Source organism: Aeromonas hydrophila subsp. hydrophila ATCC 7966, assembly GCF_000014805.1.
GTDB classification, from domain to species: Bacteria; Pseudomonadota; Gammaproteobacteria; order Enterobacterales; family Aeromonadaceae; genus Aeromonas; species Aeromonas hydrophila.
This window is the reverse complement of record NC_008570.1, coordinates 167,501-212,500: the sequence shown is the minus strand read 5'-3', so window position 1 is coordinate 212,500 and position 45,000 is coordinate 167,501. Positions and strand designations below refer to the sequence as shown.

Annotated in this window: 46 protein-coding genes and 2 rRNA genes (2 of these 48 only partly in view); 20 read left to right on the top strand and 28 right to left on the bottom strand. The window is 62.8% G+C overall.

Features of this window, described 5'->3' with window-relative positions; genetic code table 11:
- Positions 1-1,425 carry the 5' portion of a DNA polymerase I gene (gene polA, locus AHA_RS00970; RefSeq protein ID WP_011704214.1) on the bottom strand. The gene continues 1,329 nt to the left of window position 1, outside the view, so only the first 1,425 of its 2,754 coding nucleotides appear in the window; its start codon is at positions 1,423-1,425; its stop codon lies beyond the left edge, outside the window.
- A 400-nt stretch (positions 1,426-1,825) separates the two neighbouring features.
- Between polA and elbB the strand changes: the two genes are divergently transcribed.
- Positions 1,826-2,476: an isoprenoid biosynthesis glyoxalase ElbB gene (gene elbB / locus AHA_RS00965; RefSeq protein ID WP_011704213.1), complete on the top strand. Its 651-nt coding sequence runs from the start codon at positions 1,826-1,828 to the stop codon at positions 2,474-2,476.
- 73 nt (positions 2,477-2,549) lie between these two features.
- On the opposite strand, the gene AHA_RS00960 is transcribed toward elbB, so the two are convergent.
- The 4 genes from AHA_RS00960 to fieF all read right to left on the bottom strand — a co-directional run bounded on the left by AHA_RS00960 (position 2,550) and on the right by fieF (position 5,995).
- Positions 2,550-2,759, bottom strand: coding sequence for a cell division protein ZapB (locus AHA_RS00960; RefSeq protein WP_016349028.1), 210 nt, complete (start codon positions 2,757-2,759; stop codon positions 2,550-2,552).
- Positions 2,760-2,993: 234 nt separating this feature from the next.
- A complete protein-coding gene (locus AHA_RS00955; RefSeq protein WP_011704211.1) occupies positions 2,994-4,274 on the bottom strand; it encodes a hypothetical protein in 1,281 nt (426 codons plus the stop codon).
- Positions 4,275-4,295: 21 nt separating this feature from the next.
- Positions 4,296-5,075 (bottom strand): serine O-acetyltransferase, encoded by a 780-nt coding sequence (cysE, locus tag AHA_RS00950; RefSeq protein ID WP_011704210.1) that lies wholly within the window; start codon positions 5,073-5,075, stop codon positions 4,296-4,298.
- A gap of 8 nt (positions 5,076-5,083) precedes the next feature.
- Positions 5,084-5,995, bottom strand: coding sequence for a cation efflux pump FieF (gene fieF / locus AHA_RS00945; protein ID WP_011704209.1), 912 nt, complete (start codon positions 5,993-5,995; stop codon positions 5,084-5,086).
- Between the two features lie 86 nt (positions 5,996-6,081).
- Here fieF and AHA_RS00940 point away from each other — a divergent pair, with 86 nt between their 5' ends.
- The 3 genes from AHA_RS00940 to trmL all read left to right on the top strand — a co-directional run bounded on the left by AHA_RS00940 (position 6,082) and on the right by trmL (position 8,668).
- Entirely contained in the window at positions 6,082-6,777 is a 696-nt protein-coding gene (locus tag AHA_RS00940; RefSeq protein ID WP_011704208.1) for a response regulator, read from the top strand.
- Positions 6,774-8,129: an ATP-binding protein gene (locus tag AHA_RS00935; RefSeq protein ID WP_011704207.1), complete on the top strand. Its 1,356-nt coding sequence runs from the start codon at positions 6,774-6,776 to the stop codon at positions 8,127-8,129. Before AHA_RS00940 ends, AHA_RS00935 begins: the two co-directional genes overlap by 4 nt.
- Positions 8,130-8,197: 68 nt before the next feature.
- Positions 8,198-8,668 carry a tRNA (uridine(34)/cytosine(34)/5-carboxymethylaminomethyluridine(34)-2'-O)-methyltransferase TrmL gene (gene trmL, locus AHA_RS00930; protein WP_029302634.1) on the top strand — a complete coding sequence of 157 codons (471 nt, stop codon included), beginning with the start codon at positions 8,198-8,200 and terminating at the stop codon, positions 8,666-8,668.
- A gap of 28 nt (positions 8,669-8,696) precedes the next feature.
- Here trmL and dinF read toward each other — a convergent pair whose 3' ends face one another.
- The 4 genes from dinF to lexA all read right to left on the bottom strand — a co-directional run bounded on the left by dinF (position 8,697) and on the right by lexA (position 12,303).
- On the bottom strand, positions 8,697-10,082 hold the full coding sequence (gene dinF / locus AHA_RS00925) for an MATE family efflux transporter DinF (protein ID WP_113995914.1): 1,386 nt from the start codon (positions 10,080-10,082) through the stop codon (positions 8,697-8,699).
- A 22-nt stretch (positions 10,083-10,104) separates the two neighbouring features.
- Positions 10,105-10,731 carry an SCO family protein gene (locus AHA_RS00920; protein ID WP_016349021.1) on the bottom strand — a complete coding sequence of 209 codons (627 nt, stop codon included), beginning with the start codon at positions 10,729-10,731 and terminating at the stop codon, positions 10,105-10,107.
- 221 nt (positions 10,732-10,952) lie between these two features.
- Complete coding sequence (locus AHA_RS00915) at positions 10,953-11,240, bottom strand: hypothetical protein (RefSeq protein ID WP_011704202.1); 288 nt, start codon at positions 11,238-11,240, stop codon at positions 10,953-10,955.
- Between the two features lie 439 nt (positions 11,241-11,679).
- Entirely contained in the window at positions 11,680-12,303 is a 624-nt protein-coding gene (lexA, locus tag AHA_RS00910) for a transcriptional repressor LexA (protein WP_011704201.1), read from the bottom strand.
- 204 nt (positions 12,304-12,507) lie between these two features.
- Between lexA and plsB the strand changes: the two genes are divergently transcribed.
- Positions 12,508-14,931: a glycerol-3-phosphate 1-O-acyltransferase PlsB gene (gene plsB / locus AHA_RS00905; RefSeq protein WP_011704200.1), complete on the top strand. Its 2,424-nt coding sequence runs from the start codon at positions 12,508-12,510 to the stop codon at positions 14,929-14,931.
- A gap of 64 nt (positions 14,932-14,995) precedes the next feature.
- Here plsB and ubiA read toward each other — a convergent pair whose 3' ends face one another.
- Both ubiA and AHA_RS00895 read right to left on the bottom strand, forming a co-directional pair.
- Positions 14,996-15,859 carry a 4-hydroxybenzoate octaprenyltransferase gene (ubiA, locus tag AHA_RS00900; protein WP_011704199.1) on the bottom strand — a complete coding sequence of 288 codons (864 nt, stop codon included), beginning with the start codon at positions 15,857-15,859 and terminating at the stop codon, positions 14,996-14,998.
- On the bottom strand, positions 15,856-16,392 hold the full coding sequence (locus tag AHA_RS00895) for a chorismate--pyruvate lyase family protein (RefSeq protein ID WP_011704198.1): 537 nt from the start codon (positions 16,390-16,392) through the stop codon (positions 15,856-15,858). The genes ubiA and AHA_RS00895 overlap by 4 nt, the downstream gene beginning before the upstream one ends.
- A 145-nt stretch (positions 16,393-16,537) precedes the next feature.
- On the opposite strand from AHA_RS00895, the gene AHA_RS00890 reads away from it, so the two are divergent.
- Positions 16,538-16,972 (top strand): flagellar basal body-associated FliL family protein, encoded by a 435-nt coding sequence (locus tag AHA_RS00890; protein ID WP_011704197.1) that lies wholly within the window; start codon positions 16,538-16,540, stop codon positions 16,970-16,972.
- A gap of 105 nt (positions 16,973-17,077) precedes the next feature.
- Complete coding sequence (locus tag AHA_RS21655) at positions 17,078-17,248, top strand: hypothetical protein (RefSeq protein WP_162852082.1); 171 nt, start codon at positions 17,078-17,080, stop codon at positions 17,246-17,248.
- A gap of 13 nt (positions 17,249-17,261) precedes the next feature.
- Here AHA_RS21655 and AHA_RS00885 read toward each other — a convergent pair whose 3' ends face one another.
- From AHA_RS00885 to AHA_RS00875, 3 genes are all read right to left on the bottom strand, one after another.
- Positions 17,262-17,603, bottom strand: a complete 342-nt coding sequence (locus AHA_RS00885) for a DUF2799 domain-containing protein (protein ID WP_011704195.1) — start codon at positions 17,601-17,603, stop codon at positions 17,262-17,264.
- 326 nt (positions 17,604-17,929) lie between these two features.
- On the bottom strand, positions 17,930-18,910 hold the full coding sequence (gene acuI, locus AHA_RS00880) for an acrylyl-CoA reductase (NADPH) (protein WP_011704193.1): 981 nt from the start codon (positions 18,908-18,910) through the stop codon (positions 17,930-17,932).
- A 29-nt stretch (positions 18,911-18,939) separates the two neighbouring features.
- Positions 18,940-19,962 (bottom strand): LacI family DNA-binding transcriptional regulator, encoded by a 1,023-nt coding sequence (locus AHA_RS00875; RefSeq protein ID WP_011704192.1) that lies wholly within the window; start codon positions 19,960-19,962, stop codon positions 18,940-18,942.
- 252 nt (positions 19,963-20,214) lie between these two features.
- Here AHA_RS00875 and AHA_RS00870 point away from each other — a divergent pair, with 252 nt between their 5' ends.
- The 3 genes from AHA_RS00870 to AHA_RS00860 are packed head-to-tail and all read left to right on the top strand — an operon-like array spanning position 20,215 to position 22,295.
- Positions 20,215-20,658, top strand: a complete 444-nt coding sequence (locus AHA_RS00870) for a PTS sugar transporter subunit IIA (protein WP_005307534.1) — start codon at positions 20,215-20,217, stop codon at positions 20,656-20,658.
- A gap of 32 nt (positions 20,659-20,690) precedes the next feature.
- Positions 20,691-20,978 (top strand): PTS sugar transporter subunit IIB, encoded by a 288-nt coding sequence (locus AHA_RS00865; protein WP_026142047.1) that lies wholly within the window; start codon positions 20,691-20,693, stop codon positions 20,976-20,978.
- Between the two features lie 60 nt (positions 20,979-21,038).
- A complete protein-coding gene (locus AHA_RS00860) occupies positions 21,039-22,295 on the top strand; it encodes a PTS ascorbate transporter subunit IIC (RefSeq protein ID WP_011704190.1) in 1,257 nt (418 codons plus the stop codon).
- Positions 22,296-22,365: 70 nt separating this feature from the next.
- Here the strand turns inward: AHA_RS00860 and waaA are convergent, their stop codons facing one another.
- Both waaA and waaF read right to left on the bottom strand, forming a co-directional pair.
- Positions 22,366-23,631: a lipid IV(A) 3-deoxy-D-manno-octulosonic acid transferase gene (gene waaA / locus AHA_RS00855; RefSeq protein ID WP_011704189.1), complete on the bottom strand. Its 1,266-nt coding sequence runs from the start codon at positions 23,629-23,631 to the stop codon at positions 22,366-22,368.
- Between the two features lies 1 nt (position 23,632).
- A complete protein-coding gene (gene waaF, locus AHA_RS00850) occupies positions 23,633-24,748 on the bottom strand; it encodes a lipopolysaccharide heptosyltransferase II (protein ID WP_011704188.1) in 1,116 nt (371 codons plus the stop codon).
- A gap of 241 nt (positions 24,749-24,989) precedes the next feature.
- Between waaF and AHA_RS00845 the strand changes: the two genes are divergently transcribed.
- Complete coding sequence (locus AHA_RS00845) at positions 24,990-25,778, top strand: glycosyltransferase family 2 protein (RefSeq protein ID WP_011704187.1); 789 nt, start codon at positions 24,990-24,992, stop codon at positions 25,776-25,778.
- A gap of 69 nt (positions 25,779-25,847) precedes the next feature.
- Here AHA_RS00845 and AHA_RS00840 read toward each other — a convergent pair whose 3' ends face one another.
- Entirely contained in the window at positions 25,848-26,891 is a 1,044-nt protein-coding gene (locus tag AHA_RS00840; protein WP_011704186.1) for a glycosyltransferase family 9 protein, read from the bottom strand.
- Positions 26,892-27,114: 223 nt separating this feature from the next.
- Here AHA_RS00840 and coaD point away from each other — a divergent pair, with 223 nt between their 5' ends.
- The gene (gene coaD / locus AHA_RS00835) at positions 27,115-27,597 is read left to right on the top strand and encodes a pantetheine-phosphate adenylyltransferase (RefSeq protein WP_011704185.1); all 483 of its coding nucleotides are present in this window, start codon (positions 27,115-27,117) and stop codon (positions 27,595-27,597) included.
- 53 nt (positions 27,598-27,650) lie between these two features.
- Here coaD and AHA_RS00830 read toward each other — a convergent pair whose 3' ends face one another.
- The 6 genes from AHA_RS00830 to radC all read right to left on the bottom strand — a co-directional run bounded on the left by AHA_RS00830 (position 27,651) and on the right by radC (position 31,328).
- Positions 27,651-28,532: a VirK/YbjX family protein gene (locus tag AHA_RS00830; protein WP_011704184.1), complete on the bottom strand. Its 882-nt coding sequence runs from the start codon at positions 28,530-28,532 to the stop codon at positions 27,651-27,653.
- Between the two features lie 178 nt (positions 28,533-28,710).
- The gene (mutM, locus tag AHA_RS00825) at positions 28,711-29,523 is read right to left on the bottom strand and encodes a bifunctional DNA-formamidopyrimidine glycosylase/DNA-(apurinic or apyrimidinic site) lyase (protein ID WP_011704183.1); all 813 of its coding nucleotides are present in this window, start codon (positions 29,521-29,523) and stop codon (positions 28,711-28,713) included.
- A gap of 29 nt (positions 29,524-29,552) precedes the next feature.
- On the bottom strand, positions 29,553-30,008 hold the full coding sequence (locus tag AHA_RS00820; RefSeq protein ID WP_011704182.1) for a hypothetical protein: 456 nt from the start codon (positions 30,006-30,008) through the stop codon (positions 29,553-29,555).
- A 93-nt stretch (positions 30,009-30,101) separates the two neighbouring features.
- The gene (gene rpmG, locus AHA_RS00815; protein ID WP_005307500.1) at positions 30,102-30,269 is read right to left on the bottom strand and encodes a 50S ribosomal protein L33; all 168 of its coding nucleotides are present in this window, start codon (positions 30,267-30,269) and stop codon (positions 30,102-30,104) included.
- Between the two features lie 11 nt (positions 30,270-30,280).
- Entirely contained in the window at positions 30,281-30,517 is a 237-nt protein-coding gene (rpmB, locus tag AHA_RS00810) for a 50S ribosomal protein L28 (protein ID WP_005307492.1), read from the bottom strand.
- A gap of 136 nt (positions 30,518-30,653) precedes the next feature.
- Positions 30,654-31,328: a RadC family protein gene (gene radC, locus AHA_RS00805; protein WP_011704181.1), complete on the bottom strand. Its 675-nt coding sequence runs from the start codon at positions 31,326-31,328 to the stop codon at positions 30,654-30,656.
- A gap of 147 nt (positions 31,329-31,475) precedes the next feature.
- Between radC and coaBC the strand changes: the two genes are divergently transcribed.
- The 4 genes from coaBC (at position 31,476) to AHA_RS00785 (ending at position 34,866) form a co-directional block, all read left to right on the top strand.
- Positions 31,476-32,678: a bifunctional phosphopantothenoylcysteine decarboxylase/phosphopantothenate--cysteine ligase CoaBC gene (gene coaBC / locus AHA_RS00800; protein ID WP_011704180.1), complete on the top strand. Its 1,203-nt coding sequence runs from the start codon at positions 31,476-31,478 to the stop codon at positions 32,676-32,678.
- A 40-nt stretch (positions 32,679-32,718) separates the two neighbouring features.
- Positions 32,719-33,177 carry a dUTP diphosphatase gene (gene dut / locus AHA_RS00795; protein ID WP_011704179.1) on the top strand — a complete coding sequence of 153 codons (459 nt, stop codon included), beginning with the start codon at positions 32,719-32,721 and terminating at the stop codon, positions 33,175-33,177.
- A gap of 69 nt (positions 33,178-33,246) precedes the next feature.
- The gene (slmA, locus tag AHA_RS00790; RefSeq protein WP_011704178.1) at positions 33,247-33,843 is read left to right on the top strand and encodes a nucleoid occlusion factor SlmA; all 597 of its coding nucleotides are present in this window, start codon (positions 33,247-33,249) and stop codon (positions 33,841-33,843) included.
- 186 nt (positions 33,844-34,029) lie between these two features.
- Positions 34,030-34,866, top strand: coding sequence for a mechanosensitive ion channel domain-containing protein (locus AHA_RS00785; protein WP_011704177.1), 837 nt, complete (start codon positions 34,030-34,032; stop codon positions 34,864-34,866).
- A 126-nt stretch (positions 34,867-34,992) separates the two neighbouring features.
- Here the strand turns inward: AHA_RS00785 and AHA_RS00780 are convergent, their stop codons facing one another.
- Positions 34,993-35,181 carry a holin gene (locus AHA_RS00780; RefSeq protein ID WP_005323764.1) on the bottom strand — a complete coding sequence of 63 codons (189 nt, stop codon included), beginning with the start codon at positions 35,179-35,181 and terminating at the stop codon, positions 34,993-34,995.
- A gap of 416 nt (positions 35,182-35,597) precedes the next feature.
- Here AHA_RS00780 and pgi point away from each other — a divergent pair, with 416 nt between their 5' ends.
- Entirely contained in the window at positions 35,598-37,247 is a 1,650-nt protein-coding gene (pgi, locus tag AHA_RS00775; protein ID WP_011704176.1) for a glucose-6-phosphate isomerase, read from the top strand.
- 148 nt (positions 37,248-37,395) lie between these two features.
- Here pgi and ilvC read toward each other — a convergent pair whose 3' ends face one another.
- On the bottom strand, positions 37,396-38,877 hold the full coding sequence (gene ilvC, locus AHA_RS00770) for a ketol-acid reductoisomerase (protein ID WP_011704175.1): 1,482 nt from the start codon (positions 38,875-38,877) through the stop codon (positions 37,396-37,398).
- 221 nt (positions 38,878-39,098) lie between these two features.
- On the opposite strand from ilvC, the gene ilvY reads away from it, so the two are divergent.
- Positions 39,099-39,992: an HTH-type transcriptional activator IlvY gene (ilvY, locus tag AHA_RS00765; RefSeq protein WP_011704174.1), complete on the top strand. Its 894-nt coding sequence runs from the start codon at positions 39,099-39,101 to the stop codon at positions 39,990-39,992.
- Here the strand turns inward: ilvY and AHA_RS00760 are convergent.
- A complete protein-coding gene (locus AHA_RS00760; protein WP_011704173.1) occupies positions 39,981-40,853 on the bottom strand; it encodes a substrate-binding periplasmic protein in 873 nt (290 codons plus the stop codon). The genes ilvY and AHA_RS00760 overlap by 12 nt on opposite strands.
- Positions 40,854-41,022: 169 nt before the next feature.
- Here AHA_RS00760 and AHA_RS00755 point away from each other — a divergent pair, with 169 nt between their 5' ends.
- Positions 41,023-41,214: a hypothetical protein gene (locus AHA_RS00755; protein WP_011704172.1), complete on the top strand. Its 192-nt coding sequence runs from the start codon at positions 41,023-41,025 to the stop codon at positions 41,212-41,214.
- Between the two features lie 72 nt (positions 41,215-41,286).
- Positions 41,287-43,863, top strand: a complete 2,577-nt coding sequence (locus AHA_RS00750; RefSeq protein ID WP_011704171.1) for a bifunctional acetate--CoA ligase family protein/GNAT family N-acetyltransferase — start codon at positions 41,287-41,289, stop codon at positions 43,861-43,863.
- 90 nt (positions 43,864-43,953) lie between these two features.
- On the opposite strand, the gene rrf is transcribed toward AHA_RS00750, so the two are convergent.
- A 5S ribosomal RNA gene (rrf, locus tag AHA_RS00745) occupies positions 43,954-44,068 on the bottom strand.
- A 117-nt stretch (positions 44,069-44,185) separates the two neighbouring features.
- A 23S ribosomal RNA gene (locus AHA_RS00740) occupies positions 44,186-45,000 on the bottom strand (it continues 2,074 nt past the right edge of the window).

The following is a 45,000-nucleotide window of genomic DNA, read 5'->3' as shown; positions in this document are numbered from 1 at the left end:
GTTGAAGGTAAGCTGCTTGACCCCCTTGCCGGCGATCTCTTCGAACGAGATGGTTTCGGCATTCAGATATCTGCGGGCCAGCGAATCCATGTCGTGACGACTGGCGGTGGAGTTGAGTACATAGGACTCGAGCATGGTGTCATAGGCGATGCCCTGCAGCTCGATACCGTGATTGAGCAGCACGTTGCGATCGTACTTGAGGTTCTGCCCCACCTTAAGGCGGGCCGGATCTTCCAGCAGCGGCTTGAGCTTGCCCAGCACCACGGCCTCGGTCAGCTGTACCGGCGCCCCCAGATAGTCGTGGCCGAAGGGCACGTAGGCCGCCTTGCCCGGCTCGATGGCAAAGGAGACGCCCACGACGCGCGCTTCCATATAGTCGAGACTGGTGGTCTCGGTATCGAAGGCAAATAGCGGCGCCGCCTGCAGACGGGCCAGCCATTCATCGAATTCGGCCTCATCCAGGATGCAGCGATAGTCGGTTTCGATGGCGGCTACCGGGGCGGCGCCTTCATCATCACCCTCGGCGCCGCTCTCCTCCGCGCCGCCGGATTCCAGCTCTTTGATCAGGTTGCGCAGCTCGTACTCGCGATAGACCGCCAGCAGAGCCTCCTTGTCGATGGGACCGAGCTGCAACTCTTCCAGACTCTGCTCCAGCGCCACGTCAGTCTTGATGGTGGCCAGCACGTAGGAGAGGCGCACCTGCTCTTCCTGCTCGCGGAACTTGTCGGCGAACGCCTTGGAGCCACGGAAACCGAGCGCTGCCACCTTGTCGAGGTTGGCGGCGATCTCGTCGATGCTGCCGATCCCCTGCAGCAGGGCCAGTGCGGTCTTCTCACCGACGCCGGTCATGCCGGGGATGTTGTCCACCTTGTCCCCCATCAGGGCCAGGTAGTCGATGATGAGCTCGGGCGGTACGCCGAACTTCTCGATCACCCCTTCCCGATCGGTCTTCACGTCCTTCATGGTGTCGATCAGAGTGACATGGTCGGAGACCAGCTGCGCCATGTCCTTGTCGCCCGTGCTGATCAGCACCGGCAGCTGCTTCTCGGTCGCCTGGCGGGCCAGGGTGCCGATCACATCGTCAGCCTCCACCCCTTCCACCATCAGGAAGGGGAAGCCCATCGCCTTGATCATCTGGTGGATGGGGGCAACCTGGCTGCGCAGATCGTCCGGCATGCTGGCCCGGTTGGCCTTGTATTCGGGATAGATGTCGTCGCGGAAGGTCTTGCCCTTGGCATCGAACACCACGGCCACGTGGCAGTCGGGGTACTGCTTGCGCAGGCTGCGCATCATGTTGGCCATGACACGGACGGCGCCGCTCGGCAAACCGGTCGAGGTGCGCAGATCGGCCTGCTGGGAGGCAAAGAAGGCGCGGTAAAGATATGAAGAGCCGTCGACCAGAATAAGGGGATTGCTAGGGGCCATGAAATCGTCCTGCCAGAGATAAACAGCCGCTAGGATGCCACAGGGCCCCCCTCACACCAAGAGGGGCAAAGACCCTGTCGGCGGATCCTCACAGGCCATCAATCTGTGGATAACTCTGTGCTCAAAAATGGGGGGCAGTATGAACCACAGTGATAAAACTGTGCACAAAAATATAAAAACCAATAAATAACAATTGGTTGCACATGTAAAAACCGATCGCGAGACGACTTGAATGATCTCGATCAATGTGGAAAAAAATTTAAGGGAGTAAGTACGGCAGGATCCAAAACGAAACAATCCTAGCACAGCAAGATGACTTGACCAGCTGAGGACGAACGATAACCATACAAAAGTACAACAATCCATTCTGGCTCACATTTTCAACAACGAGGAGTCTGTCATGAAAAAAGTGGCCGTGATCTTGAGTGGCTGTGGCGTCTTTGACGGGGCCGAAATCCACGAGGCCGTCATCAGTCTGCTGGCGCTGGCCAGGCAGGGCGCAGCAGTCCAGTGCTTCGCTCCCAATGTTCCACAGCTCCATGTCATCAACCACCTGACCGGGGAAGTGAGTGAAGGCGAGCGCCGCAACGTGCTAGTCGAAGCGGCCCGCCTCTGCCGCGGCCAGATAAGGGACGTGGCCGAGCTGGATGCGGCCGACTACGATGCCCTGCTGGTGCCGGGTGGCTTTGGCGCCGCCAAGAACCTGTGCGACTTTGCCATCAAGGGGGCCGAGTGCCAAATCCAGCCGGATGTATTGAAGGCGTGCCAGAGCTTCGCCAGGGCCGGCAAGCCGGCCGCCTACATCTGCATCGCACCGGCCATGATCCCGCTCATCTATGGCGCCGGCACCCTGGCCACCATAGGCCACGACGAGGGTACCGCCAACGCTATCGAGGCAATGGGAGGCAGCCACCTCAACTGCTCGGTCAACGAGTTCGTGGTGGATCAGGAGCGCAAGGTGATCTCCACCCCCGCCTACATGCTGGCCAACAACATAGTGGAAGCGGCGGACGGCATCGAGAAGACCGTCAAACAGCTGCTGGTACTCTAGATCACCCGCCGTACCCAAACAAACGGGCCGCTCATGGAGCGGCCCGTTTTCAATTCTCGCGGATGGCGACGACTCAGATGCTTTCGCCCATCTGGTCCATCTTGCCCAGCAGGGCACGCAGACGCTCTTGCCAGGCGACGTGCTCGTTGCGCAGCTGATGGTTCTCGTCTTGCAGCTTGTTGTTCTGCTCTTTCAGCTCGTCCAGCTCCATCTTCAGCAGGGAGATGTTGTCGACGGCGGATTGTACTTTGGATTCGAGTTGCTCAAGGACTTCTAGTGACATATGCATACCTGTATGTTCAATTGCGATGCCCCACAGAGGGCGATTCAAGCGCGTGAAGCCAGCATACCCCGAGCCTATCGGCACAAACAAGCCGGTGCGCTGTAAAATGCGCCTTCCATGGATGTATTGCCTAAATATGCGTCTATTTTTCTCGCATCCTGCGCCCGGGCCACGGCCAGCCCCGCACAAGTCGCCACCTGGCCCCTGCGCAGCCCGTGCCGCAAGCCCGCATCATCAGGCGTGCAGGGCGATATAGGCCCCCAGCAGCAGACAGGCGACCCCGTACATCAGCAGGCCGTAGAGCAGGTTGCCGCGCAGAATCGCCCCGGCACTCAGGTTGTAGCGGGAGGCCAGCGCCAGGTTGGAGCCGGAGAGCGGGCTGGTGCCGGTGGCCAGCCCCCAGCCCAGCAGGAAGCACATGCCGAGCAGGCTGGGATCCGGCGAGAGCGGCCACAACAGCGGCGCCAGTCCGGAGATGCTGATGAGCGGGTGCACCCCGACGATGGCCACCAGCAGGATCAGCAACAGGGTGAGCGAAGACTCCAGCCAGCCGAAATGATGAAAGAAGGACAAGCCGTGGCCGCCACCCAGCTCGAACACCGACAGCGCACTGTTGATGCCGGCGGCCAGCAGGCCAGCCCCCAGAAACAGCACCAGTTGGCCGCCGATGGCGGGGAAACGTTCCACCACCTGCCGCTTGAGGGCCGGGCCACGCCCCGCGCTCGGCATGAAGGCAAAGGCCAGCAGCGGTGCCACCAGGGCGATCACCGCCAGGATGCCGAGATCCGGCCAGATCTGCTTGATCAGCAGCACCAGCAGGGCCAGTGCCACCGGCAGGCCCAGAGTCTGCAGCCGCAGCGGATAGCCGGCAAACTCCGCCACCCCCAGCCGTTCCACCTGCCAGGCGGTCAGCCCCATCGCCAGCAGGGTCGCCACCACCCCGAACGGCAGGATGCGCGACAGCTGCAGGCCGGGCGCATAGGTGAGCGCCACCGCCATGGCGACGAAGAAGGGGGACCAGAAGGCCGCCGCGCAGAAGATCCGGCTCAGCACCAGCACCTGACGCCGCTCAAGGGTGCCGTTACGCTCCAGCCGATCACCGATGATGAACAGCACCGAGAGGTTGATGACGGCCCCCAGCAGGTTGAGGCTGGCCATGGTGCTCCACAGCCCCTTGCGTCCTTGCCATGAGGTGGTGCCGGTCAAGAGACCCGAGGTGGCGAGATTGAGGGTGCTCACCGCCGCAAACATGGTGAGCATGTTGATGTTGGGCAGCAACCAGTCACCGGCGGTGAGGCTCGCCCCCCGCCAGCAGGAGAAGATCAGCAGTGCCAGCGCTGCCCCGTACAGGGCCAGCGCCTGGCGCCGCGCCGCGCCCACCAGCCAGGGCCAGGTGAGCAGCGAGGCCCCCCAGGCCGCGATGGCCGCCGGCCAGGGGGAGAATCCCAGATAGAGATGCAGCAGGTTGAGCAGCCACATCCCCAGGATCAGATAACCCGACCAGCGCTTGGCCATCGATGCACCTCGGTCAGGGGATCAGAGACACTGATCCATGTCCAGCGAAGGCTTGTCGCACTCCGGACGACCCACGATCTTGGCGGGTACGCCCGCCACCGTGGTGTGTGGCGGCACCGGGTTGATCACCACGCTGCCGGCGCCGATCTTGGCCCCCATGCCCACCTCGATGTTGCCGAGCACCTTGGCGCCCGCCCCTATCATCACCCCTTCCCGGATCTTGGGGTGGCGATCGCCGCTCTCCTTGCCGGTACCACCCAGGGTAACGCTCTGCAGGATGGAGACATCGTCCTCGATCACCGCCGTCTCGCCGACCACGATGCCGGTGGCATGGTCAAACATGATGCCCTTGCCGATGCGGGCGGCCGGGTGCACGTCCACCCCGAATACCACCGAGATCTGGTTCTGCAGGTAGAGCGCCAGCGAACGACGCCCCTGGCGCCACAGCCAGTTGGCGACCCGGTAGCCTTGCAGGGCATGGAATCCCTTGAGGTAGAGCAGCGGGGTGGAGAAGAGATCGACCGCCGGGTCGCGCTCCTGCACCGCACAGATGTCGGCCGCCACGACCGCCAGCAGCTCGGGCTCGCTGCGCAGGGCCAGCTCGATCACCTCGCGCAGGGCGATGGCGGGCATGGTGGCGCTGTCGAGCTTGTTGGCCAGCTGGAAGCTGAGGGCCGAACGCAGGTTTTTGTGATTGAGAATGGTGGAGTGGAAGAAGCTGGCCAGCATGGGCTCTTCGGTCGCCATGCTCGCCGCTTCTTGCTGAATTTTTTGCCAGGTTCTGGCAACCAGATCATCCATGTTGCAGCCTACTGTTGTTCTGAGGGAGTGCCTTGCTGTTCCTTGTGCACCACGGAGATGGGGTCCATATGAATGATGACATCCATGCGCTCGAACGCCTGACGAACCGCCAGTTCGGCTTCATCGGCAATCTGATGGGCCTTGACCAGAGGGAGCTGATCGTCCAGTTCCAGATGCAACTGCACGAAACGGGTCGGACCGGATTGGCGGGTGCGCAGATCATGCACCCCGTGTACACCTTCGACGTCACAGCAGAGGGCCATTATTCTCGCTTGTTCCTCGGCTGGCAACTGACGATCGAGCAGCGCCTGCACCGATTCATAGCCGATGTGCAGCGCCCCCCACAGCAGGAACAGCCCGATCAGGATGGCAAACAGGCCGTCGGCCCAGTACCAGCCCTGCCCCGCCAGCACCAGTGCCAGCAGCACGCCGCCGTTGAGCAGCAGGTCGGAGCGGTAGTGCAGCATGTCTGCCTTGATGGCCACGCTGTTGGTCTTGCGGATCACCAGGCTCTGGAAGCTGACCAGCAGCAAGGTCAGCACGATGGAACCACCACTGACCCACAGACCCGCCTCGAGCCGCTCCAGCGGCGCCTGCTTGAGCAGGGAGGAGATGCCGTGCATCACCAGCAGCAGCGCGGAACCGGAGATAAAGGCCGCCTGGATCAGCCCGGCCAGCGACTCCGCCTTGCCGTGGCCGAAGCGGTGTTCGTCGTCGGCCGGTGACAAGGCATAACGGATGGCCAGCAGGTTGATGATGGAGGCACTCACGTCCATGAAGGAGTCGGTGAGGGAGGCCAGCAGGCTCGAGGAGTCGGTCATCAGCCAGGCGATCAGCTTGCCGGTGATCAGCAGGGTGGCGGTCGTGACGGCGGCCATGCTGGCCAGCGTCACCCAGCGGAAATATTGTTGATGGCTCAAAACCGGCTTTCCTCTTGCGGTTAAAAATCTATTATACCCTGACCCCGACGCCGGATTGGCGCGAAAAATCAGCGGAATGACTTCAGATGCACAAAATACTCCTGGTCGACGACGATCTCGAGCTGACCCAGTTGCTCACCGAAATTCTGACCCTGGAAGGCTTCCAGGTGACCGTCGCCGAGGATGGCGAAGAGGGCTTGCAACTGCTGGCTGAACAGCACTTCAACCTGGTGCTGCTGGACGTGATGATGCCGAAGCTCAACGGCTTCGCCATGCTGGCCCGACTGCGCAAGACCCACGACACCCCGGTGCTGATGCTGACCGCCCGTGGCGACAGCCAGGATCGGGTCAACGGGCTGGAAGCGGGGGCTGACGACTACCTCGCCAAGCCGTTCGACGATCGGGAGCTGCTGGCCCGGGTGCGCGCCATCCTGCGCCGTACCCAGAGCACCCAGCCCCAGCGCGGCGGCAGCTCGGAAGAGGTGCGCTTCATGGATCTGGTGCTGCAACCCGGCCTGCAACAGGCCAGCTGCCACGGCGAACTGCTGGAGCTAACCGCCACCGAATTCGGCCTGCTGGAGTGCCTGCTGCGCAACCCGGGCCAGATCGTCAGCAAGAGCCAGCTCTCCGAGCTGGTGCTCGGCAAGAAGCTCGAGCCCTTCGATCGCGCCATCGACATGCACCTGAGCAACCTGCGCAAGAAGCTGCCTGAGCGCACCGATGGCCAACCCCGCTTCAAGACGGTGCGCGGCAGGGGCTATCTGTGGCTGGAACAGGCATGAGAACCGCCCGCACCTTCAACGGTCTCTCCACCCAGATCTTCCTCTGGTTCTGGTTCATGCTGTTGCTGGTGGTGGCCGCCGTGGTGATCCTCCCGACCCTGGATCCCCGCAACATCATTCCGCTGCCGGCCCACGAGATCACCCGCCTCAACAACAACCTGAAGGCGCTGCAGAAGGGGGCTGACCCCAATCAGGATTTCGATCTGGCCCAGGCCATCGATGCCGCCGGTCTGCTGCCGGTCGACAACATCTATTTGCGCGATGCCAAGGGACAGATGCAGTCCAGCACCCGCCTGAGCAAGTTCGTGATCCGTTTCATGCTCGACTCGGACAACCCGGCCAAGCCCATGCTGGGCAGCGAGCACAAGCGGGCCATCGCCGGCCCCTTCCAGATGACGCATCACGGCCAGATCTACCACATCTACTTCGGCCTCAACGTCGAGAACTCCTATCTGTTTCTGTTCATCCAGATCCTGGATCACCCGATCCAGATCCTCGGCATCGCCATGCTGGTCAGCACCCCGCTCTGTCTGCTGCTGGCCTGGCGGCTGACCCGCCCCATCCTGCAGCTGCAGCAGTCGGTCTCCCAGCTGGCGGAGGGCAATCTGGAGGCGCAGATCCCCAATCTGGGACGGCGGGACGAGATCGGCCAGCTGGCGGATCACGTCAGCCACATGGTCGATACCCTCAAGAACATGATCCAGAAGCAGAAGCAGCTGCTCTCCGACATCTCCCACGAGCTGCGCAGCCCGCTCACCCGCATTCAGCTGGCGCAGGCGCTGATCCGTCGCAAACAGGGGGACAGCAACGAGCTGGTGCGGATCGAATCGGAGATCGGCCGGCTCGACAAGCTGATCGGCGACCTGCTCGACCTGTCGCGGGTACAGCAGCATGTGGAAGCGCCGGTGGTGATGCCGCTGGCCGAGCTGCTGGAGCCCATCCTGGACGACGCCATGTTCGAGGCAAACCAGAGCGGCAAGCAGCTCAGGTTGCCGCCGCTGCCGGCTGAATCGCTGCGGATGTGGCCCGATCTGCTGGCGCGGGCACTGGAGAATCCACTGCGCAACGCGCTCAAATACGCCCGCGAGTTCATCAAGGTGGACTGGTATCGGGAGGGACTGGAGTGGGTGATGACCATCCGCGACGACGGTCCCGGCGTGCCGGTGGCGCAGCAGGCCCAGCTGTTCCTGCCCTTCTTTCGGGTGGACGATGCCCGCAACGCCAAGACCGGCGGCACCGGGCTGGGGCTGGCCATCGCCGCCGAGGCCATTGCGCGCCACGGCGGCACCATCCGCGCCAGCAGCAATCAACCGGCCGGGCTGACCATCACCATCCGCCTGCCCATCGGCTGAGCAGACTCTTTTCATCCGCACGGGCGCTGGGTATGCTGGCGCCCTTTTCGCCCCATCAGGACGCCGTCATGCTCGACATCGTGCTCTACCAACCGGAAATTCCGCCCAACACCGGCAACATCATCCGCCTCTGCGCCAACACCGGCTATCGACTGCACCTGATAGAGCCGCTGGGATTCGAGTGGGATGACAAGCGAGTGAAGCGGGCGGGGCTCGACTACCACGAGTTTGCCGAGGTGAAGCGCTGGCCGAACTTCGAGGCTTTTCTGGAGGCGGTGGCACCGACGCGGGTATTCGCCTGTACCACCAAGGGGCGCACCGCCCATTCGGCAGTGCAGTTTGCCGCAGGCGATGCCCTGCTGTTCGGGCCCGAGAGCCGCGGCCTGCCCATCGAAATCATCGAGAGCCTGCCGTTCGAGCAGCGGCTGCGCATCCCCATGCTGCCCCAGAGCCGCAGCATGAACCTCGCCAATGCGGTGGCGGTATTCGTCTACGAAAGCTGGCGCCAGCTGGGCTACGCCGGCTCGCTGCAGGAATGAACCCGACAGATCCAGGCAGACGTTGAGGTCAGGAGGAGGCCTGCTGCGCCTCTCCCACCCCGTGGGCTGAGTGCAGCAGCCGGCCATCGCGCTCCAGCTGCCAGCAGAGCCAGCCCAGCGTCAGCCCCCGCCCCGCCATCAAGGCCGCCATCGCGGCCCACAAGGCCGCCACACCCCAGCCCTGACAGAGCCACCAGACCGGGAAGAAGCCGCACAGTGCCGCCACCAGCATGCTGTTGCGCATCTCCCTGGCTCGGGTCGCCCCGATGAAGACCCCGTCCAGCAGGAAGCACCAGACCGCCAGCAGCGGCATGGCGATGAGCCACGGCAGCTGTGCGTTGGCGGCGGCGATAACCGCCGGCAGATCGGTGATGTGCGCGATCAGCCGGCTGCCGCCCACCGCAAACAGCAGGCTGAACGTCAGGGCGATCAGCAGCGCCCAGCCGAGATTGAGCACGATGGCCTCCCGCAACCCCTGCCGATCCCGCCGCCCGATGGCGCGGCCCACCATGGCCTCCACTGCGTAGGCGAAGCCATCCAGCCCGTAGGAGATCAGCATCAGGAAGTTGAGCAGCACCGCATTGGCCGCCACCGCCACATCCCCCAGCCGGGCCCCCTGCAGGGTCATGAAGGCGAAACAGAGTTGCAGGCAGAGGGAGCGGATGAAGATGTCCCGGTTCAGGGCCAGCAGTCGCAGCAGCGCGGGCCACTGACGCCAGCGCTGCCAGGCTCCCTGCCACGCCGACGCGGCCAGCCGGCGCAGGTGACGGCTCACCAGCCAGAGCCCCAACCCGAGCGCGCTGTAGTCCGCCAGCAGCGAGGCAGCGGCGACCCCTTTCACCTGCCAGCCCAGCCCCAGCACGAACCAGGCATCGAGCCCCATGTTGACCAGATTGGTGAAGATCAGCAGCAGCATGGGGCTGCGCGCATCCTGCATGCCCAGCAGCCAACCCATGATCACCAGGTTGCAGAGCGCCGCCGGGGCGCTCCAGACCCGCACCGAAACGTACTCGGCGGCATAGTGCTGCACCTCGGCGGAACCACCGCTGAGCGCGATGAGAGTGGGGATCAACGGCAGTAACAGCAGCAGCAACGTCACTCCCAGCCCGACGGCGAGCCCCAGCGCACGGGCCAGGGTGTCGAGCTGGCCGGCCGGGCTGCTGGCACCATGAGCCTGGGCGGTCAGGCCGGTGGTGGACATCCGCAAAAAGCCGAGCAGCCAGAACAGCAGGTTGATGAGGGTGGCGCCGACCGACACGCCGCCGAGGAACCAGGCCTGACCGAGATGACCGATCACCCAGGTATCCACCAGCCCCAGCAGCGGAGTGGTGACATTGGAAAACACCATGGGCAGGGCCAGGGCAAACACGGCGCGGTGGCGCCGCCCGTCCCGCCACCAAACGGGGGTCAGCATGTCGGAGGGAGTCCGTTGCTCATCATGCGTCATCCAGCCGCACTATCTTGGCAAAGTCCGACACCATGCTCGCCATCACGACCCTGGGCACACTGCCCTCGCTCAGACGGGGGCGAAACACGGCCTCCAGCTTGCCGGCCGGATTGATCAGCACGATGGAGGCGGAGTGGTCGATCAGGTAATCCTTCTCCCCCTGGTCGGCGATGGAGTAGATGAGCCCCAAATTGCGCACGAACGGGAACAGCTTGTCGTGAGGGCCGGTCGCCGCCTTGAACTCCGGGTTGAAGAAGGCGGTATAGGTCTTGAGACGGGCCACGTCATCCCGCTGCGGATCCGCCGAAATGAACACCACCTGGCTGTTCGGAGCGATCTTTTTCAGCTCGGGGTAGACGGAACGCAGATCCGCCAGGGTGGTCGGGCAGATGTCGGGACAGAAGGTGTAGCCGACGAACAGAAAGGTCCAGTGGCCGGTCAGGCTGGCGGGGACGAAGGGTTGGCCATCCTGATCGGTGAAGGCGAATGGATTGATGTCCCGCCCCGCCGGGTAGTAGTCGGCATGCTCGGGCAGGGAGGGCTGGTTCCAGTAAAATCCGGCCATCATGCCCCCAACCAGCAGTAGAAACAGCAAGGGGTAACGCGGTTTAACCATAAGAGAGCAGACCCTTTCACTTCGACATACCCGCCAACCGGGCCCGAATGGAAGAGCCATTGTAACCCAGCCGGCGCCACACCGGTCACCCCCTTGTAGTGGATGCCCGTTCGCTGGCCAACTTCCGTCAGAAGATGACGCAAGGGCCGGTGATGCCGGCCCGAACCCGCCCAAAACAACAGCCCCACCATAAGGTGGGGCTGCACAAGAAGCAGTGACGCTCAGGGCTGTTGTCGACGCCGCTCATGCGGGCGTCTGGATTGTGCCCGCAGCGGGATGACGGGGGCGGTCCAGGGGGCGTCGGCCAGCCCGCCGTCATGATGGCTGTGAAACAGGCGCACCAGCCGGACAATCTTGTCCTTGGGGCACCCCAGCCAGATGGTCCAGCAGGCACCCTTGTGGTGTACCCAGAGGGCATAGAAACGGGTCATCCGGTTACCCTTGATGAAACGGGTGATGGAAGAAACGGGCGATGCCAGACCCGGATCCCATGGCGAGCTTGAAGCCATACCTGTCCTCCTCGATCAACAGGTCACGCCAACCAGCACCGCCCATCACCACCGGGGTGAATGAGTCGATGACTGCCGCGTGTCGACTGCGCGAGTGTGCCGCTGCGGGGCCGACTGCCGGCGCCCTGCTGACCACTCTCCCTTCTATCCCGCAAGCGCCTCTTTGCCAGGTGTGCGCTGCACACCGCACGAGGCTGTTGTTTTTCCCTGCTGCCCTCCGGGTTCCTGCTATCAGCGATCTGGATAACGCGCGTCATGGCGAGCAGCGGGAGCGGCTCAAGCCAACGAGTCCGCCTTACCAAATGATATATCTGAAATGAATCGCCTGCGGTCACCGCCCACAGACAAAAATGGCGGGTATCAGGATCTGATTGAAATCATGGGGAAAGGAGTACAGAAACGAAACGGCCTCCCGCAGGAGGCCGTTTCATGGCAGGGATTACATCCAGTCGGCGTTGCGAATGACGCCGACCGCCAGCCCCTCGATGGTGAGCTGCTGGCAGGAGAGATCCACCTCGATGGGGGAGAGCTCTTCGTTCTCCGGCAGCAGCCACACCTGGCTGCCCTTGCGCTGGAAGCGCTTGACGGTGACATCCTCGTCGAGCCGTGCCACCACCACCTGGCCGTTGCGCACCTCCTGGGTCTTGTGTACCGCCAGCAGATCGCCATCCAGAATGCCGATGTTCTTCATGCTCATGCCCTGTACCCGCAGCAGGAAGTCGGCCCGCGGGTGGAACAGGGCCGGATCCACCTGGTAGTGACTCTCGATATGCTCCTGCGCCAGGATGGGCTCGCCGGCGGCCACCTTGCCGATCAGCGGCAGACCGCTCTCTTCCAGCGGCTCTTCCTCTTCGAGCAACAGGCGGATGCCGCGGGACGTGCCCGGCATGATCTCGATGACCCCCTTTTTGGCCAGGGCCTTCAGATGTTCCTCGGCCGCATTGGCCGACTTGAAACCAAGCTTCTGGGCTATCTCGGCGCGAGTCGGCGGCATGCCGGTTTCGTTCATGTTCGCCTTGATCAACTCCAGCACTTCGGCCTGGCGGGGAGTAAGGGGTTTCATAGCATGGGCACCTGTCTTTTTATACAGCACACTGGCAGTATATACAGTGCAGTGGCCAAGGCAAGGCGCAGCTGACATTTGTCGCGGCCCAGCACTCATTTGCTGCAGATTTGATCCCGCGCAGCCGACTCATCGTACCTCTCGGCGACAAGCAGTCGGTGATTTGCTATGCTCACGCCGCATTTTTTTGGAGAGCAGACGCACATGTCCCTTGGACAGAACATTTCCAGAGCCATCTTGCAATGGCCGGTCAGCGGCTTGGTCAATCACAAGAGCCTGCCGGAAAATCCCATCACCGAGCTCAAGCTGGATCCGGCCAGACCCATCGTCTACGCCCTGAAGACCAGCTCGATCACCGACCTGATGACCCTGCAACAGTGCTGCGAGGATCTCGGCCTGCCCGGCCCCTTCACCCCGCTGGAGCTGAACGGCCAGTTGCTGCCCCGTTATGTCTGTCTGGACCGTCCGCCTCCCCTGTTCGGCAAGCGCAGCAAGCCGCTGCCCTTCCTGCAGGAGTTCCACCAGCTGCTGGATCTGCACAAGCAGGATCCGGCGCTGGATATCCAGGTGGTGCCCGTCACCCTGTTCTGGGGCCGCGCCCCCGGTCGGGAAGGCGAGGAAGCCTCCGGCTGGAATATCATCAGTAGCCTGGCGCCAAACCGCCTCAAGAAAGCGCTGATCGTGATTCTGAAAGGGCGCGAGAACCTGGTGCGCTTCTCCCCGCCGCTCTCCCTGCGTCACATGGCGGACAAGCACGGCACCGACGAGGCCATCGCCCACAAGCTGGCGCGGGTCGCACGCACCCACTTCAGCCGCCAGCAGCTGGCCGCTACCGGCCCCAAGCTGCCCAACCGCAACCTGCTGTTCAAACAGCTGCTCGATTCGAACGTCATTCAGCAGGCCATCGAGGAAGAGGCCCAGCGCGAGGGGATCAGCCTGGAGAAAGCCCAGAAACGGGCCCACGGCTACATGGACGAGATCGCCTCCGACTTCTCCTACCGGCTGATCCGGCTCGGTGAGAGCTTCCTCGGCTGGCTGTGGAACAAGCTCTACCGCGGCCTCTCGGTCAACGGCGCCGAGAAGGTGCGCCAGCTGGCCCAGGAAGGGCACGAGATCGTCTATGTGCCCTGTCATCGCAGCCACATGGACTACCTGCTGCTCTCCTACGTCATCTACCACCAGGGCATGGTGCCGCCCCATATCGCGGCGGGCATCAACCTCAACTTCTGGCCGGCGGGCCCGATCTTCCGCCACGGCGGCGCCTTCTTCATTCGCCGTACCTTCAAGGGCAACCCGCTCTACAGCACGGTATTCCGGGAATACCTCAACCTGCTGTTCGCCAAGGGTTACTCGGTGGAGTTCTTCACCGAGGGTGGCCGCTCCCGCACCGGTCGCCTGCTGCCGCCCAAGACCGGCATGCTGGCGATGACCCTGCAGGCCATGATGCGCGGGCTGGACAGACCGGTGACCCTGGTGCCCGTCTATCTGGGCTACGAGCACGTGATGGAGGTGAACACCTACCACAACGAGCTCAAGGGCAGCCGCAAGGAGAAGGAGAGCTTCCTGCAGGTGCTCGGCATCCTGCGCAAGCTGCGCAACTACGGCCGCGGCTTCGTCAACTTCGGTGAGCCGCTGACCCTCAACAATTACCTCAACGAACACGTGCCCAGCTGGAAGGAGCACATCGGCGAGGAGGAGCGTCCCGAGTGGATGGCGCCCACCGTCAACCAGCTGGCCGAGCTGCTGATGACCCGCATCAACGGGGCCGCCGCCGTCAACGGCCTGACCCTGAGCGCACTGGCGCTGCTGGCTGCCGAGCGCCACGCGCTGACCCGCGACGAACTGCAGGCCCAGCTCAACACCTATCTGGACCTGCTCAAGCAGGTGCCCTACAGTCCGCACAGCACCATCCCGGACGAGGATGCCAAGACCCTGCTGGATCAGGCGATGGAGCTCAACAAGTTCGAGGTGAGCGAGGACAAGCTGGGCCAGATCGTCAGCCTGGACCGCTATCAGGCGATCCTGCTGACTTATTACCGCAACAACATCCTCCATCTGTTCGCCATGCCCTCCCTGGTGGCGGCCCTGATCGAACGCTGCGAGGGGATCTCCCGCAGCGAGATCGTTGCCCGTTGCATCGACATCTACCCGCTGCTCAAGACCGAGCTGTTCCTGCGCTATGAAGAGGACGAGCTGCCGGAGCTGGTCGATGCCCTGCTGGCCGAACTGCAGCGCCAGCAGCTGATCGAGGCCCGCGACGGTGGCTTCTGGGTCAATCCGGTCAACCAGACCCGCCTGCTGCTCTTGGCCGAGAGCATCCAGGAGACCCTGCAACGCTACGCCATCGTGCTGACCCGGGTGCTGGCCCAGCCCCGCATCGAGGCCGAGCAGCTGGAGGCGGACGGCCTGATGATGGCAGAACGCCTCGGCACCCTGCACGGCATCAACGCCCCCGAGTTCTTCGACCAGAAGCTGTTCAGCACCCTGATCCACACCCTGCGCAGCGAAGGCTACCTCGACCCGGGCTGCAAGCCGGATCTGGGCCGCTTCCAGGCGCTGGCCGACAACATAGTGCCGCTGCTGAGCACCAAGATCCGCCGCACCATCCAGGCCGGCAACCGGCTCTGACCCCGCTCACACAACACCATAAAAAAGGCCGCAACATGCGGCCTTTTTTCATGATGGGGCTGACTCACAGATAGTTGATCACTACCCCGGCAAAGATCAGCGCCCCCACGTAGTTGTTGTTGAGAAACGCCTGGAAGCAGGCCTCCCGCTGCCGCTCGCGGATCAGCCGCTGCTGATAGACGAACAGCGCCGCCGCCGCCAGTAGCGACCAGTAGTAGCTGGAACCCAGCTCGCTCAGCTGCCCCACCAGCAGCAGGATCAGCAGGGTCAGCAGCTGCAGCGCGCCGATGATCCGCTTGTCGTGGCGGCCGAACAGGATGGCGCTCGACTTGAGGCCGAGCTTGAGGTCGTCGTCCCGGTCCACCATGGCGTACTGGGTGTCGTAGGCGATGGTCCACAGCAGGTTGGCGAGAAACACCAGCCAGGCCACCGCTGGCAAGGCGTTGGCCTGGGCCGCATAGGCCATGGGAATCGACCAGGAGAAGGCCATGCCGAGCACCAGCTGGGGGATCGGGATGTAGCGCTTCATGAAGGGGTAACAGACCGCCAGCAGCAGGGCCGCGAACGACAGGCCGATGGTGAGCGGGTTCATGGTCAGCACCAGGGCGAACGAGATGAGCGCCAGCACCGCAAACAGCGCCAGCACCTCCCGCGGCTTGACCTTGCCCATGGGCAGCGGCCGGCCGGCGGTGCGCTTCACGTGACCGTCAAAGTTGCGATCCGCATAGTCGTTGATGACGCAACCGGCGGAGCGCATCAGAAACACCCCCACCACGAACACCAGCAGGGTCCAGAGATCCGGCAGGCCGTCAGCCGCCAGCCACAGCGCCCACAGGGTCGGCCACAGCAGTAGCAGGGTGCCGATGGGCTTGTCGATGCGGGCCAACTGCACGTAGGCCAGTCCCCGCTCCTTGGTTAACAGATTCACTCCAGCTCCTTGTTGCATGACAGAGAGGGCAAGAAGAGTTCATGGACCAGCAGTGGCCATTGCCCCAGAAACAGACGGGAACGACGTCCCCAGACGGTGCCGGCCGGGCACCAGGGATTGCTCGCAATCTCGAAACAGGCCAGTTGCAGGTGATCGCGCCGGGCAGGCTCGTCACCAAAGATACGTTCACCCAGCGGTTGCTCACCCAGCTCGCGCAGACCGCTCTCTTGCAGCGCGGCTTCGGCAAACAGGGTCCAGCCCAGCACGGCTGGCCCATGATCGCCGTGCAGGATCACCTCGCGGCACAGCCCCATGGGCTGCTCGGCGACCACCAGCTGCTGCTCGTCGGCATCGAGGGCGACGCTGCGATTGCCAAACAGTTGTACCGAGAAGTGGCGATTGTGGCGGCGCAGGCGCCGGGTCATGGAATCGGCCTCCAGCAACCAGGGCAGCAAGGCCTCGGGCGGCTCGCACTGCGCGGGCGTCTGCCAGGGCACGAGCCGGGCAAGGGGAACAGTCAACTCGGACTTCACAGCTTCACCATCCGGAGATTTCCGTTATCAGGTTAAAATCCGGTTTATTATCCGTAAATCAATCGAGAATTGTAAGAACATCCGTGCTTGACGGCCCCGATGGCAGCATCAAAAATGGGGTATCTCTTGCTGATGAGCCATCCCTATGAAGCTATTCAAATTTCTGCTGGTGTTGTTGCTAAGCTGCGGTGCACTTCAGGCCTATGCCTCCGAAGGGGGGGAAGCCCCTGCAGAAGGGGAAGCTGCCGCCGCCAAGCCGGGTTTCTTCTATCACCTGCTGGATCCCGACATCATCACCAACTACCTGAGCGATGGCAAAACCCTCGGCTACGTCCGGGTGACGGTGGAGCTGATGGCCGAGAACGAGGCCGACCTCAAGCTGCTGGAGCAGCATGACCCCCTCATTCGTGACGCCATCATCCGGCTGATGGGCAGCAAGAGTGCCGACCAGATCAAGTCGCTGGTCAGCCGCGAAGACCTGCGCAAAGAGTGCCAGACCCGGGCCAATGAGCTGCTGGTGAAGGAGACCGGCAAGAAGGCGGTGCGCGAGCTGATCTTTACCAAGTTCCTCTATCAGTAATCTCCCGTCACCACGAGCGGGCCACGAGATCATCCTGGCCCGCTCGCTGTTTTAGAAATGAAAATTGATTACACTAGGGCCCACCGAGTTGTCGAGGTAGTCGAGATGGGCAACAAGACCCTGTGTGAATGGCGTCGCAGCGAGATCCCGGCCGATCTCAAGACCCTGCGCAAAATCGTGCGCAAACCCAAGTTCGTCTGTGGCAAGTGTGCCCGCAGCGCCAACGACAAGAGCTATCTGTGTCAGCCGCTGCGGTTGAAAGAGAAAGAAGTCTGAGCCGCCGGCCCGGCTATTGATCGGTCCAGCCCTGGCGGCCCTGCTCGAACAGCCGGCGCGCCTGGACGTCATTGGGGCAAACCCCGCGATACTCGCCACCGGAACGGCCCGCCAGATAGAGGTGCTCCGGCCGGCAATACCAGGCCAGTCCCTTCTGATGCCCCTGTTTCCACAGCTCGGCATCCACCTTCTCACCGCACTGGGCCTGATGAAACTCGACCCGCTCGGCGGTAAAGCCCAGCTTGCCATCGGCCTCCCCCACCTCGCTCCACACCTTCTCGCACGGATCGTCCGAATGGGAGGCGCAGCCCCCGAGCAGAACGGCAAACACTATCACCGAGAGTCGCATAATCATCCTTGAGTGTCGTTTGGGCAGTTCATTCTAGCCAGAGCCGCAGCCCCCTCCAAGCACCTCTCCCCATTCCTGTGAGCCGCCCAAAAAAACAGGCGGGCCCGAGGCCCGCCTGTGTATTCAATACGCGGATTACTAGTCGTCGAGAGGGTCATCATCCTGCCAGCTCTCGTCTTCCCATTCATCCAGCTCTTCTTCCCAGGATTCCGGCTCCCAATCGTCATCGAGATCGTAATCCGGCTTGTGTCCACCCATGCTCATTCTCCTTGGATAGTGCACCCGCACTCAAAGTCTATCCAGAAAAATGGGGCTCGCCAGTCAGGGCTGGATCAAAGTTTGACCAGGGTGCGCCCCGCGATTTGCCCTTGGGTGATGGCTTCGGCGGCCTCCGCCACCTGCTCCAGCCCGATCTCGGTGACCGCCTGCGCAAAGAAACTGGCGGGCAGATCCCGCGCCAGTCGCTGCCACGCCAGTTGGCGGCGCGCCAGCGGGCACATCACCGAATCGACCCCCTGCAACCGCACGTTGCGCAGGATGAAGGGCATCACGCTGGTGGGCAGATCGAAGCCACCCGCCAGCCCGCAGGCCGCCACGGCGCCGCCGTAGTTCATCTGGGCCAGCAACTTGGCCAGCACCTGACTGCCGACGGTATCGACCGCCCCGGCCCACAGCTGCTTCTCCAGCGGCTTGGCGGGCTCCAGCAGCTCGCTGCGCGGCACGATGCGACTGGCGCCGAGCGCAGTCAGCAGCTCGCCCTGCGCCTCTGGACGGCCGGTCAGGGCCGCCACCTGATAACCCAGCGCGGCCAGCAAGGCGACGGCGGTGGAACCCACCCCGCCGGCGGCGCCGGTCACCAGGATCTCGCCGCTCTGCGGAGTCACCCCCGCCTCTTCCAGCGCCAGCACGCAGAGCATGGCGGTCAGACCGGCGGTGCCGATGCACATGGCCTGGCGCTCATCCAGCCCGGCCGGCAGCGGCACCAGCCAGTCGGCCTTGACCCGCGCCTGTTCGGCCATGCCGCCCCAGTGACCTTCCCCCACGCCCCAGCCAGTCAGCACCACCTTGTCGCCCGGCTGATAGCGGTCGTCGGCAGATTCGAGCACGGTGCCGGCGAAGTCGATGCCGGGCACCAGCGGCCACTGGCGCACTATCTTGCCCTTGCCGGTGATGGCCAGCCCGTCCTTGTAGTTGAGGGAGCTGTAGCTCACCGCCACCCGTACCTCGCCGGCCGGCAGCTGGCTCTCGTCCAGCCGGGTCAGGGTCGGCACCGTCTTGCCGTCTTGGTTTTCCAGTAACAGAGCCTTGAACATGGTTGCCTCTTTGATGAGTGTGAAAGGGGTCAGCTGCTTTGCCGCTTCTGCAGCTGGAAATCGAGGGTCAGCGCCGAGCCCATGACGGGTTCACCGACCAGCTGACGCAGGATGAGATCGGCGGCCTCCTCTCCCATCCGCTGATAGGGGATGCGGACCGAGGTGAGGGCCGGATAGCAGGCCCGCGCCACGTCCAGATCGTCGAAACCGGCGATGGCGAGCTTGCCCGGCACGTTCAGGTGGCGACGCTGGCATTCGAACAGTACCCCGGCCGCCAGCTCGTCGTTGACGCAGACCAGCGCATCCAGTTCGGGCCAGCGCAGCAGAAACTCCCCCAGCATGGCCGCTCCCGTGCTGAAGCTGGGCCGCTCCGAGGTGTTGATGATGGCGTCGGGGGAGAGGTAGTTGTCCAGCAGCGCCTTCTGCCAGCCCTGCATGCGCTGCTGCAGCATCCACTGCTCCTGGCGGGCGCAGAGAAAGCCGATATTGCGGTAGCCGCGCTCGATCAGGTGGCGGGTCAGCTGGTAGCCGGCATCGAAGTTGGAGACCCCGACGTTCATGTCGATGGGGCTGCGGGCCATGGCCCCCACCTCCACCACCGGCAGGCGGGCCGCCTGCAGCCGCTGGCGGATGGTCTCGCCGGGATCGCTGCCAAACAGCACCACGGCCGCCGGATTGTGCTGCAAAAAACTGGTCAGCAGGCTCTCCTCCTGCTGTTTGAGGTGCTGGGCATCCCCCAGCATGATCTGGTAACCCTCGCCCCGCAGCGTCTGCTGCAGCCCGGCGATCACCTCGCCGCAGCCACACTCGGTCAGGCTGGGCACGATCACCACTATGGTCTGGGAAGTGGCGGACGCCAGCGCCCCCGCCGCCCGATTGGGGATATAGCCGAGTTCGTCCACCGCCGCCTCGATGCGCTCGCGCATCTTGTCGGACACCAGCTCGGGGGTGCGCAGGGCGCGCGACACCGTCATGGCCCCCACGCCGGCCAGCTGGGCCACATCGTTGAGGGTCACCCGACCCGTGCTACGGCGTTTCTTCGCTTCTGACATCCTTTCCCTTCCTCGGCATACGGGTGCTCACTTTAAGGCAAAAGCGCGGCACTGACTATTTGCTCAAACCGGATTTTACCTCCTTTGAGCCAGAGAAGGGGCAAGATGAATCCCTTCCGTGAAAGAAATGATAGCGCTATCACAGATCGATGTTAGCGCTATCTGGTAGCGCTAACTTTCGCGATCAGGCTCACAGTTATCAGCCGGCAAGATCGCTAGATTGGCGCCATCTTATCCAGCCCGGACATTGCCATGCTGACCCAATTGCTGACCGAGGAGGTCATTTCCATCGAAGCGGGTGCCCGCGACTGGCGTCACGCCATCGAGCTGGCCACCGCCCCCCTGCTGGCCAACGGCACCATCGAACCCTCCTATGTGGCGGCGCTCTATCGCTCCCACGAAGAGCTCGGCCCCTACTACGTGCTGGGCCCGGGCCTGGCCATGCCCCACGCCCGCCCGGAAGACGGCGTCAACCGGCTGGGACTGGCGCTGACCGTGCTGAAGGAGGGGGTCAATTTCGGCTCCGAGGGCAACGACCCGGTCCGGCTGCTGGTCACCCTGGCCGCCAGCGACAGCAACTCCCACGTGGAGACCATCGCCCAGCTGGCCGAGCTGTTCATGAATGAAGAAGACGTGGCGGCCATCATGGCGGCCACCAGCAAAGACGACATCTTGCGCATCCTGGCGCGTTATTGAGTGGCGCCCTGCGCCCGACAGAGGAAGAGCACATGAAGATTCTGGTTGTATGCGGACACGGCCTGGGCACCAGCCTGATGATGGAGATGAGCATCAAGAGCATTCTCAAGGAGCTGGCCGTGACGGCCGAAGTGGATCACCGGGATCTCGCCTCCGCCGGCAGCGAGCGCGCCGAGATCTTTGTCGCCACCCGCGACATCGCCGAACAGCTGGTCAGCATGGGCGTCGACGGCCGGCTGGTATCGCTGGACAACATGGTCGACAAGGCCGCCATGAAAGAAAAACTCGCCATCGCCCTGCGTGAGCTGGGCGCACTCTAACCCCTTTGCGACTGTCTGGGCGGCCGGTGAGCCGCCGCTTCCATCTGCTTGGAGCTGACCATGGAATTTTTCAATTTTCTGATGTTTGACGTGCTGTCGGAGCCGGCTGTGCTGGTTGGCCTCATCGCCCTCATCGGCCTGATCGCCCAGAAGAAACCGGTGACCGAGTGCATCAAGGGCACGGTCAAGACCATCATGGGCTTCGTCATCCTGGGGGCCGGCGCCACCCTGGTGGTGAACTCCCTCGGCGACTTCGCCACCATCTTCCAGCACGCCTTCGGCATCAAGGGGGTAGTGCCCAACAACGAGGCCATCGTCTCCATCGCCCAGCAGTCGTTCGGCAAGGAGATGGCGATGATCATGTTCTTCGCCATGCTGGTGAACATCCTGATCGCCCGGCTCACCCCGTGGAAATTCATCTTCCTGACCGGTCACCACACCCTGTTCATGTCGATGATGGTGGCAGCCATCCTCTCCGCCGGTGGCATGAGCGGCATCCCGCTCATCGCGGTGGGCAGCCTGGTAGTCGGCGTGACCATGGTGCTGTTCCCGGCCCTCGCCCACCCCTACATGAAGCAGATCACCGGCTCCGATGACGTGGCACTCGGCCACTTCTCCACCTGCTCCTACGTGCTGGCCGGCTGGATCGGCGCCAAGTTCGGCAACAAGGCCCACAGCAGCGAAGAGGTGCAGGTGCCCAAGAGCCTGCTGTTCCTGCGCGATACCCCGGTGGCCATCTCCTTCACCATGGGCATCATCTTCCTCATCACCTCCGCCTTCGCCGGGCCCGAGTTCGTCGCCAGCGTCGCCAAGGGCAAGCACTGGTTCATGTTCTCCCTGATGCAGTCCATCACCTTCGCCGCCGGGGTCTACGTGATCCTGCAGGGGGTACGGATGGTCATCGCCGAAATCGTGCCAGCCTTCAAGGGGATCTCCGACAAGCTGGTGCCCAACGCCAAGCCGGCGCTGGACTGCCCCATCGTCTTCCCCTACGCCCCCAATGCGGTGCTGATCGGCTTCCTGTCGAGCTTTGCCGCCGGTCTGGTGGGCATGGTGCTGCTCTACCTGCTGGGGCTCACCGTCATCATTCCGGGGGTGGTGCCGCACTTCTTCGTCGGCGCGGCGGCCGGGGTGTTCGGCAATGCCACCGGCGGCCGTCGTGGCGCCCTGCTGGGGGCCTTCGCCAACGGCCTGCTGATCACCTTCCTGCCGGTGTTCCTGCTGCCGGTGCTGGGGGATCTCGGCTTTGCCAACACCACCTTCAGCGATGCCGACTTCGGCGTGGTAGGGATCCTGCTCGGCCTGATCGTGCGCTAACCCTCAGCCCGCACGACATAAAAAAACGGAGCGCCATGCGCTCCGTTTTTTTATATCCGTCTGCCCGGCTTCAGTCATTCTCCAGGCTGGCGAGGCAGTGAGACAAGGTGCGCGCCAGCGCCCCCTGGTTGCGCAGCACCACGGCGCGGGCCTGCTCGCCCATCTCCCGGCGCCGGCTCTCGTCGGCCAGCAGCGCACTCACCTGCTCCCCCAGCGCGGCGGCATCGGCCACCACGGCGGCGCCACCCTGGGCCACCAGCTGGCGGGTGATGTCGCTGAAATTGAAGTAGGCGGGGCCGCTCAGGCAGGGTTTACCCAGCGCAGCCGGCTCCAGCAGATTGTGGCCGCCCACCTTGACCAGGCTGCCACCGACGAAGGCCACGTCGGCCGCCGCCAGCATCAGCGGCAGCTCGCCCATGGTATCGCCGAGGTAAACCTTGTCGTGCTCGCCGACCGCACCACCCGCCGTACGCCGCACGCAGCCGTAGGGGGCGCACAGCGCCGCCACCCGCTCGAATCGCTCGGGGTGACGCGGTACCAGGATCAACAGGGCCGACGGCTGCGCCGCGAGCACCCGATCAAAGGCGGCCAGCACCTGCTCGTCTTCCCCCTGATGGGTGCTGGCGGCGATCCAGACCGGCCGCTCCGCCCCCAGCAGTTGGCGCAGGGCGCGGCCCCTGGCCTGCACCTGCTCATCGAGCTGGATGTCGAACTTGATGGAACCGGTCACCGCCAGCCGCTCGCGCCCCAGCCCCAGCCGATGGAAGCGATCCGCGTCGTCCTGGTGCTGGCAGAGCAGGTGGGTCAGTGGCTGGCTCAAGGCGTCGAACGCCCCCTGAAAACGGCCATAACGCCGGCAGGATCGCTCCGAGAGGCGGGCATTGATGATGGTCACCGGCAGATGGCGCTCCTCGCAGGCGGCCAGCCAGTTCGGCCACAGTTCGGTTTCCATCACCCAGAGCGCGCGCGGTTTGACGGCATTGAGAAACGCCGCCACCGCCCAGGGGTAGTCGAGCGGCGCGTAGCGGTGCTCCACCAGATCCCCCAGCCTGGCGGCCTGCTCGGCGCCGGTGCGGGTGGTGGTGGTGAGCAGGATCGGCAGATCGGGCCGCTCGGCCTTGAGGGCGCGGATGAAGGGGCTGATGGCCAGCGTCTCCCCCACACTCACCGCATGGATCCAGAGCGGCGCCTCCTGCCCGGTGGCGGGTGTCCGCCCCAGGTGCTCGGCCCAGCGCTTGCCAAAGCCGGGCTTGCCCTTCTTCGGCTTGTAGAGCGCCAGCAATGCCAGCGGCAACCCCAGGTGGATCAGCAGGTTGTAGAGCAGCCGATAGCCCATGCTAGTGCGGCTCCCCGCGCTTGCCCGGCTCGGCGACAAAACGGGGCGGTTCGCCGGGCGGCAGCGCCAACGGCGGGGCCGGCGTCTCGCTGCACTCCAGCCGGCGGCCAGCCTCGATGACCTGCTCCGGCATCAGCTCGATCAGGCACTTGAGGTGGCCGAACTTGCAGGTGCGCTTGAAGCAGGGGCGGCACTCGATGTCGGTGTGGACGATCTCGACCCGGTCCGCCAGCGGCGGGGTATAGAGCGGCGAAGTGGAGCCATAGACCCCGATCAGCGGCCGGTTGAGAGCGGCGGCGACGTGCATCAGGCCGGAGTCATTGGCGATCACCCGCCCGGCCAGCGCCATCAGGTCGATCGCCTCGTACAGATTGGTCTTGCCCGCCAGCACGTGGCAGTTGGGGCGCGACAGCGGGTTGATCCGGTCGCGGATGGTGTTGGCCACCGCCGAGTCCTTGGCGGAACCGAAGATCCACACCTGCCAGCCCTCGTCGAGGTGCTTTTGTGCCACCACGGCGTAGTGACCCTCCGGCCAGCGCTTGGCCGGGCCGAACTCGGCTCCGGGGCAGAGCACCAGCACCGGGCGGGCGCGATCCAGCCCGAGCCGCTCCAGCGCCTTCTCCTGGTTGATGAGATCAACGTTGAGGGCCGGCTGGGGAATGGTCGGGATGTCGGCCCGGCTCTTCATCTGTGCCTTGGGATAGGCCAGTGCCAGGTAGGCCTCCACCATCAGCGGAAAAGCGGACTTGTTGCTGCGCATGTCGTTGAGCAGACCGAAGCGGTGCTCCCCCTTCCAGCCGGTGCGCACCGGGATGCGGGCAAACCAGGGGATCAGCGCCGACTTCATGGAATTGGGCTGGATAATGGCCTGATCGTACTTCTCGGCCGCCAGCTGCTTGCCGAGCCGGCGGCGGGCCCCCAGCTTGAAGTCGCCGTGGCCGAGCGGCATCGGAATGGCTTTGTCCACCTCCGGCATCCGCTCCAGCAGGGCACCACACCAGGCGGGCGCCATCACGTGCAGCTCGCTGTCGGGGTGATTGGCCTTGATCGCCTTATAGAGGCTCTGGGACATCACCATGTCGCCGACCCAGGAGGGGCCGATCACCAATATCTTCATCTCGCGCGTCTCTTGGGCCAAGCCCTGCGGTTAATCGTTGCTGGCCGAGATTATGCCCCAAGAATGGCCCGAGAAATAACAGAAGATCCCCGCACCACCCGCTCTCATGCCGAAAAGCATCCCATTTGAAGCTAACGCAGCCCCGACCGCCGGAACCATGCTCCGCCTGCCGTTTTAGGCTAGAATGGGCGCCAATTTGAGCATGGCCCGCCAGCCGGGCGCCAACAAGAGCCTTTAATCCGTGAATAAACCGACTCTGGCGGCTGTCCTTATCGTCAAGAATGAAGCCGAAAACCTGCGCCCCTGCCTCGCCTCCCTCGATGGACTGGTCGACGAGATCGTCATCATGGACTCCGGCAGCCAGGACGAAACCCCGACCATCGCCGCCGAATTCGGCGCCCGCTTCTTCGTCAACCCGGTGTGGCCGGGCTTCGGCCGCCAGCGCCGCCTCGCCCAGTCCCACGTGCAATCCGACTGGGTGCTGTGGCTGGATGCGGACGAGCGGCTCACTCCCGAGCTGAAAGCCGCCATCGCCGCCGTCATGGCCAACCCGGCCAGCGACACCATCTACTCGATCCCGCGCCTCTCCTGGGTATTCGGCCGCTTCATCCGCCACAGCGGCTGGTATCCGGACCGGGTGCTGCGCCTCTATCCCAAGGCGCTCACCAGCTACAACGAGGTGCTGGTGCACGAGAAGGTGGAAGTGCGCGCCAACATGAAGATCGTCAACCTGCACGGCGACCTGCTCCACTTCACCTATCGGGATCTGGAGCACTACCTGGTCAAATCCGCCGGCTATGCCCGCGCCTGGGCCGATCAGCGCACCGCCCGCGGCAAGAAGGGCTCCCTCAGCCAGGGGCTGGTGCACGCGCTGGGCTGCTTCCTCAAGATGTACCTGCTCAAGGCCGGCTTCCTCGATGGCAAGCAGGGGCTCTTGCTGGCCATCCTGTCGGCCCACTCCACCTTCGTCAAATACGCCGACCTCTGGATCCGCCAGCAGCCGCAAGCACCGGATCAGGCGGACAAGTAAGCCGCAGCACTTCCCCTCATACGAGACAGGGCCCTTCAAGGGCCCTGTCTGCATTTACATCATCTGGTATCAGTGTTCAGTGCGCCAGAACGGCGGCGCCCAGCGGGCGATCGCCGCCGCCATGGTCTTGGGATCGAGCTGGCTCATGTCTTCCGGGTGATCGCTGTCTTCCGGCGGGCTGAACGCCAGATGGCGCCCCTCGCTGTTGAGCGGACGCCAGCGCAGCGGCGTCGCCGAACGGTGCGCCGGGAAGAAGCCGATGGTGGGCACGTCCAGCGCCGCCGCTATGTGCAGCGGCCCCGTGCTGCCCGCCACGAACAGGGCGGCGTTGGCCATCACCTGGCAGAACTTGGGCAGACCCTCGTCGGAGCGGTAGATCCAGCCGTTGCCGCCGTGGGCCAGCAGCTCGGCCGCCAGCTGTTCGGCGATCCTCTCCTCCCCCGGCCCCGCCGTCAGTATGCACTGCAACTCAGGGCAGGCCTGATTGAGCTTGATGATGAGGCGGGCGTACTGCTCGATGGAGAGGTTGTTGGCCGAGCCACCGCTGCCGGCATGCACCATCAGCCAGGGGCGACCGGCATCGAGCCGCAGGCGGGCGGCGACCTGCTCGCGCACCTGTTGCAGACTCTTCGCATCGAAGCTGAGGTAGGGGCCCTGCGGCTCCACCGCGCTCACCTGCTGGTCGGCGAGGAAACGACGCACCAGATCCAGGTTGTATTCGTACTCCGGCTTCTGGGAGCGGGAGCGGCGCTGGATCAGGCGCTGGTTGTAGAGCACCTGAGCCAGCTTGGTGGCCGGTGCCAACCGGTAGGGAATGTGCGCCTTCCACACCAGCATGGCGTTGCGGGAGTTGGAGAAGAGGCAGATGGAGGCATCGAAGGCGGCGGCCTTGATGCGCGCCTGCAAGGCGCGTTGCTGTTCCTTGTCGGCCCGTGAGCCCGGATCCAGGATGATCTCGTCAATCCAGGGGCAGAGGCGGGCCAACGGCGCCGTGTAGGCAGGAACCAGGGCAGTCACATGACACTCCATGGAGCGCTTGAGCATGGCAAAGCTCGGCCAAGCCAGCATGAAGTCACCAATCTTGTCATTGCGGACTACCAGAATACGTTTCATAAAAAATCCCTTTGCTCCCTGTCACCAATGCAAGGAGGCTTGATGCGCGGTGCGGGTATTCTTGCCTGATGTATCGCTATTCTCAAGCGAAGAGACCCGGTGACCCCGATTTGGATCGGCAAAGCCGGCCTTGGGGCGCCAAAACTCGCCCCAAGGCGGTCGCGCCAATCCCCCAACAGACCCTATAATGCGACCAAATTTCCCGGTTGCAGGAATCAGCAGCATGACCAACAAGGTAATCTATCCCGGCACCTTCGATCCCGTCACCAACGGCCACACAGACCTCATCGGCCGGGCCGCCAAACTGTTTGATGAAGTGGTGGTCGGGGTGGCCAACAGCCCGAGCAAGCGGCCGCTGTTCGATCTGGACGAACGGGTGCAGCTGGCCCGCCAGGTGACCGCCCACCTGCCCAACGTCAAGGTGGTCGGCTTCTCAGGCCTCTTGGTGGATTTTGCCAGGGAGCAGCAGGCCAACGTGCTGATCCGCGGTCTGCGCGCCGTCTCCGACTTCGAGTACGAATTCCAGCTCGCCAACATGAACCGCCGCCTGATGCCGGAGCTGGAGAGCGTGTTCCTCACCCCGGCCGAGGAGAACTCTTTCATCTCCTCCACCCTGGTGAAGGAGGTCGCCCTGCACGGCGGTGACATCCGCCAGTTCGTCGACCCCGCCGTGGCCGCCGCCATCAAGGCCAAACAGACCAAGTAACAACGAAACAGGCTACCCGAGGGTAGCCTGTTTGCTGCAGGGGCCTGTGCACCTCAGCCCGCCAGACGCGGGCCCAGCAGTTGCTGACTCGCCAGGGTCAGCTGATCGAGCCACTCGTAACGGCGCCGGTACATGGCCCGCTTCTTGGAGGCGATCTCCTCCAGCGGCTTGCGCTGAGCGGGCTGCAACCGCACGAAGTTGCTGTCCAGATCGATGGCGCCAAACTCCTGCCACAGCTCGTCATAATCCGCCTGCAGGCAGGCTTTCTTCTTCTTGCTGTAACGGCGGGCCTGATAGATGTGGGCCTTCATCCGCACCGCCGAGATGTGCTCGGCCTGCATCGCCTCGGCCAGCTCCATCACCAGCATCACCACCAGCGACTTGGGCCGCAGACCGTGGCCCTCCTTGGTCAGCGCACGCACCTTGTCCTGCGCCTGCTCGATGCAGGGCTCCGGCCCCTGCACCGAACCGATCACCACTGCCAGCCGGTTGGGAGTGCCGGCCAACGAGAAGGCGCAGCTGTAGAGCCGCTTGCCCTGCGGGTCGACGATGGAGAGGGCCAGCTCCGCCTCGCGGCGGAAGGTGCCGTCGTGGCGCAGCACGATGCGACAGCCGCTCTCGGGATAACGACCGAGCTCGATGCCATCCCCCAGATAGAGCGGGTCGATCAGATCCGGGTAGCGAGCCAGCATCAGCCGGTAGTGGTTTTCCAGCATCTCGGCCCGCTCGGTCGCGGTGGAGCCGGCAAAGCGATAGGGCCGCATCGGCTTGTCGAGCAGCTCGGGATAGTGGGCAGGCAGGGCCTTGAGCGGTTCGGCCTGAAACAGCTCGAACACGCGGCTCAGCTGCTGCCGATAGAGCAGGCTGCGCAGCACGAACTTGGCGCGATTGAAGGTTTTGCGGGCGCTGTCATCGGGATAGAGGAAGCGCGCCATTTTTTGGGCACAATAGTGCCCCTGCCGGGACAAATGGTCCCAGTCTATTGATTTAGCTGTCATTTTATTTTCTCAAACCGCCTGAACGGTCGAGATAGTAGTGACAGGCGAGCAAATCTTCAACAGACTGGAAATACTCTCTTACAACTTGGCCATTTCAGGCCAAAAAAACCGCGATTCAGCGCTGGCAGTGGGAACAGAACACGGTGGTACGCTGTCCCAGCCGGATTTCACTGAGCAGGGTGTGGCAGTGAAAACAGGGCTGGCCGCCCCGCCCGTACACCTGCAGCTGCTGCACGAAATAGCCCGGCTTGCCGTCTGCACTGGTGAAATCCTTGAGGGTGGTGCCGCCCTGCCGAATCGCTTCGGCCAGCACCCGCTTGATCTCGGCCACCAGGGTGCCCAAGCGCTCGGCGCTGATGTTGCCCGCCGCCCGCTTGGGGTGAATGCCGGCGGCGTAGAGCGCCTCGTTGGCGTAGATATTGCCCACCCCGACCACCACCTGGTTGTCCATCAGGAAGGTCTTGATGGCGGTGCTGCGCCCCTTGGCGCGCTCACGCAGGTAATCAGCATTGAACGCATCGGTGAGCGGCTCCGGCCCCAGCTTGGCCAGCAGCGCGTGCGCCTCGGCCGGCTCGCGGGTCCACAGCAGGGCGCCGAAGCGGCGCGGATCGTTGAGCCGCAGCAGCTTGCCGTTGGCCAGCTCGATATCCACGTGATCGTGCTTCTCGGCCGGGGTGCCGATGTCCAGCACCCGCAGGCTGCCCGACATGCCCAGATGGAGGATGGCGGTGCCGAAGTCGGTCTCCAGCAGCAGGTACTTGGCGCGGCGGCTGACCCGGTGGATGGTGAGATCCACCAGCTCCTGGATTTCCCCCGGCACCGGCCAGCGCAGGCGGCCGTCCCGCACCACCACTCGGGTGACCTTGATGCCGGTAAGCCAGGGCGAGATACCCTGGCGGCTGACTTCGACTTCCGGTAATTCAGGCATGGGATCCTCGTGCTGACGCTGAAAAGGGGTTAGGGAGCGGGACGCAGCAGGCTGCGGTACTGCTCCTGGCTCAGGCTGAGCCAGGTCGAGGGGGGCAGCAGGGCGGCAAACTTGCCGCTGTCCTGATAGAGGCCCACCTCGATGGGATCGGTCTGGCCGGCGACCCAGATCTTGAGGGTAACCGGGTTGCCGCGCACGGATTCGCCGGGCGGCAGCAACCAGCCCTGCCAGGCCTCGATGTGCGCCGCCAGCTGGGCACTGCTGAGTCCCAGATCCGGCCCGCTGCGCCAGCCCTGTCCGATCCGTTCGATCTGCCAGCTCGGCCCCTGCCAGGTGAGCACCACGGCGCTGTCAGGCAGCAGCGGACGCGCTCGCTTGGCGCTGTTCTCCTGCTGGGCCAGCTCCAGCCGGTGCAACAGGGTGATCACGATCAGCACCACTACGATAATCACGTTGTTCCAGCCTTTGCGGCTCAGTTTGAACATGACAAGCCTCCCTTAGAACCGGCAGTGTACTGAATTTCGGCCATAAAAAAACCCGGCACTAGGCCGGGTTTTTGGGAATGCAGCATCAAGTAATTACTTGATTTTGCCTTCCTTGTAGATCACATGCTGACGAACAACGGGATCAAACTTTTTGATCTCCATTTTTTCGGGCATGGTGCGCTTGTTCTTGGTAGTGGTATAGAAGTGACCAGTACCGGCGCTGGAGTTCAGGCGAATTTTCTCGCGAATACCTTTAGCCATGATCTAATTCCTTATACCTTAACACCGCTGGCGCGCAGTTCAGCCAGAACCACTTCAACGCCACGCTTGTCGATGATACGCATGCCTTTTGCGGATACGCGCAGGCTTACGAAGCGTTTTTCACTCTCAACCCAAAAACGGTGAGTGTGCAGGTTCGGCAGGAAACGACGCTTGGTAGCGTTGTTAGCGTGCGAACGGTTGTTACCAACTGCCGGGCGCTTGCCGGTTACTTGGCATACTCTAGACATGTCAGTCTCTCCAAATCTTACTTCATTGCTCGAGCAAATATCTGCCCCGCTGGCCTTCGATTGCGGGGCAAACAGAAGGCGGCATTTTATACAGCATCCGTGATCAAAGATCAACTAATACGGCGCCAGAGCACAGTCATAACCAACCGCGCTCGGCGAAAGAAACCGTGATGCCGTCACCGATCACCAAGTGATCCAGCACTCTGATATCGATCAGGGCCAAGGCGGCCGTGATCCGATCCGTGATCTGGCGGTCGGCCCGACTGGGCTCGGCGACGCCGGACGGGTGATTATGCGCCAGAATCACGGCGGCTGCATTATGTTTGAGTGCGATCTGCACGATTTCTCTAGGCCAGACGCTCGCCGAGTCGAGGGTGCCGTAAAAAAGTTCAACGAATTGAATCACTCGGTGCTGGTTGTCGAGCAGCAGCAGGGCAAACACCTCCCGCGGTCGATCCCGCAGCTGAGCCTGCAGATAGTCTCGGGTCAACTGGGGCGAAGTGAGCGGATCGCCCCTTTGCAACTGCTCGGCCAGATGGCGCTTGCCCATCTCCAGCACGGCCTGCAGCTGGGCATATTTGGCTGGCCCAAGGCCGTGCGCCGCGCAAAAGGCCCGCTGTTCGGCGCCAAGCAGCGCCCGCAACGAACCAAATTGCTGCAACAGATGGCGGGAGAGATCGACCGCACTCAGGCCACTAACCCCGGTACGCAGGAAGATCGCCAGCAGCTCGGCGTCGGACAAGCCGCCAGGCCCCTGACGCAACAGCTTCTCACGCGGGCGTTCATCTTCCGGCCACTCCTTGATGCTCATTTGTCTCTCCCTCATGCCTATTGAGAGAAAACATAGCAAAAAATCGCGGGAGCCCGACCACAAGTCCCCCATGTCAGCCTCTGTCGTCGTCCGCTGCCTGTGGTATCTTAGCCGACCAGTCAGAGTGAGCCGGAAGAGAAGCAGCAGATGAGATTGGCCGATAAACGCATCCTGTTGGGTGTCAGTGGCGGGATCGCCGCCTACAAGAGTGCCGAACTGGTACGCCGCCTGAAAGATCAGGGGGCCGAGGTACGGGTGGTGATGACCCGTTCCGCCAAGGAGTTCATCACCCCGCTGACCCTGCAGGCCGTCTCCGGCCACCCGGTGGCCGACAGTCTGCTGGATCCCGCCGCCGAGGCGGGCATGGGCCACATCGAGCTGGCCAAGTGGGCCGATCTGGTGCTGATCGCCCCGGCCAGCGCCAACCTGATGGCCCGCATGGCCGCCGGCATGGCCGACGAGCTGCTCACCACCCTCTGCCTGGCCACGCCGGCACCGGTGGCACTGGCGCCCGCCATGAACCAGCAGATGTACCTCAACGCCGCTACCCAGGCCAACCTCAAGACTCTGGCCAGCCGCGGCATCCTGCTGTGGGGGCCGGACTCCGGCAGCCAGGCGTGCGGTGACGTGGGCCCGGGCCGGATGCTGGATCCCCTCGAGCTGGTTGAGCTTTGCTGCCAACAGCTCGCCGCCGAGCCACTGCTGGCCGGGGTCAGGCTGCTGCTCACCGCCGGGCCGACCCGCGAGGCGCTGGATCCCGTGCGCTACATCAGCAACCACAGCTCAGGCAAGATGGGCTACGCCATCGCCCGCGCCGCCCGTGAAGCGGGCGCCGAGGTGACCCTGGTGAGCGGCCCGGTGGCACTGGCCCCCCCGGCGGGCGTCACCCGCGTCGACGTGGAAAGTGCCGAGCAGATGCATCAGGCGGTGATGAGCCGGGTCGGCGAGTGCGACCTCTTCATCGGCTGCGCCGCCGTCGCCGACTACCGCCCCGCACAGGTGGCCAACCAGAAGATCAAGAAGACTGGTGACAACGACCAGATGCAGCTGACCCTGGTCAAAAACCCCGACATCATCGCCGCCGTGGGGGCTTTGTCAGACAAGCCCTTCACCGTCGGATTTGCCGCAGAAACCGTGGATGTGGAACAATACGCCCTCGACAAACTGCAGCGTAAGCGGCTGGACATGATCGCCGCCAACGACGTATCTCGTGCGGGCCAGGGCTTCAACGCCGATGACAACGCCCTGACCGTGTTCTGGCAAGGGGGTCAAGCCCCCCTGCCCCTGGCCGATAAGCTGACGCTGGCTCGTCATCTCATCGCCCTGATTGCAGATCACTACCGGCACTGAGCCCGTCAATCGACCACCTCCACTCCATTAAAAACGATTTATGACAACACAAATTGAACTGAAGATTCTGGATGCCCGCATCGGCACCGAGTACCCGCTGCCCGCCTATGCCACACCGGGCTCCGCCGGCATGGATCTACGCGCCCTGCTGGATGCCCCGCTGACCCTGGCCCCGGGTGATACCACCCTGGTGCCGACCGGGCTGGCCATCCACATTCAGGATCCGGGCCTGTGTGCCACCATCCTGCCCCGCTCCGGCCTCGGCCATAAGCACGGCATCGTGCTGGGCAACCTGGTCGGCCTCATCGATTCCGATTACCAGGGCCAGCTGATGGTCTCGGTGTGGAACCGTGGTAATGACAACTTCACCATGCAGCCCGGCGAGCGCATCGCCCAGCTGGTGATCATGCCGGTAGTTCAGGCCAGCTTCCAACTGGTCGATGAGTTCAATCAGAGCGAACGGGGTGAAGGCGGTTTTGGTTCTTCTGGTCGCCAATAACAGACCACACCAGCCCGCGCGGCGGTGCCTAATAACAGAATCAGGCCATTGTTTTTTTTAGGGGAATCCATGGCAAGCAGTAATCAGAAACAGAGTCGGCGCGATCAGATCCTGCAGGCGCTCGCCCACATGCTGGAGACCAGCCCTGGCCAGCGCATCACCACGGCCCGTCTGGCGGCCGAGGTGGGGGTATCCGAGGCCGCGCTCTATCGACATTTTCCCAGCAAGGCGCGAATGTTCGAGGGGCTGATCGACTTTATCGAGGATTCCCTGCTGTCACGGGTCAACCTGATCATGGCCGAAGAGAAAGACACAATGGCCCGCTGCCACCACATACTGCAGCTACTGCTGGTGTTCGCCGAGCGCAACCCCGGCATCACCCGTATCCTCAATGGCGATGCCCTGTTGGGTGAGCACGACCGGCTGCGGGATCGCATCAGCGTCCTGTTCGACAAGCTGGAGACCCAGATCAAGCAGGTACTGCGGGAGAAGCGGCTGCGCGAAGGCCAGGGCTTCCAGCTCGACGAGACCATGCTGGCCAACCTGCTGCTGGCCTATACCGAGGGGCGGATCAGCCAGTTCGTCCGCTCCGAGTTCAAAATCAAGCCCACCGCCGGCTTTGAAGATCAGTGGCAATTTATCCGCAGCCAGCTGCTGCAGAGCTGACAAGCTCAATTTGCAATCAGTAGCGGCAACGCCGCTCCAGACGGGTTGCAGTAAAGAGGGAGGCCTTGGCCTCCCTTGTTTTTTGTGGCACAAAAGAGACGATGAGCACCAGATGCGACCCGGATTGTCGCATTCCAGTGTTAGATTCATGCGTCATAAACCTTTTATCGCCTGACAGGACACCCTATGGAACCCGAAATCATCACCGAAGCGCAGACCTGGCTGGTCAACAACCAGGGCCTGCTGATCGAGTATGCCGTCAACATCGCGGCCGCCCTGATCACCCTGCTGGTCGGCTATATCGCCGCCAACCTCATCAGCAGCGCCGTGGTCAAGGTGATGCAGGCCCGCAAGCTGGACACCACTGTCACCCACTTCGTCGGCAGCATCCTCAAGTACGCCATCCTGGTGTTCGTGGTGATCGCCGCGCTGGGCCGGGTCGGGGTGCAGACCGCCTCCTTCGTCGCCATTATCGGTGCCGCCGGTCTGGCCATCGGTCTGGCGCTGCAGGGCTCGCTCTCCAACTTTGCCGCCGGCTTCCTGCTCATCATCTTCCGCCCCATCAAGGCAGGTGAGTTCATCGAGGTGGCAGGCACCAATGGCGTGGTGCAATCCGTTCAGCTGTTCACCACTACCCTCACCTCCGGTGACAACAAGATGGTGGTGGTGCCCAACTCCGCCATCCTCAACGGCACCATCGTCAACTACTCGCGCATGGATACCCGCCGGGTCGACATGACCTTCGGCATCGGCTATGGCTCCGATCTGCGCAAGGCCAAGCAGATCCTGGAGCGGCTGGTCAGCGAAGAGCCGCGCATCCTCAAGGAGCCGGCCGCCACCATCGCCGTCGCCGCGCTGGCCGACTCCTCGGTCAATATAGTGGTGCGCCCCTGGGTCAAGACCGGCGACTACTGGGGAGTCTGGTTCGACTTCCACGAGAAGGTGAAGCTCACCTTCGATGCCGAAGGCATCGAGATCCCCTTCCCGCAGATGGTCATGCACATGCAAAAGCCACAGGCCTGAGCCTTTTCCTGAATGACACAATGCCAGCCTCCGGGCTGGCATTGTCGTTTCCGACCCCGCTGACGGGCATAAAAAATCCGGCCACCCTGGGCCGGACTTTGTTTTCAGCATGCCGGGGGCGTCGATTCACACCAGCCGACGAGCCACCCGGTTGAGCAGCGGTTGCACCAGCACATAGCCTCCCAGCACGGCACCGATCACCGCCAGCACCCGTAACGGCAAGGTCGGCGCCGCACTGGTCAGTACCATGGTTAGCAGGCCGATGAGGCCGGTGGCGATCAGGCTCAGAGCAAACAGGGACAACACAGCTTTCATAGCGATCTCCTCATTCCAGACAGTGGCCATCCCTGGGAGATCTCGTCCATTCGCTCATATGCTAGCCAGCCTCCAGTGCCAACAACTTGCGCCTGCGCATGAAATGAGCAAAAAGGCGCCTGTCGAATACTCTTTTGGCTGCCAGGCCAAACTGCCACCCCACTCGCAGCAGGCTCTCGCCCTGAAAGCCCTTTCAACGGCGGCAAGCCCGACCAAGTATGCGCAAACGCAAGATCCGGCTGCCATCAGTGACTCATAATCGCAGCGTTTTGGTTGTAAACTCGGTCGATGGCAGACAATTGGTAAAGCTCTGTTACACGGGCCGCGCAGCTGGCCCGGTATAATGCTCGAATAATAAGGTTTGGCGGGAGCCTTGCCTGCAAGGTTCATACACAACTTGGAAGACTGATAATCCTATGAAAAACATCAATCCAACCCAGACCCAGGCCTGGCAGGCACTGGAAGCCCACTTTGCAGCGAACAAAGAGACCCGGCTCAAGGATCTGTTCGCGCAGGACCCGAAGCGCTTTGACAAGTTTTCCCTCACCTTCGGCGGCGACATCCTGGTTGATTACTCGAAGAACCTGATCACTGAAGAAACCCTCAAGTTGCTGGTTGATCTGGCCAAAGAGACCGATCTTCGCAGCGCGATCGATGCCATGTTCAATGGCGACAAGATCAACATGACCGAAGGTCGCTCGGTACTGCACGTGGCCCTGCGCAATCGCTCCGACCGCCCCATCGAATGCGACGGCAAGGACGTGATGCCGGAAGTGAACGCCGTACTGGCCAAGATGAAGGGCTTCTGCGAGAAGATCATCTCCGGCGAGTGGAAAGGCTACACCGGCAAGGCGATCCAGCACGTGGTCAACATAGGTATCGGTGGCTCTGATCTGGGCCCGGTGATGATCACCGAAGCACTGCGCCCTTACAAAAATCACCTGCAGATGCACTTCGTCTCCAACGTCGATGGCACCCATATCGCCGAGACCCTGAAGAAGATCGATCCAGAAACCACCCTGTTCCTGGTGGCCTCCAAGACCTTCACCACTCAGGAGACCATGACCAACGCCCTGACCGCCCGCGACTGGTTTATCAAGATCGCCGGTGACAAGGCCCACGTTGCCAAGCACTTCGCTGCGCTCTCCACCAACGGCAAGGCCGTGGCCGAGTTCGGTATCGACACCAACAACATGTTCGAGTTCTGGGACTGGGTTGGCGGCCGCTACTCCTCCTGGTCTGCCATCGGCATGCCCATCGCCCTGTCCGTCGGTTTCGAAAACTTCGAAGCCCTGCTGCAAGGCGCCTTCGAGATGGACATGCACTTCGCCACAGCCTCCTATGAGCAGAACGTGCCGGTGCTGCTGGCGCTGATCGGCCTGTGGTACAACAACTTCTACGGTGCCGAGTCCGAAGCCATCCTACCGTACGATCAGTACATGCACCGCTTCCCTGCCTACTTCCAGCAAGGCAACATGGAGTCCAACGGCAAGTACGTCGACCGCAACGGCAAGCCGGTTGACTACCAGACCGGCCCCATCATCTGGGGTGAGCCGGGCACCAACGGCCAGCACGCCTTCTACCAGCTGATCCACCAGGGCACCAAGCTGATCCCCTGTGACTTCCTGGCCCCGGCCATCAGCCACAACCCGATCGGCGACCACCACCCGAAACTGCTGGCCAACTTCTTCGCCCAGACCGAGGCGCTGGCCTTCGGCAAGAGCAAGGAACAGGTCGAAGCCGAGTTCCTGGCGGCTGGCAAAACCCTGGAGCAGGTCAAGGATCTGGTGCCGTTCAAGGTGTTCGAAGGCAACCGCCCGACCAACTCCATCCTGTTCAAGAGCCTGACCCCGAAAACCCTGGGTGCCCTGATCGCCATGTACGAGCACAAGATCTTCGTACAGGGCGCAATCTGGAACATCTTCAGCTTCGACCAGTGGGGCGTGGAGCTGGGCAAACAGCTGGCCAACAAGATCCTGCCGGAACTCAACACCGATGCAGCTGTCACCAGCCACGACTGCTCCACCAACGGTTTGATCAACACCTGGAAAGCATGGAAAGCCTGATTTAGCCCGCCTTTCTGAATGCAAAAGCCCCGCTCGATGAGCGGGGCTTTTTTGTGGCCGGGTTTTCTGGCTGGCCGGTCGGGTGTCCAGTCCGACCGGCGACGGGGATCGTCATCCCCGCCCCTTCATCATCCAGCCCGATGCAGGCTTAACCGCCAACGGCGATACGTTTCATGTCCTTCATGTAGCCACGCAGTACCTGGCCGATTTTTTCGATCGGGTGGTTGCGAGTCGCTTCGTTGGCCGCCAGCAGCGCCAGGTTATCCACGCTCTGCCCTTCCGCCTTGCTGGCCCCCAGATCGCCTGCTTTCAGGGTCGGCATGAAGTGCTCGCGCAGCAAGGGCACGGCGGCGTTGGCGAACAGGTAGTTGCCGTACTCGGCGGTGTCGGAGATGACCACGTTCATCTCGTACAGACGCTTGCGGGCAACAGTGTTGGCAATCAGCGGCAGCTCGTGCAGGGATTCGTAGTAGGCAGACTCTTCATAGATGCCGGAGGCCACCATGGTCTCAAACGCCAGCTCGACACCCGCCTTGACCATGGCCACCATCACCACGCCATTGTCGAAGTACTCCTGCTCGGCAATCTTGCCTGCAAACGCCGGGGCGTTTTCGAAGGCGGACTTGCCGGTCTCTTCGCGCCAGCCGAACAGCTTGGCATCGTCTTCGGCCCAGTCGGCCATCATGCCGCGGGAAAACTCGCCGGCGATGATGTCGTCCATGTGCTTCTCGAACAGCGGGCGCATCAGGGTCTTGAGCTGCTCGGAGAGCTCGAAGGCGCGCAGCTTGGCCGGGTTGGAGAGGCGGTCCATCATCAGGCTGATACCACCCTGTTTCAGGGCTTCGGTGATGGTCTCCCAACCGAACTGGATCAGCTTGCCGGCGTAGGCCGGGTCGGTGCCTTCGGCAACCAGCTTGTCGTAGCAGAGCAGGGAGCCGGCCTGCAGCATGCCGCAGAGGATGGTCTGCTCGCCCATCAGGTCAGATTTCACTTCCGCCACGAAGGAGGACTCCAGCACGCCGGCACGGTCGCCACCGGTGGCAGAGGCCCACGCCTTGGCGATGGCCATGCCTTCGCCCTTGGGATCGTTCTCCGGGTGAACGGCGATCAGGGTAGGTACGCCGAAACCGCGCTTGTACTCTTCACGCACTTCGGTACCCGGGCACTTGGGCGCGACCATGACGACAGTGATGTCGGCGCGGATCTGCTGACCCTCTTCCACCACGTTGAAGCCGTGGGAGTAACCCAGCGCGGCGCCCTGCTTCATCAGCGGCATCACGGTTTTCACCACGTCGGAGTGCTGTTTGTCCGGAGTCAGGTTGAGCACCAGATCGGCGGTCGGGATCAGCTCTTCATAGGTACCGACCGCGAAGCCGTTGTCGGTGGCTTTCTGCCAGGAGGCGCGCTTCTCGGTGATGGCGGCCTTGCGCAGGGCGTAGGAGATATCCAGCCCGGAGTCACGCATGTTCAGACCCTGGTTCAGACCCTGGGCACCACAGCCCACAATCACCACCTTCTTGCCCTTCAGCACGTTGCAGCCGTCCGCGAACTCTTCGCGCTGCATGAAACGACACTTGCCCAGCTGGGCCAACTGCTGACGCAGGTTCAAGGTATTGAAATAGTTAGCCATGGTGATTGCTCCGTTCGATTGATTCCATGCCGGGTAGCGGCGTTGTCTAAACCACTATAGCGCGGGACACTTATTGCCTGAACTGATATATTCGAAACAGTACGTTGCAATAATTGAAACGTTAATCCTTCATAATTGCCTGCTGAATGTACCGCGAGATGGCAGAAACAAGCCGCCAACCGCTGGATATCGGGCACACAAGCCGCGCTAGGAGCTAAAAGATGGACCTTCGCAATCTCGAGCTGTTTCTCCACCTCGCCGACTCCCTCCACTTCGGCAAGAGCGCCGATGCCATGGCGGTCAGCCCCTCCACCCTTAGTCGCGCCATCCAGCGACTGGAGCAGGAGACCGGCTGCATCCTGTTCGAGCGGGACAACCGCTCGGTACGGCTCACCCCCGCCGGCGAGAAGCTGCGCGAATTCGGCGGCGCTCTGCTGCAGGAGTGGCGCCAGCTCAAGCAGGAGCTCAGGCGCAGCGACGAGCCGCTGCAGGGTCGGCTACGGGTGTTCTGCTCGGTCACCGCCAGCTATTTTCTGCTGCCCGAGGTGCTGGAGCGCTTTCGCCGCCGCTATCCCCAGCTGGAGATCAAGCTGGAGACCGGCGACCCGGCGCTGGCGGTGGACAAGATCCTGACCGACGAGGCCGATCTGGCCATCGCCGCCCGCCCCGATGCCCTCTCCTCCAAGCTGGAGTTTGCCAGCCTGCAGCAGGTGCCGCTGGTGTTCATCGCCCCCCGCACCGCACCGCAGCAAAGCCAGTGGTTTTCCCAGGGGGAGCCAGACTGGGAGCGGCTGCCGCTGATCCTCTCGGAGCAGGGGCTGGCCCGTAAACGCTGCGATCAGTGGCTGCGCAACAAGGGGATCGCCCCCAACATCTATGCGGAGGTGGCGGGCAACGAGGGGATTGTCGCCATGGTGGCGCTCGGCTTCGGCGTGGGGCTGGTGCCAGCGGCGGTGATAGACCACAGCCCCATGGGTGAAAAGGTGCGCATCGTCGAACCCAAACCGGCGCTCAAGCCGTTCGATGTCGGCATCGCCGTGCTCAAGAAGCGGCTGGAAGAGCCGCTGATCCGCGCCTTCTGGGATACCGCGCGGGGCCAGGGCTCACTGCGCTGACACGGCGGACAGCGCCGGAGCATAGATGAGCGAAGGATCCTGCATCATGGCCCGGCTGCCGGCCGGCAGATCCGGATTGCTCAGCTCCAGCATCACCCGCCGATCCAGCTGCAGCCGCCGGATGGTGCTGCCAAAACCCGCCTCGAATACCCGCTCATAGTCACCGGACTGACGGGCTCGCTGCAGGCCGAGCTCGATGCGCTTGGCCAGTTCCGGGTACTTGGGCGAGACAAAGAACAGCAGCGCCAGCGGATAGCGAAACACCAGGTGTGGCTCGATGGCCAGCTCAGGGTGCTGCTTGAGCTCCTCCTCGATCTCGATGACCGAGCGCAGGAAGCAGTCGAAGCGCTGCTTGCGCAGCATGTTGAACAGGGCGTCGTAGAGGCTGCCAACCACCACGTTGAGACCGTTCTCCTTGAGCAGACGGGTATCAGGCCAGGATCTGTGCTGGCCGATGCGAAGCCCGGCCTGTTGCCAGTCGGTCAGCGATCGTATGTTGGCGAACCGCCCCTCGTCCCCTTGCCGAATGAGGCACACCCGCCAGCCCAGCAACCCTTTTGCCAGCGGAACATGGATGGCCAGCAGGGTACGTTCGCGCTCCTCGTCGGGAGCAAACACCCCGATCTGCACCAGCTCGCCGCTTTGCAACTCCTTGACCGCCCGTCCCTGCTCCATCGGCGGGCTGGCAATCAGCCGATAGGGACCGTATTCGGGTACGGTCAGATCGAGCGAGAGTCGCAGCAGAGCAGCCACGGCGGGATTGGGATGGTCCAGCAGCAGGTTCCAGGCCCTGATGGGCACTTCTGCCGCCGGTACGCTGCCGGCCAACAACATGACGCAACACAACCAGATCCTGATCATCGCGCACCTCCCCCGCCATCCATTCACTATAACCTCAGGCCTGGCCCCCTTGATGCAAGACGCCGCAGATGTGTGAGCCACTTCGTGTCAAATCTGACACTGGTCAGCCTGAGGAGCGATTCACCGGCTAGACTGGATGTTCAGCCTGAATGGAACAAGGAGCCGCGCCATGATGCCCCATCTGATCGAAATCAACAGCTCGCTGCTGTTCGATGAGTACCTGCAGAGCCTGGGAGTACCGCAAACACAGCTTGATCAGGAGCAGGATATCTATCTGCAGGAGCGCCATCTGGCAGCGGTACGCCAGATCCAGGGCGAGCTGAAGTTTTACCTGCGAGCCAGCGCCCTGACCAGGCAGTGATCCGCAACCGGTCACAGAACCGGCGCTGAAAGCGTATTACACTGGCACCATCCGCCACCCACGGGAGTGCCCATGAAACCAAGCGGCCTGGATCGGCTCTTCAAACCCCAGTCAATCGCCGTCATCGGTGCCTCGACCGACCCGCAGAAGGCGGGTCACGTGGTGATAAGACACCTGCTCGCCGGCCAGTTCAAGGGCCCCATCCTGCCAGTCAGCCCGCACAGCACGGCCATTGCCGGCGTGCTGGCCTATGGCGATATCGACAGCCTGCCGCTGGCCCCGGATCTCGCCATCGTCTGTACCCGGCGGGAACGGGTGCTGACCCTCATCGAAGCGCTTGGTAAACGGGGAGCGGGCGCCGCCATCATACTGGCGGCAGACTTCACTGCGCCGGAGCGGGAGCAGCTGCAGCAGCTCAGCCAGCAATACGGCATCCGCCTGCTCGGCCCCAACAGCATGGGGATGCTGCTGCCGGGTCAGGGCATCAATGCCAGTTTCTCGCCGATTGCCGCCAAGCCCGGTCAGGTTGCCTTTCTCTCCCAGTCGGCCGCCGTCAGCACCACCATCCTGGATTGGGCCAAGCAGCATGAACTCGGCTTCTCGGCCTTCATCTCCCTTGGCGATCACTGCGACATCAACTTCGGCCAGCTGCTGGATCAGCTCTCTCGCGACAGCGTGACCCGCGCCATCCTGCTCTACATGGACAAGCTGCAGGACGCCCGCCATTTTCTCTCGGCTGCCCGCGCTGCCTCCCGCAACAAGCCCATTCTGGTGCTCAAGAGCGGCCGCCATGAGCCGGACAACGGGCTCGACAACGTCTATGACGCCGCCATTCGTCGTGCCGGCATGCTGCGGGTGCGGGATACCCACGAACTGTTTGCCGCCGTCGAGACCCTGAGTCACTCCCTGACTCTCAAGGGAGAGCGGCTCGCCATCATTTCCAATGGCCGTGGCTTGGCCAACATGGCGATCGACAAGTTGCTGGAGCGGGGCGGCAAGCTGGCGATGCCGCCTCGCGACATCGGCAGCGATGCCGACATCAATGACTATCAGCAGGCGCTCGACGACCTGCTGCAAGGGGACGAGGCTGACGCCATCCTGCTCATCCATGCCCCTTCGCTCACCGCCCGTGGCGCCGCCCTGGCGCGCAGCCTGATCGACTACGTCAAACAGCACCCCAGGGCCAGACGCTTCAATATCCTGACCAACTGGGCGGGAGAATATTCGGCCCAGGAGGGGCGTCGTCTGTTCAGCGAGGCAGGCTTCCCCACCTACCGCACCCCGGAGAGCGCAGTCGCCGCCTTCATGCACATGGTGGAATACCGGCGCAACCAGAAGCAGCTGATGGAGACCCCCGCCTCCCTGCAGGGTGACAGGCTCAACCTAGAGCTGTGCCAGCAGTTGATCCGACAGGCGCTGGAACGCAAACAGCTCACCCTCGACACACATCTGGCACACCCCATTCTGCAGGCTGCTGGGCTCTCCACCCTGCCGACCTGGATCGTCTCCGATGCCATCGAGGCCACCCTGACCGCGGAGCAGATCGGCTATCCAGTCGCAGTCAAGCTGCGCTCACCAGACATCCTTCACAAGTCGGCGGTACACGGCGTCATGCTCAACCTGCGTACCTCGGCCGAAGTCGCCCAGGCTGCGGATGCCATTCTGGATCGGGTCAGGCAGCACGATCCCAGCGCCCGTATCGAAGGCCTGCTGGTGCAGCGCATGGCGCGCCGCAGCGGGGGGCTGGAGCTGCGGATCCGGCTGCAACAAGACCCCGTATTCGGCCCCGTCATCCTGCTCGGCGAGTCAGGGGCCGAGCCACAGGAGATGATGGCGGCCTTGCCGCCGCTGAACCAGGCGCTGGCACGCTACCAGATCATCGGGGCGCTCAAGAGCCGCAAGATCCGCGAGCAGGCCAGCCCGGAGCGACTCGACATCGATGCCCTCGGCCAGGTGCTGTGCCAATTGTCGGAGTTGCTGCTCGCCTTCCCCGAGATCCAGCAGCTGGATCTGCATCCACTGCAGGCCTGCGGCGCCGAAATGGTGGTACTGGATGCCAGCCTGACTCTGCAACCTGCTGAAGAAGGCCGCTGCAGACTGGCCATCCGCCCCTATCCCACCGAACTGGAAGAGGGGGCCTGGCTCAAGGATCAGAGCCATGTGCTGCTGCGCCCGATCCGGCCGGAAGATGAACCGGCTCACAAGCAGTTTGTGCTCAAGGTATCGGATGAAGACAGGTACAAGCGCTTCTTTGCCGACGTGGGGGAGCTGGGACATGAAGAGCTGGCCCGCATGACCCAGATCGATTACGACCGGGAGATGGCGTTTGTCGCCGTGGGACAGGATGGTCCGTTCGACCAGCAGATCCTGGGGGTAGTACGCGCCATTTCCAACCCGGACCTGTCTGATGCAGAGTTTGCCATCCTGGTGCGCTCCGACCTGAAAGGGCTGGGGCTTGGCAAGCTGATGATGGAGAAGATTGTTCGCTATGCCAGAGAACGCGGCATTGGCCAGCTGTCGGGCATGACCATGCCCAGCAACCGCGGCATGATCAACCTGGCCAAACGGCTTGGCTTCAAGATCGATATCCAGCTGGAAGATGGGGTGGTCAACATGGAGCTGCCCTGCGCCAGTCAAGGGCAGGCATAAAGCAGAGAAATCAGCGATTTATGACCATAAATCGCTGATTTTAGATAATAAAAAACCCCGCTCATCTGAGCGGGGTTTCTTGTATTGGGTGCCTGGCAGTGTCCTACTCTCGCATGGCGAATGCCACACTACCATCGGCGCTACCGCGTTTCACTTCTGAGTTCGGCAAGGGATCAGGTGGTTCCACGGCGCTATGGCCGCCAGGCAAATTCTTCAATCTTAGAAAGCTGACGTGAATAACGAACTGCCTGTTGGCGTCGCTATCACTGAATTAGTAGTTCGTTCATTCGCTACAAGGCCCAGAACACTTCTTGGGTGTTGTATGGTTAAGCCTCACGGGTAATTAGTATGGGTTAGCTCAACACGTCGCCGCGCTTACACACCCCACCTATCAACGTTGTGGTCTCCAACGGCCCTTTAGGACCCTCAAGGGGTCAGGGATGACTCATCTCAGGGCTCGCTTCCCGCTTAGATGCTTTCAGCGGTTATCGATTCCGAACTTAGCTACCGGGCAGTGCCACTGGCGTGACAACCCGAACACCAGAGGTTCGTTCACTCCGGTCCTCTCGTACTAGGAGCAACTCCCTTCAATCATCCAACGCCCACGGCAGATAGGGACCGAACTGTCTCACGACGTTCTGAACCCAGCTCGCGTACCACTTTAAATGGCGAACAGCCATACCCTTGGGACCGACTTCAGCCCCAGGATGTGATGAGCCGACATCGAGGTGCCAAACACCGCCGTCGATATGAACTCTTGGGCGGTATCAGCCTGTTATCCCCGGAGTACCTTTTATCCGTTGAGCGATGGCCCTTCCATTCAGAACCACCGGATCACTATGACCTACTTTCGTACCTGCTCGACCTGTCCGTCTCGCAGTTAAGCTGGCTTATGCCATTGCACTAACCTCCTGATGTCCGACCAGGATTAGCCAACCTTCGTGCTCCTCCGTTACTCTTTGGGAGGAGACCGCCCCAGTCAAACTACCCACCAGGCACTGTCCGCGACCCCGATTCAGGGGCCTGCGTTAGAACATCAAACATACAAGGGTGGTATTTCAAGGACGGCTCCAGCGCAACTGGCGTCACGCCTTCAAAGCCTCCCACCTATCCTACACATGTAGGTTCAATGTTCAG

What these genes read in the sequence shown, in the direction of transcription:
- elbB (WP_011704213.1), top strand. Translation starts at nt 1,826, where the DNA reads ATGAAAAAAGTGGCCGTGATCTTGAGTGGCTGTGGCGTCTTTGACGGG.
- AHA_RS00960 (WP_016349028.1), bottom strand. Translation starts at nt 2,759, where the DNA reads ATGTCACTAGAAGTCCTTGAGCAACTCGAATCCAAAGTACAATCCGCC.
- AHA_RS00955 (WP_011704211.1), bottom strand. Translation starts at nt 4,274, where the DNA reads ATGGCCAAGCGCTGGTCGGGTTATCTGATCCTGGGGATGTGGCTGCTC.
- cysE (WP_011704210.1), bottom strand. Translation starts at nt 5,075, where the DNA reads ATGGATGATCTGGTTGCCAGAACCTGGCAAAAAATTCAGCAAGAAGCG.
- AHA_RS00940 (WP_011704208.1), top strand. Translation starts at nt 6,082, where the DNA reads ATGCACAAAATACTCCTGGTCGACGACGATCTCGAGCTGACCCAGTTG.
- AHA_RS00935 (WP_011704207.1), top strand. Translation starts at nt 6,774, where the DNA reads ATGAGAACCGCCCGCACCTTCAACGGTCTCTCCACCCAGATCTTCCTC.
- trmL (WP_029302634.1), top strand. Translation starts at nt 8,198, where the DNA reads ATGCTCGACATCGTGCTCTACCAACCGGAAATTCCGCCCAACACCGGC.
- dinF (WP_113995914.1), bottom strand. Translation starts at nt 10,082, where the DNA reads ATGCTGACCCCCGTTTGGTGGCGGGACGGGCGGCGCCACCGCGCCGTG.
- AHA_RS00920 (WP_016349021.1), bottom strand. Translation starts at nt 10,731, where the DNA reads ATGGTTAAACCGCGTTACCCCTTGCTGTTTCTACTGCTGGTTGGGGGC.
- AHA_RS00915 (WP_011704202.1), bottom strand. Translation starts at nt 11,240, where the DNA reads ATGGCTTCAAGCTCGCCATGGGATCCGGGTCTGGCATCGCCCGTTTCT.
- lexA (WP_011704201.1), bottom strand. Translation starts at nt 12,303, where the DNA reads ATGAAACCCCTTACTCCCCGCCAGGCCGAAGTGCTGGAGTTGATCAAG.
- plsB (WP_011704200.1), top strand. Translation starts at nt 12,508, where the DNA reads ATGTCCCTTGGACAGAACATTTCCAGAGCCATCTTGCAATGGCCGGTC.
- AHA_RS00890 (WP_011704197.1), top strand. Translation starts at nt 16,538, where the DNA reads ATGAAGCTATTCAAATTTCTGCTGGTGTTGTTGCTAAGCTGCGGTGCA.
- AHA_RS21655 (WP_162852082.1), top strand. Translation starts at nt 17,078, where the DNA reads ATGGGCAACAAGACCCTGTGTGAATGGCGTCGCAGCGAGATCCCGGCC.
- AHA_RS00885 (WP_011704195.1), bottom strand. Translation starts at nt 17,603, where the DNA reads ATGATTATGCGACTCTCGGTGATAGTGTTTGCCGTTCTGCTCGGGGGC.
- acuI (WP_011704193.1), bottom strand. Translation starts at nt 18,910, where the DNA reads ATGTTCAAGGCTCTGTTACTGGAAAACCAAGACGGCAAGACGGTGCCG.
- AHA_RS00875 (WP_011704192.1), bottom strand. Translation starts at nt 19,962, where the DNA reads ATGTCAGAAGCGAAGAAACGCCGTAGCACGGGTCGGGTGACCCTCAAC.
- AHA_RS00870 (WP_005307534.1), top strand. Translation starts at nt 20,215, where the DNA reads ATGCTGACCCAATTGCTGACCGAGGAGGTCATTTCCATCGAAGCGGGT.
- AHA_RS00865 (WP_026142047.1), top strand. Translation starts at nt 20,691, where the DNA reads ATGAAGATTCTGGTTGTATGCGGACACGGCCTGGGCACCAGCCTGATG.
- AHA_RS00860 (WP_011704190.1), top strand. Translation starts at nt 21,039, where the DNA reads ATGGAATTTTTCAATTTTCTGATGTTTGACGTGCTGTCGGAGCCGGCT.
- waaA (WP_011704189.1), bottom strand. Translation starts at nt 23,631, where the DNA reads ATGGGCTATCGGCTGCTCTACAACCTGCTGATCCACCTGGGGTTGCCG.
- waaF (WP_011704188.1), bottom strand. Translation starts at nt 24,748, where the DNA reads ATGAAGATATTGGTGATCGGCCCCTCCTGGGTCGGCGACATGGTGATG.
- AHA_RS00840 (WP_011704186.1), bottom strand. Translation starts at nt 26,891, where the DNA reads ATGAAACGTATTCTGGTAGTCCGCAATGACAAGATTGGTGACTTCATG.
- coaD (WP_011704185.1), top strand. Translation starts at nt 27,115, where the DNA reads ATGACCAACAAGGTAATCTATCCCGGCACCTTCGATCCCGTCACCAAC.
- AHA_RS00830 (WP_011704184.1), bottom strand. Translation starts at nt 28,532, where the DNA reads ATGGCGCGCTTCCTCTATCCCGATGACAGCGCCCGCAAAACCTTCAAT.
- mutM (WP_011704183.1), bottom strand. Translation starts at nt 29,523, where the DNA reads ATGCCTGAATTACCGGAAGTCGAAGTCAGCCGCCAGGGTATCTCGCCC.
- AHA_RS00820 (WP_011704182.1), bottom strand. Translation starts at nt 30,008, where the DNA reads ATGTTCAAACTGAGCCGCAAAGGCTGGAACAACGTGATTATCGTAGTG.
- rpmG (WP_005307500.1), bottom strand. Translation starts at nt 30,269, where the DNA reads ATGGCTAAAGGTATTCGCGAGAAAATTCGCCTGAACTCCAGCGCCGGT.
- rpmB (WP_005307492.1), bottom strand. Translation starts at nt 30,517, where the DNA reads ATGTCTAGAGTATGCCAAGTAACCGGCAAGCGCCCGGCAGTTGGTAAC.
- radC (WP_011704181.1), bottom strand. Translation starts at nt 31,328, where the DNA reads ATGAGCATCAAGGAGTGGCCGGAAGATGAACGCCCGCGTGAGAAGCTG.
- coaBC (WP_011704180.1), top strand. Translation starts at nt 31,476, where the DNA reads ATGAGATTGGCCGATAAACGCATCCTGTTGGGTGTCAGTGGCGGGATC.
- dut (WP_011704179.1), top strand. Translation starts at nt 32,719, where the DNA reads ATGACAACACAAATTGAACTGAAGATTCTGGATGCCCGCATCGGCACC.
- slmA (WP_011704178.1), top strand. Translation starts at nt 33,247, where the DNA reads ATGGCAAGCAGTAATCAGAAACAGAGTCGGCGCGATCAGATCCTGCAG.
- AHA_RS00785 (WP_011704177.1), top strand. Translation starts at nt 34,030, where the DNA reads ATGGAACCCGAAATCATCACCGAAGCGCAGACCTGGCTGGTCAACAAC.
- AHA_RS00780 (WP_005323764.1), bottom strand. Translation starts at nt 35,181, where the DNA reads ATGAAAGCTGTGTTGTCCCTGTTTGCTCTGAGCCTGATCGCCACCGGC.
- pgi (WP_011704176.1), top strand. Translation starts at nt 35,598, where the DNA reads ATGAAAAACATCAATCCAACCCAGACCCAGGCCTGGCAGGCACTGGAA.
- ilvC (WP_011704175.1), bottom strand. Translation starts at nt 38,877, where the DNA reads ATGGCTAACTATTTCAATACCTTGAACCTGCGTCAGCAGTTGGCCCAG.
- ilvY (WP_011704174.1), top strand. Translation starts at nt 39,099, where the DNA reads ATGGACCTTCGCAATCTCGAGCTGTTTCTCCACCTCGCCGACTCCCTC.
- AHA_RS00760 (WP_011704173.1), bottom strand. Translation starts at nt 40,853, where the DNA reads ATGATCAGGATCTGGTTGTGTTGCGTCATGTTGTTGGCCGGCAGCGTA.
- AHA_RS00755 (WP_011704172.1), top strand. Translation starts at nt 41,023, where the DNA reads ATGATGCCCCATCTGATCGAAATCAACAGCTCGCTGCTGTTCGATGAG.
- AHA_RS00750 (WP_011704171.1), top strand. Translation starts at nt 41,287, where the DNA reads ATGAAACCAAGCGGCCTGGATCGGCTCTTCAAACCCCAGTCAATCGCC.